The organism is Chromobacterium sp. CCUG 76385 (assembly GCF_059916625.1).
On sequence record NZ_JAUCGU010000025.1, the window covers coordinates 1 to 55815 of the forward strand.

Here is a 55815-nt window from a genome sequence, read left to right on the forward strand (position 1 = left end):
CGCACCGGAAACCGTTTCGTTTCCGCTGTTTCGTTCGCTGCGTCAGCTGAGGAGGCGAACTATACGCCCGGGCCTGCACCTCGTCAACACCTTTTGCGAGAAAAAGTGAGATTTCTTCGCCACAGCCCTGCAAGCCGCTGATTTGAAAGAAAACTGAAATGACGCGATTAAAAGAAAAGACAACGCCGCCTGGCGGCGGCGCTATTCAAGGCAGGCTTCAAGGCTGTGTTTGAGCGGAGGATTGTGCCGCAGCGGGCTTCAAATAAGGCAGAAAAGCGTCCACCACCTCCGGCGCGTCGGGCTTGGTGCGGGTATTGATGCTGATGACCTTGCTGGCGCCCGGCAGGATCAGATACTTGTGGAAATTCCACATCGGCGCGTCGTCGGTGGCGGCGATCAGCGCCTTGAAGAAAGGCTGGGCGTCGCCGCCCCGGACATGCCCCTTGCCGGCCATCGGAAAGGTCACGCCATAGTTGGCCTGGCAGAACGCGCCGATCTCGCTCGGCTTGTCCAGTTCCTGATAAAAATCGTTGCTCGGGAAGCCGATGACCATCAGGCCGCGCGGCCCGTACTGCTTATATAACGACTCCAGCTGGGTGAACTGCGGGGTGAAGCCGCAGTGACTGGCCGTATTGACCACCAGCACCGGCCGGTCCGCATACTGGCAGAGATTGATTTCGCCCCCCATCAGACCGGGCACCGTGTAATTGAGCAGAGACGGGCAACTGGCCAGCGCCGCTTGCCCCCACAACAGCAATAGCACACTCCAACGCTTCATGATGCCTCCCAGCCGAACGCGCTTCAGCTTCGGCGCAATACCACATAATAAGAATAGGGCAATGCGCCCTCGCCTGCCCTATCGTCTCACATTACATCCACCGCCTGCCGCCATCCTGTCATTCTTGCTGGCTGGCGATATCCGCCCTCACCTTATCCATATCCAGCTCGCGCAGCCCCTGGATCAGCTGCTCGAACTGGGCGCCCATCATCGCGCCGGCCTGGTTGAACACCATGATGCCATCCTTGATGGCGATAAGCGTCGGAATGGAGCGGATATTGAAATGGCTGGCCAAGTCGCGCTCGTCTTCGGTATTGATCTTGCCGAACACGACGTCGGCGTGCTTCTCTGAAGCCGCCTCGAATACCGGGCCGAACATCTTGCAAGGACCGCACCATGGCGCCCAGAAGTCGAGGATGACCAGCCCCTCTTCCTTCATATTGGCGTTGAAATTGTCGGCGGTGAGGTTGATATAAGACATAGCTGCTCTCTTTCGCTATCGTGTGGCCCGCCAGCGGCGGACCGTCTTGAGATCAACATATGAGCGCGGCAAGCCCATTGCAAGCCATCGCCCTGGTTGAATTTTTCTATTTCCCCGATAGCCCCGACCCTGTCAGCCGATGAACGGCAACGCCAGATACAGCTTGATCACGATGGCGTTGACGATATCGATGAAGAAGGCGCCCACCATCGGCACCACCAGAAAGGCCAGATGCGACGGGCCGAAGCGCTCGGTCACCGCCTGCATATTGGCGATGGCGGTGGGCGTGGCGCCCAGGCCGAAGCCGCAATGGCCGGCCGCCAACACCGCCGCGTCGTAGTTGCGCCCCATCATGCGGAAGGTGACGAACACCGCGTACAGCGCCATCGCCATCGTTTGCAGCAATAGCAACGCGAAGATAGGCAACGCCAGCGCCGCCAGGTCCCATAGCCGCAGCGACATCAAGGCCAGCGCCAGGAACAGCGACAGGCTGACATTGCCCAGCACCGACACCTCGCGCTCGAAGATCTTGTACCAACCGAGCGCCGCCAGGCCGTTGCTGATCAGCACGCCGACGAACAGCACGCAAACGAAAGTGGGCAGCTCGAACGCTGTTCCCTTCAATAGCGAGCCGATGAAGGTGCCGCCCAGCAGGCAGACGGCGATCAGCGCCAGCGTCTCGATGAAGGAATGCGGCGTGATCAGGCGTTGCGCGTCCGGCTGCTCGAAGCCCTGCGGCGGCTGGTCGCTATTGTGCTCCGCGCCCGGCGTCTTGACCCGCTTGACCAGGAAGCGCGCCACCGGGCCGCCGATCAAGCCGCCCAGCACCAGGCCGAAAGTGGCGCAGGCCATCGCCAGCTCGGCGGCAGAAGCCAGGCCATAGGTGTCGCTGAAGGTGCCGCTCCATGCCGCGCCCGTGCCATGGCCGCCGGACAGCGTGATCGAACCGGCCAATAGTCCCATCAGCGGGTCCAGCCCCAGCGCGCTGGCCACGGCCACGCCCAGGGTGTTCTGCACCAGCAACAGGCCGACCACCACGCCGAGGAAGATGCCTACCGTCTTGCCGCCCTGCTTCAGGCTGGCCAGGTTGGCGTTCAGGCCGATGGCGGCGAAAAAGGCCAGCATCAGCGGCGTTTGCAGCGAGGTGTCGAAACGGACCTCTATGCCGGAAAACTGGCGCAAGGCCAGCAGGCAGGCGGCGACGACCAGGCCGCCGGCGACGGGTTCGGGAATGTTATATGTGCGCAGCACGCCGGTATGGGCGACCAGTTTGCGCCCTAGCAGCAGGACGAGAGAGGCAGCCACCAGGGTGCCGTAGAAATCAAGCTGGATCATCGTTTCTCCTGTTGTCGTTTTGAGCGAAAGCGCGCACGCGCCGCGACACAGACAGACCGATGATGAAAGGAAGGCATGGCGCATTCCGCATCTTGCCGCGCGCGGCAAGGCGACACACAGGCCGCCGGCTGGCCAGTCGGCGGCTCCATGCGGAAACGCGCTGTGCTATTCGAGTGGACGGCGCAGGAGAAAGTTCGCGTAAAAACGTTTTACAATCAGCGCGATGCGCCCATCAAGCGCGGCTGATGCGCCAGCACTGGTGGATCTTGCGATTGCGGAAGTCTTCCGGCACCGATTGCGCGCTGAGGTCGCGGATCTGGTAATCGTCGCTCAGCCGCTGGTCCAACTGGAAAGTGCGCAGATTATTGGAGAAATACAGCCAGCCCCCCGGCGCCAGCAAGGCCATGGCGTAGTCGATCAGCCAGACGTGGTCGCGCTGCACGTCCAGGATGTCGCGCATCTTCTTGGAGTTGGAGAAGGTGGGCGGGTCCATCACGATCAGATCGAACTGTTTGCCCTCGTCCACCGCCTGCTCCAGATACTGGAACACATCGGCGCGGACCAGCTGGTGCTTGTCCAGGTCCAGGCCGTTCAGCTCGAAATTGCGGCGCGACCAATCCTGGTAGGTATTGGACATGTCCACGGTTTCCGAGCTGACCGCGCCGCCGGCGCCGGCATAGACGGTGAAACTGCCAGTGTAGGCGAACAGGTTCAGGAAACGTTTGCCGGCCGCCTCTTCCCGCACCCGCTTGCGGGTATTGCGGTGGTCCAGAAACAAACCCGTGTCCAGATAGCGGTCCAGATTGACGATGAAGCGCTGGCCGAACTCTTCGACCACAAAGTCGTCTCCCTCGCGGCCCACTTTCTCGTACTGGCTGACCCCCTTCTGCCTGCGGCGGTTCTTCAGCGTCACCGCCGCGGCCGGGATGCCGGTCACCTGCTCGATGGCCGCGGCCACCGCGTCGATCCAGGCGCGATACTCGTCGTCGCCCATTTCCCAGCCGGTGTCGTATTCCTGCAGATGCACTTTGCCGCCGTAGAGGTCGACGGCGAACGGAAACTGCGGCACGTCCTTATCGTAGACCCGCCAGGCATCCAGCCCCTGACGGCGCGCCCATTTGGCGTAATGCTTGTAGTTCTTGGCCAGACGGTTGGCGAAGGCGCTGACATCCTGCATGAAAAATCCTCGAAGCGGCAAAGCAAAGCGCCAGCCGAGGGCTGGCGCGACATTCGGTTCAGGCCTGCATTATAAGGCCTATTGCGGGGAATACATCTCCAGCATCTTGCGGTACACCGGCTCCGGCAGGTACTGGCGAATCACACCCTCCCAGCCGCGCGGCCCGATCAGCCCCTTGACCATGGTCGAGGATACCTCGGCGTACTCGCGCGGCGGCAGCAGGAACAAGGTGGTGATGTCCGGATGCAGGTCGGAATTGATATAGCGCATCGTGCGCTCGTATTCGTAGTCGCTGGCGGTGCGGATGCCCCGGACGATATAGTTGGCACCGACGCTTTGCGCGTAATTCACCAGAAACTGATTTTCGAAGACCTCGACTCTCAGCTTGCTGAATCCGGCAGTCACCTCGCGCAGCAGCGCAACCCGCTGCTCTGCGCTGAAAGTGCAATGCTTGTCGGGATTGACGCCAACGGCGACGATCAGCTCGTCAAACAATTCCACCGCCTCTCGTATCATCCACAAGTGGCCATTGGTCACCGGGTCAAAGCTGCCGGCATAGACGGCTCGTTTCAATTGACGTTTTCCTCGGGCTTTGAGTGCGTGTTCCATGGCGAATGTATCTCGCGAAGGCGGGGTGGTAAAGGAATTTTTGTGCGACGCGGCAAAAAACTGCCGCGCCGGGAGGGCCGTCAAGAAAAGATCATAATTGGCAGTTGACCATCCAGCTGACGCCGAATTTATCACTAAAGCAGCCAAAAAGCGCGTTCCAGAACGTTTTGCTCAGCGGCATCGTCACCTGGCCGCCTGTGCTCAGCGCGGCAAAAACCCTTTCCGCCGCCGCGGTGTCGCCCTCCAGGTTGATCGACAGCGTGATCTGCTGGCCAGACGCCACCGGCCGGTCGGTGTCTGAAATCATCAGCGCATTGGCGCCGAAAGTCAGTCTGGCGTGCATCACCCAGTTCGGATCGATGCCGCCCATCGACGGCATATCCTTGGGCGCGTCGGCGTAACGCATCAGCATGGCGATCTGGCCGCCCAGCGCCTCGCGGTAGAAATTCAGCGCCTGCTCGGCCTGGCCGTTGAAGTGCAGATAAGGGTGAAGATGCATGATCCGCCTCCGTAGTGGGTGAGCTTTCAGTGTAGCCGCACATGCCGGCGAAAAATGAAAAGCCCGCAACGGTGGCCATTGCGGGCTGACGTGCGCGATGGAACTCAGCCGTTGATCTCTTCCGCGCGGTGACAGGCCACCATGCGCTGATCCAGCTCGCGCAACTGCGGCACTTCGGCCTTGCAGCGCTCATTGGCGTGCGGGCAGCGCTTGTGGAACGCGCAGCCGGACGGCGGATTGAGCGGACTCGGCAATTCGCCCTCGATCTTGATCTTGATGCGGCGATCCTCCGGATGGATGGACGGCGTGGCCGACAACAGCGCCTGGGTGTACGGATGCAAGGGGCGTCCGTAGACGCGGGACTTGTCGCCCACCTCCACCGCGCGGCCCAGATACATCACCATCAGGTCATTGGCCACGTGCTCCACCACCGCCAGGTTGTGCGAGATGAACACATAGGCGGTGTTGAACTCCTCCTGCAAATCCATGAACAGGTTCAGCACCTGCGCCTGAATCGATACGTCCAGCGCCGAGGTCGGCTCGTCCGCCACCACGATCTTCGGGTTCAGCATCATGGCGCGGGCGATGGCGATGCGCTGGCGCTGGCCGCCGGAAAACATGTGCGGATAGCGGAAGTAGTGCTCCGGACGCAGACCGACCCGCGTCATCATGGCGCGCACTTTTTCCTCGCGCGCCTTGGCCGACAGATCGGTATTGATCAACAGCGGCTCCGACAGCTGATCGCCTATCTTCTGGCGCGGATTCAAGGAGCCGTAAGGGTTCTGGAACACCATCTGCACCTTGCGGCGCATGGCTTTCAGTTCGGCGCTGCCGGCCTGGGCGGCATCCTGGCCGTCCAACAGCAGCGAGCCGGACGTCGGCTGCTCGATCAGCGTCAGCTGGCGCGCCAGCGTGCTCTTGCCGCAGCCGGACTCGCCCACCACCGCCAGCGTGCGGCCGGCTTCCAGTTCAAACGAAACGCCAGCCAGCGCCTTCACCTGCGCCTTGGGCTTGAACATGCCCTGCGCCACATCGTAGTAACGGGTCAGATCCCTTGCTTGCAAAACCTTAGCCATGCTGCTTCTCCTTGGCCGGCAACGGGTAGTGGCAACGCACCGCGCCATGCGCATGGGCGGTCAGTCCGGGCCGCTGGCTGCGGCAATTGTCCTGCGCGTACGGGCAGCGCGGAGACAACAGGCAACCGCTAGGGCGGTCGTACTGCCCCGGCACGATGCCCGGCAGCGTGGACAGGCGGCGCGCGCCCTTGCTGTGCTCCGGAATGGACATCAGCAAGGCCTCGGTGTACGGGTGAGTCGGATGGCGGAAGATTTCCGGCACCGTGCCCATCTCCGCCACCTGGCCGGCATACATCACCACCAGCCGCTGCGCGACTTCGGCCACCACGGCCAGATCGTGGGTGATCAGGATCAGGGCCATGTTCTGGCTCTTCTGCAAGGACACCAGCAGTTCCATGATCTGCGCCTGAATGGTGACGTCCAGCGCGGTGGTCGGCTCGTCGGCGATCAACAGCTTGGGATTACAGGCGATAGCCATGGCGATGGCCACACGCTGGCTCATGCCGCCGGACAGCTGGTGCGGATACGCGTCCAGACGGGTGGCGGCGGCGGGAATCTCCACCAGCTGCATCAGCTCCAGCGCGCGCGCCTTCAGCGCCGCGCCGCGCAGGCCCTGATGCACCTTCAGCACTTCCATGATCTGGTAGCCGACGGTGTAGCTGGGGTTCAGCGCCGTCATCGGATCCTGGAAGATCATCGAGATATCCTTGCCGACGATCTTACGGCGGCCGCGCGCCGAGATGGTCAGCAGATCCTTGCCGTCGAAGGACAATTCGTCGGCGACGATGCGGCCCTGCCCTTCCAACAGGCCCATCATGGCCATCATGGTGACCGACTTGCCGGAACCGGACTCGCCGACAATCCCGACGATCTCGCCCTGATCGACCGACAGCTCCAGCCCTTCCACCGCGCGGAACGGATTTTTTTCCGATCCGAACTCCACGGACAGATTCTTGATTTGCAACAGACTCATATTCTTATCCTCAGGCGGCGCGCTTCAGTTTCGGGTCCAGCGCGTCGCGCAGGCCGTCGCCCATCAGGTTGATCGCCAATACCGATAGCAGGATGGTCAGGCCGGGCAAGGTCACCACCCACCACGCGCTCTCGATGTAGTCGCGGGCCGAGGCCAGCATGGTGCCCCACTCGGCGGTCGGCGGCTGCACGCCCAGGCCCAGGAAGCCCAGCGCGGCGATTTCCAGAATCGCGGAGGAGAAACTCATGGTGGCGTGCACGATCAAGGGCGCCATGCAGTTCGGCAGCACGGTCACGAACATCAAGCGGAACAGGCCGGCGCCCGCCACGCGCGAAGCCACCACGTAGTCGCGGTTCAGCTCGGTCATGGCGGAGGCGCGCGTCAGGCGCACATAGGCCGGCAGCGAAACCGTGGCGATGGCGATCATCGCATTGGTCAGGCCGGGGCCGAGGATGGCCATGATGGCCACCGCCAGCAGCAGCGACGGCAGGGCCATCATGATGTCCATCAGGCGCATGATGGACGCGCCCAGCACCTTGGGGAAGAAGGCGGCGAGCAAGCCCAGGATCACGCCCGGCACCAGCGCCATCACCACCGACATCAGGCCGATGAACAGCGACAGCCGCGCGCCGTAGATCAGGCGCGACAGGATGTCGCGGCCCAGCTCGTCGGTGCCGAACAGGAATTGCATGCTGCCGCCGGCCTCCCAGGACGGCGGGGTCAGCAGGTGGTCGCGATACTGCTCGATCGGGCTGTACGGCGCCAGCAGCGGCGCCAGCAGCGCACAGGTGACGATGAAGACCACGAAGACGAGGCCGGCGACCGCGCCCTTGTTGTGGGAAAAGCCCTGCCAGAACTCCTTCAGCGGAGACGGATAGGACAGCGCCAGGTCGGCCGGCTGAGCGGCCGCGGTTTGCTTGGTTTGGCTCATATTGCGTCCCTGCTTACTTGGCGTGACGGATGCGCGGATTGGCGATGCCGTACAGGATGTCGACGATGAAGTTGGTGACGATCACCAGCGTGGCCACCATCAGGATGCCGTTCTGCACCACCGGGTAGTCGCGGCGGCCGATGGCGTCGATCAGCCATTTGCCGATGCCGGGCCAGGAGAAGATGGTCTCGGTCAGCACCGCGCCGCCCATCAACGTGCCCACCTGCAGACCGATCACCGTCAGCACCGGGATCAGCGCGTTGCGCAGGGTGTGGATGAAGATGACGCGGGCCGGAGACAGGCCCTTGGCGCGCGCGGTGCGCACGTAGTCTTCGCGCAGCACTTCCAGCATGGACGAACGGGTCATCCGGGCGATCACCGCCAGCGGAATGGTGCCCAGCACGATGGACGGCAGGATCAGGTGGCTCAACGCGCTCTTGAACGCGCCGGCATTGCCCTCGGGGTCGGCCGACTCGGCCAGCCAGCTGTCGATCAGCATGAAGCCGGTGCGCGGATGAATGTCGAACATCAGGTCCATGCGGCCCGATACCGGCGTCCAGCCCAGCTTGACCGAGAAGAACATGATCAGGATCAGGCCCCACCAGAAGATGGGCATGGAAAAGCCGGTCAGCGAGATGCCCATCACGCCGTGATCAAACAGCGAGCCGCGCTTGATCGCCGCCAGCACGCCGGCCAGCAGCCCCCACACGATGGCGAACAGCAGCGCCGACAGCGCCAGCTCCAGCGTGGCGGGGAACAGCGTTTTGAACTCGGTCCAGACGCTGCTCTTGGTCACCAGCGACTCGCCCAGGTTGCCATGCAGCAGATTGACTATGTAGTCGAAATACTGGGCGTACAAGGGCTTGTCCAAGCCCAAACGGTGCAGCGCCTCGGCGTGCATCTTGGGGTCGAGCGTGCGCTCGCCCACCATCACTTCCACCGGGTCGCCGGGAATCATGCGGATCAGGCCGAATGTCAGCAGCGTAATGCCGAAAAAGGTGGGCACCAGAAGGCCCAGCCTGCGCAAGATGAATGAAAACATGGATAACTCTCCCGGGCGCGGACGATGCCAACATCGCGCGCGCCGTCTGACTGCTAGAGACATGGCGAGCAGGAAATCGACACGGGGAAATACGGGGAGAGAACTGGGCCGCCGCGCGAGGCGCGACGTAAAGAGGACAGGGTGCCGGGCGGCGGACGGCAACTAAACCACCCACCAGCATTAGCTGCATCCACCACTCCGGCGAAACAGACGATATCAGTCCGACCGCCGCGAGGGATTGACGCAGGTCAAACCGGCGTCATGCCGGCTGCCTTGCCCTGGCCTTGCTTCTAGCTTCTACCTTGATTCCCGTGCAGATACTGCCATGCCGGACCACCGCTCTCTCTACATGGATTGCTGATGAGGCCGGCACTTGTTGCAAGCGGCGGAGCTAGGCCCCGCCGCCATGGTCATGCCTGGTTCAGGCAAGGTTTACTTGACGCTGACGCCATAGAAGGAGTTCAGGCCAAACGGGCTGACCTTGAAGCCCTGCACCGACTTCAGCATCGGCTGATTGACGGTGGAGTGGGCGATGGTGGTCAGCGGCACTTGCTGCTTCACGATCTCCTGCGCCTTCATGTACAGCTTGGTGCGCTCGGCGACGTTAGCGGTGCTCTTGCCCTTCTGGATCAGGTCTTCGAACGGCTTGTAGCAGAACTTGGAGAAGTTGTTGCCGTTCATGGCGTCGCAGCCGAACAGCACGCCCAGCCAGTTGTCCGGATCGCCGTTGTCGCCGGTCCAGCCGATCAGCATGGAGTCATGCTCGCCGGCCTTGGCGCGCTTCAGATACTCGCCCCACTCGTAGGAGGTGATCTTGGCCTTGACGCCGATCTTGGCCCAGTCGGACTGGATCATTTCCGCCATCAGCTTGGCATTGGGGTTGTACGGACGCTGCACCGGCATCGCCCACAGGGTGATGTCGAAGCCGTTGGGGTAGCCCGCCTTGGCCAGCAGGGCCTTGGCCTTGGCCGCGTCGTACGGCGCGTCCTTCAGGTTCTTGTTGTACGACCACTGGGTCGGCGGCATCGGGTTGGTGGCCGCCTGGCCGGCGCCCTGGTACACCGCCTGCAGGATGGCCTTCTTGTTGATGGCCATGTCCAGCGCCTCGCGCACTTCCAGCTTGTCCAGCGGCTTGTGCTTGACGTTGTAGGCCAGGTAGCCCAGGTTGAAGCCGGCCTGGGAGATCACTTTCATCTTCGGATCGGCCTTCATCGCGGCGATGTCGGTCGGACGCGGATAGGTGGTGATCTGGCACTCGCCGGCCTTCAGCTTCTGGTAGCGCACCGAGGCGTCGGTGGTGATCGCGAACACCAGATTGTCCACCTTCGGACCATCAGCCTTGTCCCAGTAATCCTTGTTGGCGGCAAAGCGGATCTGCGCATCCTTCTGGTAGCGCTTGAAGATGAACGGACCGGTGCCCACCGGCTGCTGGTTGATCAGCTGCGGCTTGCCGTCCTTCAGCAGCTTGTCGGCGTATTCCGCGGACTGGATCGAGGCGAAGCTCATCGCCAGGTTTTGCACAAAGGCGGCGTCGATCTTCTTCAGCGTGAACTTGACGGTGTACGGATCCACCTTCTCGACCTTGACGATGTTTTCGTCCATGCCCATGTCGGTGAAGTACGGGAACTCGGTCGGGTAAGCCTTGCGGAACGGATTGTTCTTGTTGAGCATCCGGTCGAAGGTGAACACCACGTCATCGGCGTTGAATTCGCGCGTCGGCTTGAAGTAGTCGGTGGTCTGGAACTTCACGCCCTTGCGCAGATTGAAGGTGTAGGTCAGGCCATCGGCCGACACTTCCCACTTTTCTGCCAGGCCCGGAATCACCTTGGTGCCGCCGCGCTGGAATTGCACCAGACGGTTGAACACGGTTTCGGCCGAGGCGTCGAAATCGGTGCCGGAGGTGTATTGGCCCGGATCGAAACCGGCCGGGCTGCCCTCGGAACAGAACACCAGGGTGCCGGCGGCATGCGCCGCCAATGAAGTTCCCGCGAACGCGCCAAGCACCAAAAGCTTTTTGAAAGCTTGCATAAATGTTTCCCTTCCCTTTGTACAGACCATCAGTTGGGTCTTTTTTGCTATTGAACCGAAATCTTGGATTCGGCTGGTGGGGATACATTATGCACAGAGGGCGCTTTTGACAAGCGCCCTCTGGCTTTTTTATGGCATTGTCGGCCGTTGCAGGCACTTCAGCGGAGCCGCGCTCACCGTTTGCGCAACACCACGGAGCCGACGGAATAGCCCGCCCCGAAAGAACTGATGACGCCAACATCGCCGGCTTGCAAATCATTGGAATGCAGATGGAAGGCAATCACCGAACCGGCGGAACTAGTGTTGGCGTAACGGTCCAGAATCACCGGCGCCTCCACCGCGTCGGCCTCGCGCCCCAGCACGCGCCGGGCGATCAGCTGGTTCATCGCCAGGTTGGCCTGATGCAGCCAGAAACGGCGCACCGCCGACGGCTCAATGTCCAAAGACTCCAGATGGGCGACGATATGCTCGCCAACCATCGGGCATACTTCTTTGAATACCTTGCGCCCCTGCTGCACAAACAGCTTGTCGGGCTGGCCGACGCCACTTTCGTCGCACCGGTTCAGGAAGCCGAAATTATTGCGGATATTGTTGGAAAACACCGTGGCCAGCTTGCAGCCGAGCACTTCGTAGCGCTGCGCCGAGATCGCCGCGTCGGCGCGCTCCAGCAGCACGGCGGTGCAGGCGTCGCCGAAGATGAAGTGGCTGTCTCGGTCGCGGAAGTTCAGGTGGGCGGAACAGATCTCCGGATTGACCATCAGCACCGCCCGCGCCTGGCCAGTGGCCACCGCATTGACGGCGGTCTGGATGCCGAAGGTGGCCGACGAGCAGGCCACATTCATATCGAAGGCATAGCCGGCTATGCCCAGCGCCTGCTGCACCTCGACCGCCATCGCCGGATACGGCCGCTGCATATTGGAGCAGGCGACAATCACCATGTCGATGTCGGCGGCGCTGCGGCCGGCCGCTTCCATGGCCTGGCGGGCAGCGGCCACGGCCATCTCGGCCTGCAGCGACAGCTCTTCGTTGGGCCGTTCCGGCAGATACGGCGTCATCCTGGCCGGATCGAGCACGCCGCTCTTGTCCATCAAAAAGCGTTGCTTGATGCCGGATGCCTTCTCGATGAATTCGGCGCTGGATTCGGCCAGCGGCTCCAGCGCGCCGGCTTCGATTTCGGCCTGATGAGCCGCGTTATGGTTGCGGACGAAGGTGTTGAACGCCTCGACCAACTCCTCATTGCTGACGGCATGGGGCGGGGTGAACAACCCCGTGCCGCTGATGACGACCTTGTGCATTGTGCTTGTATCCTCGCGCTTCCCCGCAGGGTGGACATGGCGGCGGCATCGTCTGCCGCCGCGTGGCGATTCCCCACGCATGCCGACAGCGGCACAACCGTCCCGATATTGCAGCGATTTTACACAAGCGCATGGACAAACACTAAAAATCCATAGCCCCGTCCGGCTTAAACCAAGTAAAATGCTCAACTTTGACCTTCCGGTGACCGGGATCGGCCTCACAATACTTGACTAAAATAGTCGGATATTGAGTATAATGGCGACAACCACCCACCGGAACAGAACATCATGCGCCTCACCACCAAAGGACGCTTCGCCGTCACCGCCATGCTGGATCTGGCCATGCGCGAGGAGCGCGGCCCGGTCACGCTGGCCGGCATCAGCGAACGCCAGAACATCTCGCTGTCCTACCTGGAACAACTGTTCGGCAAACTGCGCCGCGCCGAGCTGGTTGACAGCGTGCGCGGCCCCGGCGGCGGCTACACCCTAGCCAAAGAAATCCAGGACATCTCGGTGGCCGACATCATCGTCGCCGTCGACGAGCCGGTGGACGCCACCCAATGCGGCGGCCGCGAAAACTGTCGCGGCAGCCAGCGCTGCATGACCCATGACTTGTGGACCAACCTCAACGTCACCATTTTCGATTACTTGTCCAAGGTGAGCCTCGCCAGCCTGGTGGAGCAACAGCACGCCCAGGAAGAGCACGCCAAGGAAACCAGCGTGGTGCAGGACAAGCGCGACAGCTGCGGCAGCAAGCACGCAGCCGCCGCCGGCAGCGCCCTGTAAGCGCCTGAAAATCTTGCGGAGATAATGTATGAGCCAGCTCAAGCTACCGATCTATCTGGATTACTCGGCCACCACCCCGGTGGACCCGCGCGTCGCCGAAAAGATGATTCCCTATCTGACCGGCAAGTTCGGCAACCCCGCCTCGCGCAGCCACAGCTTCGGCTGGGAAGCGGAAGAGGCCGTCGAAAACGCGCGCGCCGAAGTGGCCAAGCTGATCGGAGCCGACCCTAAAGAAATCGTCTGGACCTCCGGCGCCACCGAGTCCGACAACCTGGCGATCAAGGGCGCGGCCCAGTTCTACAAGAGCAAGGGCAAGCACATCATCACCGTCAAGACCGAGCACAAGGCGGTGCTGGACACCTGTCGCGAACTGGAGCGCCAGGGCTTCGAAGTGACCTATATGGACGTGCAGGAAAACGGCCTGCTGGACATCGACGCCTTCAAGGCGGCCATCCGTCCGGATACCATCGTGGTGTCCGTGATGTACGTGAACAATGAAATCGGCGTGATCCAGGATATTCCGCAGATCGGCGAGATCTGCCGCGAAAAAGGCATCATCTTCCACGTCGACGCCACCCAGGCGCCGGGCAAGGTCAAGATCGACCTGAACACCCTGAAGGTGGATCTGATGAGCCTGTCCGCGCACAAGGCCTACGGCCCCAAGGGCATCGGCGCGCTGTACGTGCGCCGCAAGCCGCGCGTGCGCCTGGAAGCGCAGATGCACGGCGGCGGCCATGAGCGCGGCTTCCGCTCCGGCACCCTGGCCACCCACCAGATCGTCGGCATGGGCGAAGCCTTCCGCCTCGCCCGCGAGGAAATGGACAGCGAGAACGAGCGCATCCGCATGCTGCGCGACCGGCTGTGGAACGGCATCCAGGACATGGAAGAGGTGTACATCAACGGCGACATCGACCAGCGCGTGCCGCACAACCTCAACGTCAGCTTCAACTTCGTCGAGGGCGAAAGCCTGATCATGGCCATCAAGGACCTGGCCGTGTCCAGCGGCTCCGCCTGCACCTCCGCCTCGCTGGAGCCGTCCTACGTGCTGCGCGCCCTGGGCCGCAACGACGAAATGGCGCACAGCTCCATCCGCTTCACCTTGGGCCGCTTCACCACCGAAGAGGAAATCGACTACGCCATCGCGCTGTTGAAGTCCAAGATCGGCAAGCTGCGCGAACTGTCGCCGCTGTGGGAGATGTACAAGGACGGCGTGGACCTGAACAGCGTTCAATGGGCGGCGCATTGAGCCGATAACCAGTTACCGGCCGCGGCGGCCTAGTCGCCGCGGCCTTGCAGGAGCAAGAAAATGGCATACAGCGAAAAAGTGTTGGATCACTACGAAAATCCGCGCAACGTCGGCTCGTTCGACAAGGGCGACGACAGCATCGGCACCGGCATGGTCGGCGCGCCGGCCTGTGGCGACGTGATGAAGCTGCAGATCAAGGTCGGCGCCGACGGCGTGATCGAAGACGCCAAGTTCAAGACTTACGGCTGCGGTTCCGCCATCGCCTCCTCGTCGCTGGTGACCGAGTGGGTGAAGGGCAAGTCTCTGGACGAGGCACTGACGATCAAGAACACCGCCATCGCCGAAGAACTGGCGCTGCCGCCGGTGAAAATCCACTGCTCCATCCTGGCCGAAGACGCGATCAAGGCCGCGGTGGAAGACTACAAGCAGAAGCACGGCAAGTAAGCGGAGGCGACCGATGGCACTGACTCTTTCCGAACGCGCCGCCGCCCATATCAGCGCCTTTATCGCCAAGCGCGGCAAAGGCCTGGGCGTGCGCCTGGGTGTGAAAACCTCCGGTTGCTCCGGCATGGCCTACAAGCTGGAATTCGTCGATGTCGAAAACAGCGACGACGTGCGTTTCGAAAGCCACGGCGTGGCGATCTTCACCGACGCCAAGAGCCTGGCCTATCTGGACGGCACCGAGCTGGACTACGCCAAGGAAGGTTTGAACGAAGGCTTCAAGTTCAACAACCCCAACGTCAAGAACGAGTGCGGCTGCGGCGAAAGCTTCAACGTCTGATTGCCGATACCGTCGCCGGGCGGAGCTTGGACGCGCAAGCCGTCATGCTCCGCCTGTGTTTTTCCGGCTCCTCCCTTCGCTCCGGACGCATAGATGAACCACGATTTCAATCAGGACTTCTTCGCCCTGTTCGGCCTGCCGCGCCGTTTCGCGCAGGATGCCGCCGCGCTTGACGCCGCCTGGCGCGCCGCCGCCGCCCAGGTTCACCCGGACCGCTATGCCAGCGCCGGCGACGCCGAGAAGCGCAGCGCGCTGATGCTGGCCACCCGCGTCAACGAGGCGTATCAAACCCTCAAGTCGCCGCTGAACCGCGCACGCTACCTGTTGCAGCTGTCCGGCGTCGACACCCAGGAAGAGAACAATACCCGGATGCCGGCGGATTTCCTGATGGCGCAGATGGAATGGCGCGAGGACATAGACGACGCCCGCGCCAGCATGGACGCGCTGGAGTCGTTGTCGCGCCGGCTGCGCGGCGAGGTCAAGGCCATGCAGGCCGAGCTGGAAACGGCGCTGGACGCGCGCGGCGACTTGGACTGCGCGGCCGTTCTGGTGAGAAAATTGCGCTTCATGGAAAAGCTGGACCAGGAAATCGGCGACGCCATCGAGAGCCTGCTGGACTGAGCTCCCTTCGCGACGCCGCCCTGAGCAACGACATAAAGATCACGACATGGCCTTACTGCAAATCGCCGAACCCGGCCTCTCCGCCGCTCCCCACCAACACCGCCTGGCCGTTGGCATAGACCTTGGCACCACCAATTCGCTGGTGGCCACCGTCCGCAGCGGCGCCTCCGTCATCCTGCCGGACGAGCATGGCCGCAGCCTGCTGCCGTCGGTGGTGCGCTATGGCGACGAAGGCGTGCTGGCTGTGGGCTACGACGCCCAGCGCGAGCAGAACCGCGATCCGCACAACACCGTGGTTTCGGCCAAGCGCTTCATGGGCCGCGGCATCAGCGACATCAAGGACATCGGCAGCCTGCCTTATCGTTTCGTGGACGCGCCGGGCATGGTGCAACTGGTCACCCGCGCCGGCGTCAAGAGTCCGGTGGAAGTGTCGGCCGACATCCTGCGCGCCTTGAAAGACCGCGCCGAAGCCAGCCTGGGCGGCGAGCTGACCGGCGCGGTCATCACAGTGCCGGCTTACTTTGACGATGCCCAGCGCCAGGCCACCAAGGACGCCGCGCGCCTGGCCGGCCTCAATGTGCTGCGCCTGCTCAACGAACCCACCGCCGCCGCCATCGCCTACGGCCTGGACAACGCCAGCGAAGGCACCTACGTCGTCTACGATCTGGGCGGCGGCACGCTGGACGTGTCCATCCTGAAGCTGACCCGCGGCGTATTCGAGGTGCTGGCCACCAGCGGCGACTCGGCCCTGGGCGGCGACGACTTCGACCACCGCGTATTCTGCTGGATGCTGGAATCGGCCGGCCTGTCCGGCCTGTCGGCCCACGACATGCGCCTCTTGCACACCCGCGCCCGCGAAGCCAAGGAAGCGCTGACCGACCACGCCAGCACCCGCATCACCGCCATCCTGTCGGACGGCCAGTCGCTGGACCTGGAGCTGGACCAGGCCACGCTGCATGCCATCACCAAGACGCTGGTGGACAAGACGCTGCAGCCGGTGCGCAAGGCCCTGCGCGACGCCAGGATCACGCCCGAGGACATCCAGGGCGTGGTGATGGTGGGCGGCGCCACCCGCATGCCGCACGTGCAAAAAGCTGTGGCGGACTACTTTGGCCGCGCCCCGCTGACCAATCTGGACCCGGACAAGGTGGTGGCGCTGGGCGCCGCCATCCAGGCCAATGTGCTGGCCGGCAACAAGCAGGACGACGAGTGGCTGCTGCTGGACGTGCTGCCGCTGTCGCTGGGCATCGAGACCATGGGCGGCCTGACCGAGAAGATCATCCCGCGCAACAGCACCATCCCGGTGGCGCGCGCGCAGGACTTCACCACCTTCAAGGACGGCCAGACCGCCATGTCCATCCACGTGCTGCAGGGCGAACGCGAGCTGGTCTCCGACTGCCGCAGCCTGGCCAAGTTCGTGTTGACCGGCATCCCGCCGATGGTGGCCGGCGCCGCGCGCATCCGCATCACTTTCCAGGTCGATGCCGACGGCCTCTTGTCCGTCACCGCGCGCGAGCAGACTTCCGGCGTGGAAGCCAGCATCGAGGTCAAGCCGTCCTACGGCCTGTCCGACGACGAAATCAGCCGCATGCTGACCGACTCCATGGCCAACGTGCAGGAAGACATCGAGGCGCGCAAGCTGCGCGAGGCCATCGTCGATGCCGAAAGCCTGCGCGACGCGACACGCAACGCCTTGGAACAGGACGGCGATCTGCTGGATGAGTCCGAACGCGCCGCCGTGGAAGCCGCCGTCGCCGCCGTTGACGCCGCCATCGCGGCCGCCGAGACCCGCCGCGTCAACGAAGCCAGCGCCGCGCTGAACCACGCCACCGAAACCTTCGCCGCCCGCCGCATGGACCGCAACATCCGCCGCGCGCTGAAGGGCCACAAGATTACCGATTTGTAAGGACTCGCCATGCCGCGAATCATTGTTCTGCCCCATCCCGACCTGTGCCCCGAGGGCGCGGTGATCGACAACGCCGAAACCGGACAAAGCATCTGCGACGCGCTGCTCGCCCACGACATCGAAATCGAGCATGCCTGTGAGATGTCCTGCGCCTGCACCACCTGCCACTGCATCGTGCGCGAAGGCGGCAATTCGCTGAACGAGGCCGACGAGCTGGAAGAAGATCTGCTGGACAAGGCCTGGGGCCTGGAAGCGCAATCGCGCCTGTCCTGCCAGGCCATCGTCGCCGACGAAGACCTGGTCATCGAAATTCCCAAGTACACGATCAACCACGCCAGAGAGCACCATTGAAGGGAGGGCAAGCAGCATGAAATGGACCGACGTTAACGACATCGCCATCGAACTGGCCGAAACCCATCCCGAGGTAGACCCCAAGTCCGTGCGCTTCGTCGATCTGCACAACTGGGTGGTGGACCTGCCCGGCTTTGACGACGACCACAGCCGCGGCGGCGAGCGCGTGCTGGAGGCGATTCAGCAGGCATGGATAGACGAGGTGGAATAAACCACTTTCGCATCAAGGCCCCGCCAAGCGGGGCCTTCGTCATGGCGGCGCGTGTCAATCCGGCGCAGCGGGTTTATCATCGGCGAATACGCGCCGGCGCTGGGCCGGCAACCGACACGGAGCCGCCATGTTCACCCTCATCATTGGCAACAAGAACTACTCCTCTTGGTCGCTGCGTCCCTGGCTGGTGCTGAAGATGCTGGACGAGCCGTTCAAGGAACAGCAGATCGACCTGTTCCTGTCCGACACCAAGGCGCGCATCCTGGCCGCCAATCCGGCCGGCAAAGTGCCGGTGCTGGTGGACGGCAAGCTGCGGGTTTGGGATTCGCTGGCCATCTGCGAATATCTGGCCGAGTGCTTTCCCGCCGCGCGCTTGTGGCCGGACGACGCCAAGCTGCGCGCCGTCGCCCGCTCCATCGTGGCGGAAATCCATTCCGGCTTTGAGGCGCTCCGGCGCAGTTTGTCCATGGACATCACCCTGCGGCAGATCGATTACGAAAGCTCGCCGGCGGTGGAGGCCGACATCGCGCGCGTCATTTCGCTATGGGAAGAACACCGCGCCAGCCATATCGCCGACGGCGATTTCCTGTTTGGCCATTTCACCATCGCCGACGCCTTCTTCGCGCCGATCTGCACCCGCTTCCAAACCTATAACGTCGCGCTGCCTCCGGCTTCCCAGGCTTACGTGCGCCATATTCTCAGCCTGCAGGCCATGCAGGAGTGGTATCGGGCGGCCGAACAGGAAAATAACAGGCCTGCTTGATGAATCGTGGTCGAAAGGTGTCGCAAATCGAGTGGAACAACGCGCCATAAGTCATTAGAATGGCGCGTTTTTTATATTTTCATTACATCAAGGAAATCCGAACATGAGCACCCCGTTCATCATTGGCGTTGCTGGCGGCAGCGGCAGCGGCAAAACCACGGTTACCAACAAGGTGCTGGAAACCATTGGTTCCGAGATGGCGGCGGTAATCATCCAGGACTACTACTATCGCGACCAGAGCCACCTGACTTTCGAGCAGCGCCTGGGCACCAACTACGACCACCCGCAGGCGTTCGACTGGCCGCTGCTGATCTCGCATATCGATGATCTGCGCAACGGCCGCGCCATCGAGATGCCGGTGTACGACTTCGCCAACCACACCCGCTCCGACCAGACCGTCACCGTGCAACCGGCGCCGGTGATCGTGATCGAAGGCCTGTTTCCGCTGTACGACGCCGCGCTGCGCGAAATGATGTCGCTGAAAATCTTCGTCGATACCGATTCCGACGTCCGCTTCATCCGCCGCCTCAAGCGCGACATCGCCGAGCGCGGCCGCACCATGGAAAACGTGATCGAGCAATACCTGACCACGGTGCGCCCGATGCACAATCAGTTCATCGAGCCGACCAAGCGCTTCGCCGATGTGATCCTGCCGCACGGCGCCAATGACCCGGCCGTGGACATCATCACCACCAAGGTGGCCAGCCTGATGGTGTGACTGACGTCCGCCCGCCAAGCCGCCTCCGGGCGGCTTTTTGCTGCCTGCTTGACGCCAGCCGCAGCCGGGCACAACATCGCCTGCGCGCCGCACGGCGCATTCTCAACAAGGACAATCATGCATACGATCAAACCGCGCAATCCGCTGGCTTGCGCGCCGATATTGAAAAAAGGCGGGGCGCATGCGGCCAGCCGCTCCGGACAGCGCCATGCGCAAAAACAGGCGCTGTGGGCTGAACTGCAGGACTGGAACGAATGGGATGACCATCCGCTCGCCGCAAGCCAGGGCGAAGCCGACGCCGAAGAGGCGTTTTTGGCGAACGCAGCCGCAAAAGCAACAGGCCATCCTTTAGATGGCCTGTTGCTTTTGCGCGCTGGCACGCTAACAATTCCGCACAATGCATTTACACAATGCGACATGCGCTGCCAGTAGAATGCGCTTTCGCCATTGCAAATTGGATCACCGCCTCATGAAATGGATCGCCACCACGCTGCTGATGCTGCTGCTTGCCGGCTGCGGCAGCATGGGCCTGAAAAAACCGCAAGTCAGCCTCAGCAATATCGAACCGGGCAAGAGCACGCTGTTCGAACAAAACTTTCTGGTGACGCTGCGCATCAGCAACCCCAACTCTATCCCCCTGAAAGCCAATGGCCTGACCTTCGAAGTAATGGTGGCCGGCGAGAAACTGGGTACCGGCATGAGCGATCAGCCGATCTCCATCCCGGCCAACGGCGAAGGCCAGGTGCAGCTGCAGGTGCGAACCTCGTTGGCGGGCTGGATACGCCAGCTGGCCAACTGGCAGCAGTTGCCGGGCGGCAAGCTGGACTACGATGTCCACGGCCAGTTGCAAGGGCTGAACGGTGTGGCGGACCTGCCGTTCGAAAGCAAGGGGCAGTGGCAACTGCCCGCGCTGAAAAAATAGGCTTTAACGCTGCAAGGGGGCGACGCAGTCGTTGCCCTCGAAGCTGACGCTGAGCACTTCCTGCGTTTTCTTGTCGACCACAAAATTGGTGGCGCAGCGGTACTGGTAGGTGCCGCCGCCGCTGAAACCATTGCTGACCCAACGCCCCGGCGTTTCGATCACCTTGGCTTGGCCGTTGTTGTCGGTGACGGTCACCTTGGTGCCGGGCTCGTAACGGGTATTCTCGGTCAGCGGTTGCTGCACCGTGCTTTCTTTCACATACGAATACAGCGTATTGCCATTGGGCATTTGCATGGTCTTGGTGGGCGGCCCCCATACGCTCAACATTTCGTTGGCGTCGCGGCCCTGCCAGCGATATACCTTTTGCGCGTAGCCTTCCTGGGTGGGAATCATGGAGCAGCCGGCCATGCCCAGCAGCAACAGCGGTAACAACAGCTTGTTCATTGTCAGCCTTTTTCTTGTCCGATACGCATCACGCCGTCCATTTTCCCGTCTGAGCATGAAAAACGCCAGCCCAAGGGCTGGCGTGGCAAATCAAACCATCTGATTTTTACAATTTGAAGCGGCTGAACGCCTGTTGCATGCTGCGCGCCACCCCATCCAGCGCATTCAGCGTTTGCTGCGCCTCCTGCAGGGCGGCATCGGAATCGAGGATCTTGTTGTTGATCGACTCGGTGCTCTGCGCCATCGCCGTGGTGGCGTTGTGCTGCTCGCCGGTGGACAGGGCGACATCGCCTATCTTGTCCACTACCTGCCCCATCGCGCGGGTGATGTCCACCAACCGTGAACGCGCCTGTTCGGTCTGGCTGGCGCTGCTGTCCACCGACTGGATGGTGCGCTCCATATTGCCCACCGCCTTGCCGGTTTCGGACAGAATGTTCTGCACCATATTGCCGATCTCCACCGTGGCCGTGCCGGTGCGCTCCGCCAGCTTGCGCACCTCGTCGGCCACCACGGCGAAGCCGCGGCCCTGCTCCCCGGCGCGCGCGGCTTCGATCGCGGCGTTCAGGGCCAGCAGATTGGTCTGATCGGCAATGTCGCGGATCACGCTGGTGATCTTGGAAATCTCCTGCGAACGCTGCTCCAGCGCCGCCAGCAGGCCGGCCAGCTCGCCCACCGACAGGCTGGTGCGCGCCATCTCGCCGCTGATGCGCTGCAGCTCCTCGGCGCTGGCCTGGGAATGGGCGCCGGTATCGCGCGCCAGCTCGTCGGTTTCACGGGTGGCGTCGGCGATGTGCGAGATGCTGACGGTCACTTCTTCAATCGCCGCCGCGTTGGAGCTGGAAATATCGGCCAGCGCATGCGAATCCTCGGCCACCTTGGCCACCACCGCGCCGACGGAGATCACGCCCTGGGTCAGCTGTTCGGCTTCGCCGCGCAGTTCACGGAACATGCGGTTCAATCGCTCGACGAACTGGTTGAAGGCCTCGGCCATCTGCGCCACCTCGTCTTCCCCTTCCGCGCGGATGCGGCGGGTCAGATCGCCCTCGCCTTGCGAAATCTCGCGCAGCGCGTCGCGCACCTGGATCAAGCCCTTCAGCAAACGCCCCAGATACGAACCCGCCAGCAGCAGCATCACCACCAGCACCACCAGCAGTTCGATCACCATATCGACCATCATCTGCCGCAGCGGCGCATCGCGCAGTTCGCTGTCCACCACCACGCCCAGCACCCAGTCGCTGCCCTCCACCTGGCTCAGGCGCAGCAGGCGGCGTCCGCCGTCCAGCTCCACCTCGGCCGCTTCCTTTTTGTCCAACAGGCTGGCGATGTGGTCGGCATCCATGCCCGGCATCAAGTCGGACAGCGGCTTGAGCGCGGTATCGGCCTTGGGATAGGCGATCAGTTTGCCATCCTTGCCCATCAGGAATACAAAGCCATTGCCCGGCAAAGACACGGACAAGACCGATTTCACCAACTGGCCGATGGCGATGTCGCCGCCGACCACCTTGTTGCCGGCCGGCAAGGCCTGGGCCACGGTGATGACCAGATCGTTGATGGTGGCGCTGGCGGGCTTGTATGGCGGCGTGACAATGACGCCGCCCTTGGCCTTGGCGGTCTTGAACCAGCCGCGCGAAGCGGGATCGTATTCGGGGCTGGGCTTCTGCTTGCCGGGGATGGAATAGACCATGCCCTTGGTGTCGCCGTCGCCGACGAAAATCTGGATATAGCCGCCGGCCTCGGCCAGCTGCTGCAGATAGAGGGTGGGATCGGCTTCTCCGCCATGGCGCACCGCGCTGGAAATGATCTGCCGGCGCTGCTCCAGCCAATTGGAGACGAAGCGCTGCTGTCCGCTGATGGCCAGATCGAGCTGGGCATCGATGCTGTCGGACAGATTGCTGCGGAATTTCAGATAGGCGCTGACGGCTGTGGCGCAGGTGGCGACCAGTATGGCCAGCGCCAACAGCAGGGCGATCTTGCTTCGGATGGATTTCATGGCATTGCGCTTTTCATCGACGATGGGCCGGCCCCACACCGCCCGCGCAGAACCTGCGCTGGCAGCGAGCCTCAAAACGCGGCAAATTGTAAATCACAGTTACAAATTGCGCGACCAGTCGTAAGCAAAATAATCCAACATCCTGACCAGCAGACAAGCAATAACCAGCCGACATGTCGCTTCCGCCACACTGCCGGCCGGCTGCTGCTCGATCTTGTTATAGCTTGAAACGTCCAAACGCGTCTTGCATGGTGCGCGCCACGCGACGCAAATCCTCCAGCGTCTGCATCGCGCCCTGCAGCGCGGCGTCGGAATCCAGAATCTGGTTGTTGATCGACTCGGTGCTTTGCGCCATCGCCGTGGTGGCGTTGTGCTGCTCGCTGGTGGACAAGGCCACGTCGCCGATCTTGTCTATCACCTGCTGCATGGCGTCGCTGATGGCGATCAGGCGGCCGCGCGCCTGGCTGGTCAGTTCCACGCTGGTATCCACCGCGCCCACCGTGCGCTGCATATTGCCCACCGCCTTGCCGGTTTCGCTGAGGATGTTCTCCACCATATCGCTGATTTCCACCGTCGCCTTGCCGGTGCGCTCCGCCAGTTTGCGCACCTCGTCCGCCACCACGGCGAAGCCGCGGCCCTGTTCGCCGGCGCGGGCCGCCTCGATGGCCGCGTTCAGCGCCAAGAGATTGGTCTGATCGGCGATGTCGCTGATCACGCTGGTGATCTTGGAAATCTCCTGCGAGCGCTGCTCCAGCGAGCCCAGCAGCGCAGACAGCTCGCCTACGGACTGGCTGGTATGCTCCATCTCGGTGCTGATGCGCTGCATGTCGCCGGCGCTCTCGCGCGAGTGCTCGCCGGTGTTGCGCGCCAGCGAATCGGTTTCGCGCGTCGCATCGGCGATGTGCGAGATGCTGACGGTCACTTCTTCAATCGCCGCCGCGTTGGAGCTGGAAATATCGGCCAGGCGATGCGAGTCGTCGGCCACCTGCTTGACCGCGCCGCCGACTTCGATCACGCCTTGCGCCAGTTGCTCGGCCTCGTCGCGCAGTTCGCGGAACATGCCGTTCAAACGGCCGACAAACAGGTTGAACGCCTTGGCGGTCTGCGCCACTTCGTCATCGCCTTGCACATCGATGCGGCGGGTCAGATCGCCCTCGCCCTGCGCGATCTCCTGCATCGCGTCGCGCACCTGGACCAGGCCGCGCAACAGCTTGGCCAGATAACCGGAGCTGAGCGACACCAGCACCAGCAGCACCACAGCCACGCCGCCGGCGATCAGCCAGATCAGCTGCGTCACCGGCGCCAGCACCGCGGCTTCGTCCGCCGCCACCGCCAGCACCCAATCGGTGCCCGGCACCTGGCGCAGCACCACCAGGAAGGTCTTGCCCTCGATCTCCAGCGGCGTCACTTCGCCGCTGTTCACCAGTTGCTGGAAACGGTTGTCGTCCAAAGCCGGGATCAACTCGCCAATCGGCTTCAGCTCCTGGCCCGGCTTGGGATAGGCGATGACCTTGCCCTGGCGGGTCAGCAGGAAGGCGTGGCCGTCGCCCGCCAGCTTGATGTCCAGCACCGACTTCACCAGCTTCTCGATCAGGATGTCGCCGCCGACGACGATTTCCTGGCCCGGCGCCTTGTCGGCGATGGTGATCACCAGCTTGTCCTTGGTTTCCGGCTCGGAGTCTTTGTACGGATCGGTGACGATCACGCCGCCGGCGGCCTTGGCCTGCTGGTACCACGGCCGCTGCGCCGGCTGGTATTCGGCGCTGGGCTTGGCGCGGCCGGGCACGGAGTAGAACATTTCGCCGCTGTCGCCGTGGCCGGCGTAGATGATGTTGAAACCGCCGCCCTTGGCGATCTGCTGCAGATAGTAGCTGGCCTGCGGATCGCCGGCGCGGCTGAGGCTGGCGCCGATCAGATTCTTGCGCACCATCAGCCATTCCGACACCAAGCCGCCTTGCAATTGCTGCACCTGGGTGACTTCGCGTTTGGCCTCGTCGTAGGCGTGGTTGCGGATATTCAGGCAAGCGAGAATGGTGACGCTGAGGGTGGCCACCAGAATGGAGGCCGCCGTCAGCAGCATGAGCTTGTGTCGGATGGAGCGCATGATGATAAGCCGATACTGATATAAAAGGCTTATTATCCGGCATGCTGGCTGCGGCGCATTGTTAAAAATAACATTCTATTTAAATAATAACGGCAAATTTCAATCATTATTGTTTAAAAATGGCAATAAAGCTTAATCGCGCCATTCTGCGCTCTGTTGCCACAGCAGGCTGTCGATGAACTGCAGCAGGGGATCGGCGTCGCGGCGCGGATGCCAGACATGCTCCACTTCTATCGCCAGATCGGCGTCGTCTATGCGCCGCCAGCGCAGGCCGGCGTCTCCTCCCCGCAACACTTGCGCGATCAAATCCGGCAGCACCGCCACCGCCGGCAGCCGCTCCAGCAGCAAGGGAATCGCCAGCAGGCTGGCGGTGGAGGCGATCACCCGCCGCGCCTGGCCATGCGCGCGCAGATAGTCGTCCACCAGGCTGGCGTCGTTGCCGATATACGAGGTGTACAAATGCGGCGGCCGCGCCAGCTGGGCCGCATCCAGCAAGGGCGGCAGCGCCAGGCGGCCCGCGTGGTGCACGCAGACGAAGCGGCTGCGGAACAAACGCCGCCGGCTCAAGCGCTCCGGCAATTGCGGAAAATGGCCGATGGCGCCGTCGATGCGCCGCTCGTCCAGCGCGGCCGGCACCTCCGACGCCGGCATCGCCAGCACCTGCAGGCATAGGCCGGGCGCTTGTTCTTGCAAATCGGCGATCAAGCGCGGCAACAACGCCGCCTCCAGCAAGTCCGGCATCGCCAGCCGGTACGCGCCGGCAAGACGGGACAGGTCGAACGGCTGCGGCGCAATCAGTTGCTGCGCCTGCGCCAGCCATGCCTCCAGCTGCGGCAGCAAGGCCTCGGCATACGGCGTGGGCACCATGCGCCGGCCATCGCGGCACAACAGCGGGTCGCCGCACTGTTCGCGCAGTCGCTTCAGGATATGGCTGACCGCCGGCTGGCCCAGGCACAGCCGCTCCGCGCTCTGGCTGACGCTGCGCGTGCTCAGCAGCGTGTGCAGCACCACCAGGCTGTTCAGATCGAGGCGGCGCAAGCGCAGGGCATCAATATCATTCACAGTAATACATCCAATGAAAACGATCGATTTTATTAAATCATAAGCGCTTTCTACACTGGCGGCATCCCCCACTATCGGATGCCTCGGCATGCAATCCTCCCCGCACTCGAGCAGCCGTGCCCGCCTGCTGGCGATCGCCTTGATTGCCTGGCTGGAATTCCTGCAAAACGGCCTGCTCAACTTCGCCTCCTCGCAGCTCATGGGCGGCATCGGCGCCGGCCCGGAGGAATTCAGCCGGGCGGCGATGGCGTATGCGCTGTGCGCCGCGCTGGCGCTGTTCAATCATCAATGGTGTGTGGAGCGCTTCGGCTCGCGCCGCCATCTGCAGGCGTCCATCGTTCTGTTCGCGCTGGGCGCGCTGATCGCCGGCGCGGCAGAGTCGCCTGACGGTTTCATCGCCGGCCGGGCGATGCAGGGCCTGGGCGGCGCCGCCTTCTTCACCGCGGCGCGTTTGGAGGTGGCCCAACTGCCGCAGGCCAAGCGCGGCCTGGGGCTGGTGGCCTTTGGCCAGGCGCTGCTCCTGGGCAGCGCGCTGGGGCCGTTCTTGGGCGGCTGGCTGCTGCAGGCCTACGGCTGGCGCGCCTTGTGCTGGGGCATCTTGCCGTTTCTGCCTCCGGCGCTATGGGCCGCCCGCCTGCTGCCCTTGCGCCCGCCCGCGCCCCGCCCCGCGCATTACCCGGCGCAATCGTTTGTCTGGCTGCTGACGGCAGTGTTTTTGCTGCAATGGCTGATCCAGCAAACGCCTTATCAGCTGTTCGGCCATCCGCAATGGCTGGCCGCCGCCGGCGCAGCCGGCATCGTCAGCTATGCGTTGTTCCGCTCCCTGCACCGTCGCCGCGCCTCGGACCGCCGCCGCTGGCGCCTGTTGCGGCGGCCCGGCTACCGCATGGGCCTGCTCGCTTACAGCTGCTGCTACCTGCTGGTTTCGGCCAATAGCTATATCCTGCCGATGCTGACGGTGCAGGCCTTGGGCTTCGACCTGCCCGCCAGCGGCCTGCTGCTGGCTGTCAGCTATCTGGCGGGCATGCTGTTCGCGCTGCTGTACGCCGGACTGTTGCTGCGCGGACGCGCGCCCAGCCTGCGCCAGACGCTGCTGGCCAGTTGCATCCTGCTGGCGGCCTATGGCTGGCTGATGAGCGGCCTCAACGGCGAGGCCGGCGTCGGCCGCTTGACGCTGATCCTGCTGCTGAATGGCGGCTTCATGTCCCTGTTCATCATGGCTGTGGCGCAAAGCACCTTCCGCGCCATCGCCCCCGCCGCCTTTGCCCACGCCTATCAAACCAAGAACATCGTGCGCCAGGTTTCGATCTCCGCCGGCGTGGCCCTGGCCAGCGTTTTCATGCAGGAACGCAACGCGCTGCATTACAACCGTCTGGCAGAGCGATTTTCGTGGGATGCGTGGCAATTTAACGACGCTTTGCATCTTTTACGGGAACAATTGCCCAATTTGAGCGATACTCAGCGACTTGGAGTGCTGGCCGGCGAACTGGCCCGGCAGGCCACGCTGATTTCCTGTCTGGACTTTTTCCGTCTGGAGGCATGGATCGCGCTGGCGCTGGCGGGCTGCCTGCTCGCCCTGCGCGCGGCGGATTGATCCGCGGCAGCCGGCTCTCGCTCGTACCCATGTTTCATCAGGAAGAAATTGTCATGCGCAAGAGCGGCACGCAATCGGAGACCTTCAACAAGATCGTCGAGGCCAGCCTGCAGCTGTTCAATCAGGAAGGCGAACGCGTCATCACCACCAACCACATCGCCGAGCGGATGAACATCAGCACCGGCAAGCTCTACTATCACTTCCGCAACAAGGAAGAGATCATCAACGAGCTATACCATCGCTATGTGAAGGGGATGGCGGAGCAATTGTCCGCCGCGCTGAACCACAACAACTCGATCGAGGCGATGGTGATGGCGATGGAAAAGACGCTGCGCCATATCTGGAGCTTCCGCTTCCTGCCCAAGAGCCTGCCCAGCCTGTTCTGCGTCAACCCGCAGTTGGAAGAGGAACATCAACAGTTGTCGCGCGGCCAGCTGAACAGCAAGCTGGGCCAGCTGTTCGCCAGCCTGCGCGAACAAGGCATGCTGCTGGTGGACGACCAGCAACTGGTGCATCTGGTGCAGCATTTCCAGATGGTGCAAACCGGCTGGGTCAACACCATCAAGCAGAACGCCAGCGCGGCGGAGCTGGACAAGCTGATCCAGTCCGGCTGCCGCAGCCTGATGTTCCTCTTGGCGCCCTACGTCAGCCCGCGCTTCCAGTCGCCGTTCGAACGCGTGTTCTCGCGTTATGCCTGAGCAAGCTCAAATCTTTTGAGCCACGGAAACACACGGAAAGAAAACTAATCTGGCGATGCGCCTGCCCGCCTCGTGGGTGATCCGCTGCTACCTGATCTGTTCTCGCCATTTTCAGACATTCGGTATGGTGCCAAGGCCATCATGGATTTTGTCCGTGCCTTTCCGTGTGATTCCGTGGCCATTAACGGTTTAAGATAAAAAAAACACCCCGCGATCGCTCGCGGGGTGTTTTCGTTCAGACCGGTAAACCGGGCTTAGATCATGCCCTTGCTCTTCAAGAGTTCGAACATGGTCTTGCCGATTTCGGCCGGGCTGCGGGTGTAGGCGATGCCTGCGCGCTCGAAAGCCTTGAACTTCTCTTCCGCCGTGCCCTTGCCGCCGGAGATGATGGCGCCGGCGTGGCCCATGCGCTTGCCCTTAGGCGCGGTGACGCCGGCGATGTAGCCGACTACCGGCTTGGTCACGTAGGACTTGGCGAACTCGGCCGCTTCTTCCTCGGCGGAACCGCCGATTTCGCCGATCATCACGATGGCGTCGGTATCCGGATCATCCTGGAACAGGCGCAAGGCGTCGATGTGGCTGGTGCCCGGGATCGGGTCGCCGCCGATGCCGATGCAGGTGGACTGGCCCAGGCCCAGCGCGGTGGTTTGCGCCACGGCTTCGTAGGTCAGGGTGCCGGAGCGCGACACGATGCCGATGCGGCCCGGATTGTGGATGTGCCACGGCATGATGCCGATCTTGCACTCGCCCGGGGTGATGATGCCGGGGCAGTTCGGGCCGATCAGGCGGATGCCGGCTTCGTCCACGGCCTTCTTCACGTACAGCATGTCCAGGGTGGGCACGCCTTCGGTGATGCAGACGATCAGCTTCACGCCGCTGTCGATGGCTTCCAGGATGGAGTCCTTGGCGAAGGCTGCGGGCACGTAGATCACCGAGGCGTCAGCCTGGGTTTGACGCACGGCGTCCTTCATGGTGTTGAACACCGGCAGGCCCAGGTGCTCGGAACCGCCCTTGCCCGGGGTCACGCCGCCTACGACCTTGGTGCCGACCTTCAGCGCCTGTTCGGCGTGGAAAGTACCGTTCTTGCCGGTGAAGCCTTGCACCAGCACTTTGGTGTCTTTGTTTACCAATACGCTCATTTTGTATTCCTCAGCTCAGTGCGGGTCTCAGGCAGCGGCCTTGACGGCGGCGACGATCTTCTCGGCAGCGTCGTTCAGACCCTGGGCGGAAGTCAGTTTCAGACCGGATTCGTCCAGGATCTTGGCGCCCAGTTCGGCGTTGTTGCCTTCCAGACGCACCACCACCGGCACCGTCACGTTCACTTCCTTCACGGCGGCGATGATGGCCTCGGCGATCATGTCGCAGCGGACGATGCCGCCGAAGATGTTGATCAGCACGCCTTGCACCGAGGTGTCGGCCAGAATCAGCTTGAACGCTTCGATCACGCGCTCCTTGGTGGCGCCGCCGCCCACGTCCAGGAAGTTGGCCGGCTGGCCGCCCTTCAGCTTGATGATGTCCATGGTGGCCATCGCCAGGCCGGCGCCGTTCACCATGCAGCCAATATTGCCTTCCAGGGCCACGTAGTTCAGGTCGAACTCGGAAGCCTTCACTTCGCGCTCGTTCTCCTGGCTCTTGTCGCGCATGGCCAGCAGGTCCGGGTGGCGGTACAGGGCGTTGGAATCCAGGTTGATCTTGCCGTCCACGCAGGCCAGCTGGCCGTTTTCGCGCAGCGCCAGCGGGTTGACTTCGAACAGGGCGAAGTCGTTCTCGACGAAGGCCTTGTAAGCGCCCAGCATCAGCTTGGTGAAGGAAGCGACTTGCTCGCCCTTCAGCTCCAGCGCGAAAGCCGCGTCGCGCGCCTGGAACGGCTGCATGCCCACCAGCGGATCGATTTCGATCTTGATGATCTTTTCCGGGGTCTCTTCAGCCACCTTCTCGATTTCCACGCCGCCTTCGGTGGAAACCATGAACACGACGCGCTGGCTGCCGCGGTCCACCACGGCGCCCAGGTACAGTTCGCGCTGCACCGGGTACATGTCTTCGCAGACCAGCACCGAGTTCACCGGCTGGCCGGCGGCGTCGGTCTGATAGGTCACCAGATTGGTGCCGATCAGGGTCTTGGCGACTTCCGCGGCTTCTTCGCGGCTCTTCACCACTTTCACGCCGCCCGCCTTGCCGCGGCCGCCGGCGTGCACCTGGGCCTTGACGACGGCGAATTTGCCGCCCAGCTTGTCGTAAGCGGCAGCCGCTTCTTCCGGCGACGTGGCCAGAATGCCTTGTTGCACCGGCAGGCCGTAACGGCTCAGCAGCTCTTTCGCTTGGTATTCATGCAGGTTCATCTATGGTTTCCTTTCGGGGAAATGATGGCGGGCATGCGCCTCTGCCTCTATTCCTTGATCGCTTGCCAAACCTTGTTGGCGCAGGCCGCGCCAGCCCCCCGGCTGGCATCTCGGCCCGTTCCCGGTTGGGTCGTGCGCATTGTACACGACCCGCGCTCCCATCAACCGTGCAACGCGCGCTTGTCGGCGGCGAGCGCGGCTTCGTGCACCACTTCGGACAAGGACGGGTGGGCGTGGACGATGCGCGCCAGGTCTTCGCTGGCGGCCTTGAACTCCATGCTTACCACGCCCTCGCTCACCAGCTCGGACACCATCGGGCCTATCATGTGCAAGCCCAGGATGCGGTCGGTCTTGGCGTCCGCCAGTATCTTGACCATGCCCTGCGCCTGGCCCAGGCCCAGCGCGCGGCCGTTGGCGCCGAAGCCCGACGTGCCCTTCTTGTACTCGATGCCCTCGGCTTTCAGCTGCTCCTCGGTCTTGCCGACCCAGGCGATTTCCGGCGAGGTGTAGATCACCCACGGAATCACGCCGAAGTCCACGTGCGGCTTCTGGCCGGCGATGCGCTCGGCCACGGCCACGCCCTCTTCCGACGCCTTGTGCGCCAGCATCGGGCCGCGCACCACGTCGCCGATCGCCCACACATTGGGCAGATTGCTATGGCAATGCTCGTCCACGGCGACGAAGCCGCGCTCGTCCAGCTGCAGGCCCACCGCCTCGGCGCCCAGGCCCTGGGTGTTCGGCACGCGGCCGATGGAGACGATCAGCTTGTCGAACTCGGCCTTCACCGCTTCGCCGTTCAATTCGTAATTGACGGTGACGCTCTTCTTGCCGGTCTTGATCTCGCCGATCTTCACGCCCAGCTTGATGTCCAGGCCGGTATCCTTGGTCAGCGTCTTGAACGCTTCCTTGGCGATCTGCTGGTCGGCGGCGGCCAGGAAGGTCGGCATCGCTTCCAGGATGGTCACTTCCGCGCCCAGGCGCTTCCATACCGAGCCCATTTCCAGGCCGATCACGCCGGCGCCGATCACGCCCAGGCGCTTGGGCACCGCCGTCAGCGCCAGCGCGCCCTCGTTGTCCAGCACCAGCTGGTTGTCGGTGGCCAGGCCCGGCAGCGCGCGCGGGCTGGAGCCGGTGGCCACGATCACGTGGACGGCTTCCAGGGTATCCACCACCGCGCCGTTGTCGGTGACTTCGATCAGCCACTTGTCGCCCTGGTGGCCCTTGAAGCTGGCCAGGCCATGGATGTTGGCGACCTTGTTCTTCTTGAACAGGAAGCTGATGCCGGCGGCGTTCTTGGTGATGATCTCGGTCTTGCGGGCCAGCATCTGGCCCACGTCCATCTTGGCGCCGGACACGCTGATGCCGTGCTTGGCGAAATCATGCTGCACGGCGTGGAAGTTTTCCGACGACTGCAGCAGCGCCTTGGACGGAATGCAGCCGACGTTCAGGCAGGTGCCGCCGAGGGATGGCTTGCCTTCCGGGTTCTTGAACAGGTCCACGCAAGCGGTGTTGAAGCCCAGCTGGGCCGCGCGGATGGCCGCGACATAACCGCCGGGACCGCCGCCTATCACTACCACATCAAACTGTTGGCTCATGGGATTTCCCTTGGGGTCAGGCCTTGCCGACTTTGAACAGCAAGGCCCCGAAAGCGATCATGAACAGCGCGATGACGATCTTGCCGAACAGGTTGTAATAGCTCTCCCGCACGCCCTGCTGGCGCTTTTTCCAGGTCAGGAAAAGCAGCGCCACGCCAGCCAGTACCGAGGCGAATGCGTAAAGCCAATCCGGCAGATTCATGTTTGCTCCGTTCGTGAAATATCAGACAGGCCGGCTTGCGCCGGCCCGGTTCATCACAGGTCGAGCAGCAGACGCGCCGGATCCTCGATGGCATCCTTGATGGCCACCAGGCTCAGCACCGCTTCGCGACCGTCGATGATGCGGTGGTCGTAGGATTGGGCAAGATACATCATCGGGCGCACCACCACTTGACCGTTCTCAACCACGGCGCGCTCCTTGGTGGCATGCATGCCCAGGATCGCCGATTGCGGCGGGTTGATGATGGGGGTGGACATCATCGAGCCGAAGGTGCCGCCGTTGGAGATGGTGTAGGTGCCGCCGGTCAGCTCTTCCACGGTCAGCTTGCCCTCCTGGGCGCGCTTGCCGAAGTCGGCGATCTGCTTCTCGATCTCGGCCAGGGACAGCTGGTCTGCGTTGCGGATCACCGGCACTACCAGGCCGCGCGGGCTGCCCACGGCCACGCCCACGTCGAAGTAGCCATGGTAAACGATGTCGTTGCCATCCACCGAGGCGTTGACGATCGGGTATTTTTTCAGCGCGGCGACCACGGCCTTGACGAAGAAGCCCATGAAGCCCAGCTTGATGCCGTGCTCTTTCTCGAACTTCTCTTTGTACTTGTTGCGCAGGTCCATCACCGGCTTCATGTTCACTTCATTGAAGGTGGTGAGGATGGCGTTGGTCTGTTGGCTCATGACCAGACGCTCGGCCACGCGCTGGCGCAGACGCGACATCGGCACGCGCTGCTCCGGACGGCCGGACAGGATGCCGGCGACGTTGACGGCGGACGGCGTGGAAGCCAGGGCGACGCCGGCGCTGGCGGCCGGGGCGATCACCGGACCGGCCTGCGACGGCGCGGCCGACTTGGCGGCGGCTTGCACGTCTTCCTTCAGCACGCGGCCATCGCGGCCGGAGCCGGCCACCTTGGACAGGTCGACGCCGGTTTCGGCGGCCAGTTTGGCGGCGGACGGCATGGCGGCGGCGCCGGCAACCGGGGCGGCGGCTTGAACCGGAGCCGGCGCGGCGGCGGGCGCCGGGGCGGCGGCTGCGGCCGGAGCGGCTGCGCCTGCCTTGGCGGCGGTGTCGATCTTGGCGATCAGCTGGCCAGAGGTCACGGTCGCGCCGTCCTGCTGGACGATTTCCACCAGCACGCCGGCTTGCGGCGCCGGCAGTTCCAGCACCACCTTGTCGGTTTCCAGGTCGATCAGGTTTTCGTCGCGGTTGACGAATTCGCCGACCTTCTTGTGCCAGCTCATCAGCGTGGCTTCGGATACGGATTCCGGCAGTTGCGGAACTTGGACTTCAATCAGCATGTTCTTCTCCATGGAGGAGCGGCCGCGATGCCGCCCCTTTTCTCTCATTGGCTCAGCGGGAAACCGTCATCGCTTCTTCGACGAAGGCCTTCAACTGGGCGACGTGCTTGCTCATATAACCTACGGCCGGCGAGGCGGACGACGGACGGCCGGCGAACGACAGCTGCTGCTTGGCGTTCAGCAGGCCTTCCAGGCGATGGCGGATCTGGTACCAGGCGCCCTGGTTGCGCGGCTCTTCCTGCACCCACATCACTTCCTTGGCCTGGGTGAAGCGCGCCAGCTCGGCGGCCACCTGCTCGGTCGGGAACGGATACAGCTGCTCGATGCGCACGATGGCCACTTCGTCCTCCAGCCCGCGTTCCTTGCGGCCGGCGGCGAGGTCGTAATACACCTGGCCGGCGCACAGCACCACGCGCTTGACCTTCTTCGGGTCCTTGGCCACGGCATCGCCGATCACCGGGCGGAAGCTGCCGTTGGTCAGGTCCTCGATCGGGCTCATGGAGTCCTTGAAGCGCAGCAGGCGCTTGGACAGGAAGATCACCAGCGGCTTGCGGTACGGACGCAGTACCTGGCGGCGCAGCATGTGGAACATCTGCGCGGCTTCGGACGGCATCACAACCTGCATATTGTGCTCGGCGCACAGTTGCAGCCAGCGCTCGACGCGGGCGGACGAGTGTTCCGGGCCCTGGCCGTCGTAGCCGTGCGGCAGGATGGTGGTCAGCCCGCACAGACGGCCCCACTTGGTCTCGCCGGAGGAGATGAACTGGTCGATGGCTACCTGGGCGCCGTTGGCGAAGTCGCCGAACTGCGCTTCCCAGATCACCAGCTGATCCGGCGCGGAGCAGGCGTAGCCGTACTCGTAGGCCAGCACCGCTTCTTCGTTCAGGATGGAGTCGATCACCAGGAAGTCGCCCTGGTTGTCGGACATATTGCGCAGCGGCACATAGGCGCCCTGGTCCCAGCGTTCGCGGTTCTGGTCGTGCAGCACGGCGTGGCGGTGGCTGAAGGTGCCGCGGCCGGAGTCTTCGCCGGAGATGCGCACGCCGAAGCCATTGGTGACCAGCGAGGCGTAGGCCAGCGTCTCGGCCATGCCCCAGTCCACGTTCTGCTCGCCTGCCGCCATCGCCTTGCGCGCGGCCAACACCTTCTGCACCGTCGGGTGCAGCTTGAAGCCGTCCGGCAGCGTGGTGAACTTGTCGGTCAGGCGCTGGATGTCGGCCAGCGGCAAGGAGGTGTCGGTCGGATGCGCCCAGTGGGTGCCCAGGTACTGGCTGAAGTCCAGCGCGTGCTCGCGCTTGTAATTGGACAGCGTGGTCTGCTCCACGTGCTCGCCCTTGTCCAGCGCGTCGCGGTAGGCCTGGATCAGCGCGTCGGCTTCCTCGGCCTTCAGCACGCCTTCCTGCACCAGACGCTCGGCATACATGGCGCGCACGCCCTGATGCTTGGCGATCTTCTTGTACATCATCGGCTGGGTCAGGAACGGGTCGTCGCCCTCGTTGTGGCCGAGCTTGCGGTAGCACACCAGATCGATGACCACATCCTTCTTGAAGGTCATGCGGTAGTCCAGCGCGGCCTGCATCACGTAGCACACGGCTTCCGGATCGTCGCCGTTCACGTGCAGGATAGGCGCCTCGATCATCTTGGCCACGTCGGTACAGTACATCGTGGAGCGGATGTCGCGGGTGTCCGAGGTGGTGAAGCCCACCTGGTTGTTGATGACGATGTGGATGGTGCCGCCGGTGCCGTAGCCGCGGGTCTGCGACAGGTTGAAGGTGCCCTGGTTGACGCCCAGGCCGCCGAAGGCGGAGTCGCCGTGAATCAGCACCGGCACCACGGTCTTGCGTTCGGCATCCTTGCGGCGCTGCTGGCGCGCGCGCACCGAGCCTTCCACCACCGGGTTGACGATTTCCAGGTGCGAGGGGTTGAACGCCAGCGACACGTGCATCGGGCCGTTGGCGGTCGGGATGTCGGACGAGAAGCCCATGTGGTACTTCACGTCGCCGGAAGCCATCTGCTGGGCGGCCTTGCCTTCGAATTCGGCGAACAGGTCGCGCGGCTGCTTGCCCAGGGTGTTGACCAGCACGTTCAGGCGGCCGCGGTGGGCCATGCCGATGATCAGCTCCTGCACACCCTGTTCGGTGGCGTTCTGGATCAGGTGGTCCAGCGCGGCGATGGTGGATTCGCCGCCCTCCAGCGAGAAGCGCTTCTGGCCGACGTACTTGGTGTGCAGATAACGCTCCAGCGTCTCGGCCGCGGTGATCTGCTTCAGGATGCGCTGCTTCTTGGCCGCGTCGTAGCGCGGCGTGGACAGATCGCCCTCGAAGCGCTTTTGCACCCAGTGCTTCTCGTCGGACTGGGTGATGTGCATGTACTCCACGCCGATATTGCCGCAGTAGGTCTGCTTCAGGCGGGACAGGATGTCGGACAGCGGCAGCTTCTGCGCGCCCACCAGCGAACCGGCGTTGAACTGCACCGCCATGTCGGCGTCGGTCAGGCCGTGGGTGGCCGGGTCCAGTTCGCGCACGATGGCCTGGTCCATCCGCTTCAGCGGGTCCAGATTGGCCTGGCGCGAACCCAGCACGCGGTAGGCCGAGATCAGCTTCAGCACGCCCACCTGCTTCTGCATCGCCTCCCAGTCGGTGGCGGCGGCGGTGCGCTGGCCGGTCAAGGGCTTCTTGGCCAGCTGGATGAACGACTCCTGGATCGGCAGGTGCGGCACGTCGCGCTCGGCGGCGCCCGGCGCTTGCGCCAGCTTGTCGAAGTAATCGCGCCACTCGTGCGGCACGGACGTGGCGTCAGCGAGGTACTGTTCGTACAGCTCCTCGATGAACGGGGCATTCCCGCCGAACAGGTAGGAATGGCTGTACATGGATTGCATCATGGTCTGGCTACCCTTTGTCTGGATGTTGCAGCATTTGCGCAAAGCGCTATGGCAAGACGGTCTTGCCGCAGCGCTCTGAGAGCCTTCAGCGGCTCAAAAAAGGGCTGGTCGAAGCCCCCGCTTCAACCAACCCCGATTCAGTCAAATCAACGCTTGGCGATGTCCACGAAATCGCGACGCTCGGCGCCGGTGTACAGCTGGCGCGGACGGCCGATCTTCATGCCCGGATCGCCGATCATTTCGTTCCAGTGCGCGATCCAGCCCACGGTGCGGGCCAGCGCGAAGATAGGCGTGAACATGGAAACCGGGATGCCGATGGCGGACAGCACGATGCCGGAGTAGAAGTCCACGTTCGGGTACAGCTTGCGCTCGATGAAGTACGGATCGGACAGCGCGATCTTTTCCAGCTCCATGGCCAGCTTGAACTTCGGGCTGTCCTGCAGGCCCAGTTCCTTCAGCACTTCGTCGCAGGTGTGCTTCATGATGGCGGCGCGCGGGTCCATGTTCTTGTACACGCGGTGGCCGAAGCCCATCAGCTTGTAGCGCTTGTCCTTCACGCCCTGCATGAAGTCGGCCACGTTGTCCACGGAACCGATCTCGTCCAGCATCTTCAGCACGGCTTCGTTGGCGCCGCCGTGGGACGGGCCCCACAGGCAGGCGATGCCGGCGGCGATACATGCGAACGGGTTGGCGCCGGAGGAGCCGGCCAGACGCACGGTGGAGGTGGAGGCGTTCTGCTCGTGGTCGGCGTGCAGGGTGAAGATGCGGTCCAGCGCGCGGGCCAGCACCGGGTTCACCTTGTACTCTTCGCACGGGGTGGAGAACATCATGTGCAGGAAGTTTTCCGCGTAGGTCAGGCCATTCTTCGGATACGAGAACGGCAGGCCCTTGTTGTAGCGGTAGGCCTGGGCGGCGATGGTCGGCAGCTTGGCGATCAGGCGGTGGGCCGAGATGCGGCGGTGTTCCGGATTGGAGATGTCCAGCGAGTCATGGTAGAAGGCGGACAGCGCGCCCACCACGCCCACCATCACGGCCATCGGGTGCGCGTCGCGGCGGAAACCCTTGAACAGGCTCATCAGCTGGTCGTGCAGCATGTTGTGGCGCATCACGCCGCGTTCGAATTCCTTGCGCTGGGCGGCGGTCGGCAGATCGCCGTTCAGCAGCAGGTAGCAGACTTCCAGGTAGTCGCTCTTCTCCGCCAGTTGTTCGATCGGGTAGCCACGGTAGTACAGCTGGCCCAGATCGCCGTCGATGAAGGTGATCTTGGATTCGCAGCTGGCGGTGGCCAGGAAGCCGGGGTCAAACGTGAACATGCCGGTCTTGCCAAAGGCGCGGATGTCGACAACGTCCGGACCCAGGGTGCCCTCGAGGACCGGCAGGTCCAGCGTTTCCTTACCCTCGTTGTAGCTGAGCGTTACTTTGCGATTCGTTTCCACAGCAATACTCCCAGTCGTTATTTCGTTGTTGTTAGTGTGGTCGTGGCGGCCGTCACAGCGATCGCAGGATCGCGACAATGGCCATTTGTTCCGGATCGTCGAGATCGGCCTTGCCGTTTACAACATCCAGGAAGTCAGTGTCGGGCAGATCAAGCAGGCTCCGGTAGGCGTCGATCTCGGCCGGGGACAGCCGCTCGAACGGGCCGGCGAAGAATTTCTCCAACACCAGGTCGAGTTCGAGCAGGCCCCGGCGCGAACGCCAGCGGATCCGTTTCAGTTCGATCGGATCGTATCCGGTCATACCGCGCGCCTAACCATCAGGTCCTTGATCTTGCCGATGGCCTTGGTCGGGTTCAGACCCTTGGGGCAGACATCGACGCAGTTCATGATGGTATGGCAGCGGAACAGACGGTACGGGTCTTCCAGATTGTCCAGACGCTCGTTGGTTGCTTCGTCGCGGGTGTCCGCGATGAAGCGGTAGGCGGCCAACAGGCCGGCCGGGCCGACGAACTTGTCCGGATTCCACCAGAATGACGGGCAGGACGTGGAACAGCACGCGCACAGAATGCACTCGTACAGGCCGTCCAGCTCCTTGCGGTCTTCCGGCGACTGGCGGCGCTCGCGTTCCGGCGGCGGCGTGTCGTTGATCACGTACGGCTTGATCGAGTGGTACTGCTTGAAGAACTGCGCCATGTCCACGATCAGGTCGCGCACCACCGGCAGGCCCGGCAGCGGACGCAACTCGATCGGCTGCTTCAGCGTGCGGAAGTCGGTCAGGCAGGCCAGGCCGTTCTTGCCGTTGATGTTCATCGCGTCGGAGCCGCAGACGCCTTCGCGACAGGAGCGGCGGAAGGACAGCGTGTCGTCCTTGGTTTTCAGCTTGACCAGGGCGTCCAGGAGCTTGTGCTCGGTGGCGTCCATGTCGATGCTGATCTCCTGCATGTACGGCTTGGCATCCTTGTCCGGGTCGTAGCGGTAGATGCTGAATTTGACGGTTTCGGTAGTCATCTCTGTTCAACCCTTAGTAGGAGCGGGCCTTCAACTTGATCGTTTCGACAGTCAGCGGCTGCAGGTTCACCGGCTTGTATTCCAGGCGGTTGCCGTCGCGGAACCACAGGGTGTGCTTCAGCCAGTTCTTGTCGTCGCGGCCGTTCGGGGTGTCCGGGGTGTCCGGCGCGTCGTCGCGCACGTGGGCGCCGCGGCTCTCGGTGCGGGCATTGGCGCTGATCATGGTGGACTTGGCCACTTCGATCAGGTTTTCCAGCTCCAGCGCCTCGATGCGGGCGGTGTTGAATACCTTCGACTTGTCGCCGATCTCGGTCTTCGCCACCATCTTTTCCACTTCCAGAATCTTGTCCACGCCTTCGGCCAGCATGTCCTTGAAGCGGAACACGCCGCAGTGCGCCTGCATCACGCGCTGCATCTCGGCGCGCGCCTCATGCACTTGCACGCCGCCCGTCTGGCCGTCCAGACGCGCCACGCGGGCGACGGAGCGCTCCACATCGGCCATCGCCAGTTCCGGCAGGTCTTCCGGCTGCTTCTTGATGAAGTCGATCATCGAGTTGGCCGAGCTCTTGCCGAAGACCAGCAAGTCCAGCAGCGAGTTGGTGCCCAGGCGGTTGGCGCCGTGCACCGAGGCGCAGGCCACTTCGCCGGCGGCGTAGAAGCCGTGCACCGGCTCGCCGTGCACCACCACTTCGCCGTGGTAGTTGGTGGGGATGCCGCCCATCTGGTAGTGGCAGGTCGGCACCACCGGGATCGGGGCCTTGATCGGGTCCACGCCGGCGAACTTGATGGAGATTTCGCGGATGCCCGGCAGCTTGGACATGATCACCTCGGGGTCGAGGTGGGTGATGTCCAGCAAGACGTGATCCTTGTTCGGACCGCAGCCGCGGCCTTCGTTGATCTCGGACACCATGGCGCGCGACACCACGTCGCGCGAGGCCAGGTCCTTGGCGTTCGGCGCGTAACGCTCCATGAAGCGCTCGCCGGAGCTGTTGCGCAGAATGCCGCCTTCGCCGCGCACGCCTTCGGTGATCAGCACGCCCGCGCCGGCCACGCCGGTCGGGTGGAACTGCCAGAACTCCATGTCTTCCAGCGGGATGCCGGCGCGGGCGGCCATGCCCAGGCCGTCGCCGGTATTGATGAAGGCATTGGTGGACGAGGCGAAGATGCGGCCGGCGCCGCCGGTGGCGAACAAGGTGGCCTTGGCTTGGAACACGACGATTTCAGACGTCTCCATTTCCATCGCCACTACGCCCTGCACGCGGCCTTCGGCGTCGCGGATCAGGTCCAGCGCCATCCACTCCACGAAGAAGTGGGTGTTGGCGCGCACATTGCGCTGATACAGCGCGTGCAGCATGGCGTGGCCGGTTCGGTCGGCGGCGGCGCAGGCGCGGCGCACCGGCTTGCCTTCGCCGAATTCCGACATATGGCCGCCGAACGGACGCTGGTAGATGGTGCCGTCCGGGTTGCGGTCGAACGGCATGCCGAAGTGTTCCAGCTCCACCACCACCTTCGGCGCCTCGCGGCACATGAATTCGATGGCGTCCTGGTCGCCCAGCCAGTCCGAACCCTTCACGGTGTCGTACATGTGCCAGTGCCAGTTGTCCGGCTCGGAGTTGCCGAGCGAGGCGGACACGCCGCCCTGGGCGGCCACGGTGTGGGAACGGGTCGGGAATACCTTGGACAGCACGGCGGTTTTCAGGCCGGCTTCCGACAGTTGCAGCGCGGCGCGCATCCCTGCGCCGCCAGCGCCCACGACAACTGCATCAAAATGACGAATGGCGATACCCATTACAGCCCCCAAACCACTTTAACGGAATAGATGAAACAGGAAACCAGCCAGACGATGGTGAACACGTGCAGCGCCAGGCGGATGCCCACCGGCTTCACGTAGTCCATCCATACGTCGCGGATGCCTACCCATACGTGCAGGAACAGCGCCAGCAGCGAAACCTGGGTGAACAGCTGCACCCAGGTGTGGCTGAACAATTCTTTCCAGCTGTCAAAGCCGGACGGCAGCGACAGCAGGAACAGCGCCATCGCCACGGTGTAGACCACCATGATCACAGCGGTGACGCGCTGCATCACCCAATCGCGCAGGCCGTAGCCGGCGCCGACAACAATGCGGTTTACCATAGAGCGATGCCTCCCAGAACCAAGGTCAGCAACAGGCTGACGGCCAGCACGGTTTTCGCGGTGGCGCGGGCGGTCTCCAGCTCGAGACCCTTGTGAACGTCAAGGAACAGAAAACGGATGCCGGCGCAGAAGTGGTGCATGTACGCCCAGATCAGGCCCAGCAATACCAGTTTCATCAGCGGGTGGGAAACTACGGCGCGGTAGGTTTCAAACGACTCGGCGGAGCTGAGCGAACCGTGCAGCAGATAGATCAACAGCGGGAGGGAAAAGAACAACGCCACACCACTGACCCGGTGCAGGATGGAGACGAAGCCCGGCACGGGCAGTCTGATCCTGGCCAAGTCCAGATGCTTCGGTCTTTGCTTCTGCATAAGGCTTTCCTTGGATGTTTTTGTGACCAAGTGGGTTATCAAACGCCGCGCCCACCCGGACGCGCCGCCAGGCAGACTCGAACCTTTATCGCTGATCCGATGCCTGCCCTTACCTGGCATGCCGCAAACCATGCGTTTGCGATATGCGCGGGGGATTCTAACAAATGTCGGCTTAGGACGCTGCCCGCTCGCCGTTTAATCCAAATCAAAGCGCCGGCGCCTCAGCCGTGCTTCACTGTATAAGCCAGCTGGTGCGTCAGGCAGTAACGCTGCCGCCACTCCAGGGGCCGGCCGTCCATGTCCGCCGACAAGCGCAGCAGGCACAGCGCCGGCACGTCGGCCACCATGCCTGTCACGCCGAGCAGGCTGGCCTCCTCGCGCGGCAGCATTTCCGCGCGAAACTGCTCGCTGACAATCTTCATGCGCACGCCGAAGCGCTGCTGCAAAGTGCCGTACACGCCGGCCGAACCGCGTAGCCAGCGCGCGTCCATGCCTTCAAACACTTCCGCCGGCAGCAGCACGTCGTCCAGCGCCACCGGCGAGCCGTGGCGACGCCACAGCTGACGAATCCTCAATAAAGGCGCCAAACGGCGCAACTGCAAGGCTTCTGCGATATCTTCGCTGGCATTCAGCCGCGACAGCCCCAAAAACTCCCGCGCCAGCTCGTCCGGCTGCTCCGTGAACAAACCCGGCGTCACCAGCCTGGCGTCATCGCCCCAGTCGCCCGGCACCGGCGCCACATAGGTGCCGCGCCCCTGCTGGCGATACAGCAAACCCGCGTCCACCAGCTCAGACAATGCCTTTCTTACCGTGCCCTGGCTGGCGCCCAACTCGTCAGCCAGCTCCCATTCGCTGGGCAGCGCATCGTGCGTCTGCCACTCCCCGGCGCCTATCCGCTGCTGCAGCAGCAGCTTGACCTGGGCATAAAGCGGCTGTCTTTTCAGCGCATTGACTGTCATGGTTTGTGTTTTAACACCAAACAAATCAAGCGTAAAGGCATGTCTTATATAAGACATAAGACTCAAACGACTGTTTGACGCCATATTCTTGTCTGATTAGTCCAAATCGATAAACAGCCGTGATACACTCTGGCCACATCTATACTGCAGAGCAACATCTGCAGCTCATTATCGGATACGTCAAAGGAGAGTCCGCCAATGAAAGCCCCCGTTCGCGTTGCCGTTACCGGCGCTGCCGGCCAGATCGGCTACAGCCTGCTGTTCCGCATTGCCAGTGGCGAGATGCTGGGCAAGGATCAACCGGTCATTCTGCACCTGCTGGACCTGCCGCAGGCCCAAACCGCGCTGAAGGGCGTGATGATGGAGCTGGAAGACTGTGCCTTCCCGCTGTTGGCCGGCATGGTCGCCACCGACGACCCGAACGTGGCCTTCAAGGACGTCAAGGTCGCGCTGCTGGTGGGCGCCCGCCCGCGCAGCAAGGGCATGGAGCGCAAGGACCTGCTGGAAGCCAACGGCGCCATCTTCACCGTGCAGGGCAAGGCGCTGAACGACCACGCCGCCCGCGACGTCAAGGTGCTGGTGGTGGGCAACCCGGCCAACACCAATGCCTGGATCGCCATGAAGTCCGCGCCGGACCTGGACCCGAAAAACTTTACCGCCATGTTGCGTCTTGACCACAATCGCGCGCTGTCGCAGATCGCCGCCAAGACCGGCAAGCCGGTATCGTCGATTGAAAAGCTGGCCGTGTGGGGCAACCACTCCCCCACCATGTATGCCGACTACCGCTTCGCCACCATCGATGGCCAATCGGTCAAGGCCATGATCAACGATGAAGCCTGGAACCGCGACGTATTCCTGCCCACCGTGGGCAAGCGCGGCGCCGCCATCATTGAAGCGCGCGGCCTGTCCTCCGCCGCCTCCGCCGCCAACGCCGCCATCGACCACATCCATGACTGGGTGCTGGGCAGCAACGGCAAGTGGGTGACCATGGGCGTGCCGTCCGACGGCTCCTACGGCATCCCGGAAGGCGTGATGTACGGCGTGCCGGTTGTATGCGAAAATGGCGAATACAAACGTGTTGAAGGCCTGGAGATCGACGCGTTCAGCCGCGAGCGGATGGACCTGACCCTGGCCGAACTGGAAGAAGAGCGCGCAGCCATCGCTCACCTGTTTGGCTAATTTCCCGGCCTGACTGAAGAGAAGCGCACCACTCGGTGCGCTTTTTGTCTTTGGTCAAACCAGAAATTCACATTTGAATTTACTAATACAGACTGCCATTTGGAGCGAAAGCATGATCGAAGTTGAAGTTTTGAACCAAATTGCGGCCAAAATCGAAGACCTGGCCGCCCGCGCCGCCGATATTCGGGGGTATCTTTGACTACGACGGTAAAAAAGACCGTCTGGAAGAAGTCAGCCGCCTGACCGAAGACCCGGATATCTGGAACGACCCGAAAAAAGCGCAGGATCTGGGCCGCGAACGCAAGCAGCTGGAAGACGTGGTGCTGGTGCTGGACAGCATCAACGCCACCATCGCGGACAGCCGCGAACTGTTTGAAATGGGCAAGAGCGAGGAAGACGACGACACCATCCTCGCCGTGCAGGATGATCTGGTAGGCGTGGAGGAAAAAGTGGCGAAGATGGAATTCCGCCGCATGTTCCACGACCCGATGGACCCGGCCAACTGCTTCATCGACATCCAGGCCGGCGCCGGCGGCACCGAAGCCCAGGACTGGGCCGGCATGCTGCTGCGCATGTACACCCGCTACGCCGAACGCAAAGGCTTCAAGGTGGACGTGCTGGAAGTGTCCGAAGGCGAAGTGGCCGGCATCACCAGCGCCACGCTGAAGATTGAAGGCGAATACGCCTTTGGCCTGTTGCGCACCGAAGTGGGCGTGCACCGCCTGGTGCGCGTGTCGCCGTTCGACTCCAACGCCCGCCGCCACACCTCGTTCTCGTCCGTGTTTGTCTACCCGGAAGTGGACGACAGCTTCGAGATCGACATCAACCCGGCGGACGTGCGCACCGATACCTACCGCGCCTCCGGCGCCGGCGGCCAGCACATCAACAAAACCGACTCGGCCGTGCGTCTGACCCACGTTCCCACCGGCATCGTCGTGCAGTGCCAGAACGACCGTTCCCAGCACCGCAACCGCGACGAAGCCTGGCAGATGCTGCGTGCCAAACTGTACGAGCTGGAACTGAAAAAGCGCAATGAAGCCAAGCAGGCGCTGGAAGACACCAAAACCGACGTGGGCTGGGGCCACCAGATCCGCTCCTACGTGTTCGACCAGTCCCGCATCAAGGATTTGCGCACCAGTTACGAAGTGGGCAACATCAAGGGCGTCATGGATGGCGACCTGGACGGCTTCATCGAAGCCAGCCTGAAACAAGGCGTGTAATCGCCATAGACCGGCCGCTTGCGGCCGGTTTTTGCCGTTTTTCAAAAGTGTATTTTGCCGAAGGACCCCAACCCGGCACGGAGTCATCATGTCTGATCACGAACAAGCACCGGCGCAAAGCCAAGACGAAAACCAGATCATGGCGGAACGCCGCCTGAAACTGAAGGCGATCCGCGAAAAAGGCATCGCCTACCCCAACGACTTCAAACGCAGCCACTTCGCCAAACCGCTGCAAGACGACCACGCCGGCAAAGAAGCCGAAGCGCTGGAAGCCGAGAAAATCGAAGTCGCCGTCGCCGGCCGCATGATGCTTAAACGTGTGATGGGCAAAGCCAGCTTCGCCACCATGCAGGACGTCAGCGGCCGCATCCAGGCCTTCATCTCCCGCGACAACGTGGGCGAAGACGTCTACGCCGACTTCAAGCGCTGGGACATGGGCGACATCATCGCCGTCAAGGGCGTGCTGTTCAAAACCAAAACCGGCGAACTGACCGTGCAAGCCACGGAAGTGCGCCTGCTGTCCAAGAACATCCGTCCGCTGCCGGAAAAATTCCACGGCATGACCGATCAGGAACAAAAGTACCGCCAGCGCTACGCCGACCTGATCATGAGCGAGGAAAGCCGCGACACCTTCATCAAACGCTCCAAGATCATCCAGAAGGTGCGCGACGTGATGGTGGGCGAAGGCTACCTGGAAGTGGAAACCCCGATGATGCACCCGATTCCGGGCGGCGCGTCGGCCAAGCCGTTTGTCACCCACCACAACGCCCTGGACATGCCTCTGTACCTGCGCATCGCCCCGGAGCTGTACCTGAAGCGCCTGGTGGTGGGCGGCCTGGAACGCGTGTTCGAGATCAACCGCAACTTCCGCAACGAGGGGATGAGCACGCGCCACAACCCCGAGTTCACCATGATCGAGTTCTACGAAGCGTACAGCGACTACCAGCGCATGATGGACATGACCGAAACCATCATCCGCGAGTGTGCGCTGGTCTCCTGCGGCTCCACCACCGTCACCTACCAAGGCAAGGAAGTGGACCTGGGCAAGCCGTTCGACCGCTTCACCATCGTGGGCGCGATCAAACACTACAACCCGCAATACACCGACGCGCAGCTGTCCGACGCGGCCTGGGTGGCCAGCGAGATCAAGCGCCTGGGCGGCAAGCTGCCCCCGGCGCCGGGCCTGGGCAGCCTGCAACTGGCGCTGTTCGAGGAATGCGCGGAATCGCTGCTGTGGAACCCGACCTTCATCATCGACTACCCGGTGGAAGTTTCGCCGCTGGCGCGCGGCTCCGACACCCAGCCGGGCCTGACCGAGCGGTTCGAGCTGTTCATCGTGGGCCGCGAGCACGCCAACGGCTACTCGGAGTTGAACGATCCGGAAGACCAGGCCGCGCGCTTCCAGGCGCAGGTGGCGCAGAAGGATGCGGGCGATGACGAGGCGATGCACTACGATGCGGACTACATCCGCGCGATGGAATACGGCCTGCCGCCGACGGGCGGGTGTGGCATCGGCATCGACCGTTTGGTGATGTTGTTGACGGATGCGCCTTCTATTCGGGATGTGATCTTGTTCCCGCATATGCGTCCGGAGTAAGATTTGGTCCAGACACTGGTGTAGGTTTGCATAGTTCGTGAAAATTTTGAGCATCTAGGTGAAAAACCAAGTGCTCGTTTGGGAAAAGCTCCGACTTCTAGGTCGGGGCTTTTTTTATGCGTGAAACATTCCCACTAGAAATCTATTCCAACCAAGCCTGCTCGCAAGGCGAGGTCTAAATTTCTGACTTTTTATATAGTACTCTAATTTATTTATTCCACTATTTCGTTGGAAATTAATCCGAACTGCAAAAATAGACATAATTTAATTGGAAATATTCGCGACAGCGTCTAATATATTCCACCTGTAAAAACGCCCAATGTGGCTACTATAAAACTTAACACCAAGCGCCAAAGAAGAAGGAGGGCTGTTAGCGGAATAAGGACTTTGTCAAATCTTCCAAGCTGGCAAAAAAGAGAGGGCGGGTGCTCTCGCACCCGCCCCCGCTTGATCCTTTAGGAATGCGAGTCTAGCTCGATACATAAAGGCCCTAGACAAGCCAAGTATCGTTCCCTCGCCTCCCAAGGTCAAGCTCCCGTTTGCCTTTTTTAAGCGAACTCGTTGCGTCGAGAGGTACGACCACGTCCTCTCGCCTACGAACCGGAGAGAGTCATGACCAATCAAATATATGCCACTGGCCCATGGTCAGGTCGGCAGAGAGAAGCTCATTCACCTGCACGCCAAGTCGTTGCACCCACAGGGACGATCATTCGTGGGCTTTTCCCTTCTGTAAAAGCGAAACGGATGATCCCATTCGAACAGCTGCTTGAGCGAGACACCCTGTTTATATGCGAGTTTGCACCACAGGTGATCGATATCAGGGAGCAACCCTTCAGGCTTCAGTATGCAATGGGTAACAAGATCCGCCGCTACACACCGGACTACGCTTTCATTCTGATTGATGGCAGTACCTTGGTCGTCGAAGTGAAGCCAGCCCGGTCCCTGGCAAAGACAGATGTCCGAAAAAAGCTACTGTACATCCGCGAAGCGATGTACCGGCAAGGTCACCAGTTCATTGTGCTTTCAAGTGAGACTATCCGCACGCCCTACAGGTTGGAAAATCTGAAGAGGTTGCACCGTTTTCTTCGCCAGCCCCTCCCCAGAGAGGTACGGGAAATATATCAACTGTTGATGTCATTCCATGGCAACCACTCCCCAGTTACTTTGGGGGAACTAGAAGTGCAGCTGGGGAAAACAGATTCCATTCTCCGACTTTTAGCCCATGGTGAATTGAGTTGTGATTTTGACCAGCCTATTACCAAGGATTCGATGATCTTATTGAAAAAGCAGGAGACTAATTATGTCTTCGTCGACGCGCTTTAACAAAGGAAGCTCATTTTTGCTGGATCGGCGCGAGGTCTCAGTTTCCCGGGTAATCAAGAATAGTAACTTAGTGACTCTAGAGGATACAGCTTCGCTAGAGGTATTTCAGCATACTAAAGAGCAATTACTCGAGATGTGGCTTGCCGGGCGAATTACATCGCATTCGCTTGCCAACCTTTCCGCTGACAAAACGCCAAAACTCCCTGCAGTCACATTGTTGTACAGTTGCCCTCAGCGTTTGGTAGATGATGCCATGAGGAGGAAAAGCTACCTGGATGCACTTTCGAGTATGGCCGAGAAGATCGTATTCACTCCGGCTAAGTTAAAACCCCTCCTGGAGCAAATTGCTAGAAAGCTTGGTGATCCCAAGGTACCAAGCGCGATATCTTTTTATCGATGGTTCAAATTAAAGCTTAAGCATGATAGCCACCCACTTGCCTTGCTGGAAAAACCTCAGTCCCGTGGCTGGTTTGGATGCCGCTTTCCGATGGCGGTGCAGGAGGCTCTGATCGAGTTAATAGAAACTCGCTATCTGGTTGCTGCAGGATGCAGCATTGTGGACCTCCATGATGCGCTGCGAGTCGAAATTGATAAGTTGAACCGGCTGCGCATAAGTGGAGAGTGCTTAAACTTACCAAGTTACCATACTGTGCGGCGTGCTGTTTTGGCGTATCCAGCTTACGAGCAAGCTGTGGCCAAATTTGGTAAGCAAGAAGCATCTCTACGCTTTCGTACCAGCCTGGCTACTCCCAAGGCCGAGTTCATCCTGGAAGCTGCTGAAGTCGACCACACACCGGTAGATCTGTTTGTCGTAGACGAAAAAACCGGTATGCCACTCGGCCGGCCGTGGCTGACTGTCATCATCGACCGCAAGAGCCGGATGATCCTCGGCATCTACGTCAGCTTCGGAGGTCCTAGTACCGAAGCAGTGTTCGGCTGCCTACGGAATGCCATTCTGCCAAAGTCTTATGTAAGCGAACGCTATCCGCGCGTCGAGGGCACTTGGCCCTGCTTCGGACTCATGCAGATTTTGGTCTGCGACAATGGCTTGGAATTTCATAGCCGTGCCCTTGAGCAAGCTTGCTTCGAACTGGGCATCATTCTGCAGTTCTGCCCAAAGCGAAAGCCTTACTTCAAAGGAATGATCGAGCGAGCCTTGGGCTCAATCTCTCGCAACTTTCTGCATGCACAGGCCGGGACCAGCCTTGCCAACTGGATGGAACGGCATGGATACAACCCACTGAAAACCGCCGTGGCCACATTTGACGAACTGATGCATGCCCTGCACATCTGGATTGTCGACGTGTACTCGGTCAAGTTCCATCGTGGCCTCAAGCGTACGCCGCTGGGGATGTGGCAGGACGGCATCCATGACAACCCGCCGGCGTTACCTGATTTGAAAGTGCTGGATGTTGCGTTGACCGAGGGTGAAGAACGGGTACTTTGGCACTACGGTGTCGAGCTGTTCAACCTACGCTACAACAGCCGGGAGGTCTATCCGATCCGCCATCAGTACGGCGAGAAGGTAACCGTACAGGTTCGCTACAACCGAGCCGACCTTGGCCACATCTACGTTGTCCATCCTGGCTCCGGTGAAGCCATTAAAGTACCGGCAGTCGAATTCGATTACGCCTCTGGCCTGCGCCTGGAAGTCCATCAGCTCATTTGTCAGGAATTGCGCGAAGCTGGTCTATCCGAAACAGATCCCCTGAAGCGTGCCCAAGCCAAAGAACGGATTCGTCAGGTAATCGGAGAGCAGCTTGCCAGCAAGAAGCTCAAAAACCGCAAACGGGCAGCTAGATTGTCTGGGACCAACTCTCAGCAGGCTCCGACAGCAACGCTAGATGCAGAACCAGCACCTCTAAAAGCCGTTCAGCAGGCCCGGCCACCCGTGACTCCACGGCAATTCAAGACGAGCAGCCACCCTCTGGGAAAAGGAGGTCAACCATGATCGCCCCCACCACAGACATGATCGCCGGCACCGCAGATGTATATGACGTGATCAAAGCCATCGAAAAGCAGCGCCTTCTCTTTCCTACTTTTGAGGAAGCGTACCGGCGCATTATCAGGATTCACAAGATGGCACTTGCCGGTAATCGTCCCCGCCACCTGATGATCCTTGGCCCTTCTGGGGCCGGCAAAAGCTCGGTGCTGGAGGAGTACGTCCGCTACTTCCCGGAGATCGAGGAAACCGAGTTCCGGCGAATTCCCGTACTGCGTGTCGAGATCAAATCCTCACCGACCGTACGCAGCGTAGCCGAGGATATCTTGAAGGCCATGGGAGTCCCAATGGCTTACCGAGGCACCGTCAATGAAAAGACCGACCGGGTCATTTCCTCACTGCAGAAACTCAAAGTCGAATTGTTGATGCTGGACGAGGTACAGCACTTGCTCGGTGCCACCAAACGCAGCTTCGGATCAAATAATGAGACCGAGTGGCTCAAAACCCTGCTCAACCAGATTGAGATCCCTGTTGTGCTTGCAGGGCTTCCCTACGGGCAAGCTCTTCTGAGCACCAACGAGCAGCTGCGCCGGCGCTTGGATGGTGTGCATCATCTCACACCATTTTCGGTCGAGGACGAAGACTCGGCGGCCGATTTCGCCGGAGTGGTCAGCTGGTTTGATAGCGAAATCCACGGTGGCACCCCAATCGGCCTCTACGATGGGGATATGCTGTACCGGCTGTTCTACGCCACGAATGGGCTGATAGGCTACCTCAGCAAGCTGCTGATTGGCGCAATGGAGATCCGTCTAGAGCACGGGAAGAAAGCTGTCGAAAACTGGATGCTTGAGGAGTCATTTCGCCAGAACCTGTGGGCTGAAGGCGTGGGGGCGTTGAACCCGTTCCATAAGAAATTTGTTCGCCGGCAATTGAACAAGGCGAACGAGCTCTTCGCCACGACGGCCTTCTCCGCTATGGCCTCCTCAGCAATCTAACCATAGGAGCCCCCGCTAGTAGCACTGGCGGGGGTTATTGTGATGATTCCGCTTCTTCCTATTCGTCCCTTACCGAAACCATCCGAAAGTGCGATCGGCTATCTGCTGCGCCTGGGGGCAGCCAATGATTTTCAGTCACTGCCGCGGCTGCAGAATTACCGCAAGCACATCGGCATGCCAGCACAGAGTTTTGAGGAGTTTGTAAAACTGGCCACCGGCCACGGCCCAGATTTGCAACAAAACCTATGGGGCCCATCAAGCTCCGACTTGCCGATTCAACCCAACAAGAAGCTTGGCATCAAGTCTACTTACTGGAGCCTTGATCATCGTCGGTGGTGCCCAGATTGCTTGCGGGAAGACGGTTGCTGGAAAGCCGAGTGGCTGGTCACCCTGCAGGTTGCCTGCCCAAATCACCAACGACTACTTCATGAACAATGCCCGTCATGCAACCAGCCCGTCGGGTGGTACAGCGGAGGCCTGACACACTGTCGTTGTGGGCAGGCGCTTACTGTCGGCCCACTCACTGCCGTATCCGACAGCGTGATACAGATTGCCCAGCTGATCAGCATCAAACTCGCCGAGGCAACCAATTCCGATACAAATTCCAAACCTCCCCACCCCGTAGAGGTCGGCTTGGCCCAATTGTTGGCTGATGTCCGCCTGCCACGTTTTCTCGATCTGCTTTGGGCTCTCGGTTGCAACGGCCGCTACCGGGAGCTCAAGAAATCGCTCAAGGTACCGGACCACCATCGTATTGCCGTCGCATTTCCCGTACTCGATTGTGCAGCCCAGATGCTCACGCATTGGCCCCAGGCCTTTCATTCGTTCATGCTGGACTCGTGTGACCAATCGCAAGCACATGCGCTGCACATGTACCGATTCGTGGGCGCTCAGCTGCTTGCCCTCAATCGTGCCCTCAGCCATCCGGAGCTTCATTTCGTCCGTCATGAATTCGAACGGTTTGTTTCTGAGCACTGGAAAGGAGTCATCGCTGATCGGCATCGGTTTGCAGACGACATTGCCGCCGAGCATCCGACCATCCTAGCCAAAGAAGCCATGGAAATGCTTGGTATTACCCGTAAGAAGTTGATCACCCTCGTCAATCAAGGGCACATACAAGGCTGGTATCAGCAATCCAAGGGAGAGTTGAGGTTTCTGGTCATCGACCGACAGTCGGTCCTGCGCTTCAAGCAAGGTTGTGCGGGAAAGCTGTTCACACTCGCTGAGGCTGCGGAATACCTGGCGACCACCATCCCACGCGTACGACTATTCGTTAAAGTCGGACTGCTCGCCGCAGTTTATCAACCGGAAGGGGGCAATGAACGTCGCCTCCAATGGGCATTCGAAAAGTCCAACCTTGATAGGTTATTGGGTGGGCTGAACATCCAGATTCATGAGACCCCCGATTGTGGCAGCGTGATCTCGCTGGAAAAGATTTGCCGCGCCAGAAGCCGCCATGGAGCCGACCTTGTTACCCTGCTGACCGCCATCCAGGCTGGCGAACTCGACTGCATCGCACGAGACCCCTGCCACCATGGGATCAGGGGCTTGCTGCTCGATAAGCAGCAGTTTGAGACCTGGTTTACCGCTCGCCTGCAAACACAGCCATTCTTCACGATGAAGCTTGCTGCCCGTTACCTAGGCCTAAAAGACTATGCTCTGCATTGGCTGCGTGACCATGGATTTCTGCATGGCTTGCTCCCGCCGGAAAGAACGGCAGGATTGAGCTTGCCCAAGGCTACACTGGATAGGTTCAAGTCGCGCTATGTCTGGGGACGGGCCCTTGAGGAGATGACGGGCTACGGCAGGAAATCCGCTGCGCGCGCACTGATCAATCGAGGGGTTATTCCGGTGACGGGGCCGACGGTGGATGGGGGCACAATATATCTGTTTTTTAGGCAAGACGTTCAAGGCTTCCTTAAATGGCACGGTTCCCCCGAAACATGACCATGTAAGACTATCGGTGATGGAGGTTACGTATGTTGATTTTTCTCGACACCGAATTTGCCGACTTCGCCGACCGCGAGCCGATCAGCATCGGTATGGTGTCCGAGGACGGTCAGCACGTTTTCTACGCGGAACTACAAGACTTCGACCGCGATCGCTGCAATGCTTTCGTGCGCTCGACAGTGTGGCCCCTGTTGGGCCAGATCGAAGGAGCGATAGTCAAGCGCCTCGACCTGGCCGTCCGACTACGTGCCTGGTTCGCCACCCTGCCACGAAGTGTGACGATCGCGTGTGATAGCCAGTTTGACCGCGAGGTCTTGGGAGGGTTGATTGGTGGACCTTGGCCGGCCAATCTGTCAGGCTGGCTCGACTTACGTCCGTTGATCGACACGACGGTTTTCGACCAAGCAGTGAGCGCTTATCACGCACAATCTGATAGGCCTTGGCATCATGCACTACACGATGCTCATGCTCATCGCGCTGGCTGGCTAGCATGGATGGACAAACGCCGGCTCGACAATGCTAAGCAGGGATGAGGGACCGTCTACGATTGCTTAATGATCATATTTCGCAGCGAGACAATTTCCCTTTTCTGTGGAGTTGGCGGACTGACCGCATGCCTGCTCAGGACCGGTCTCAACGTTCGCGCAGGCTACGACATTGATCTCAATTACGAATACACCTGCAAGACTGCCTGAATAGTCTTATCTTTGATGGAATTCCGCATGCAGCCGAATCGCCTTTTTTATTTGTGATTTCACGCTGGATGGCAGATTGACAAATTCTCCACTTCGTTCGAGTGCATGAATAACATCCAAAGGATCGATAGAAAGCTTGTCCGTGTGTAAAATCCGTGAAGCACGCTTCAGCCGCGAGACAATGTTTCCGGCAGTTCGAGGGGTGTAGTGCTGCGAGGATGCTAGCCATTTGCGGAATGCTAAATCGCTGTACATAGCCTGTTCCTTTTCATGGCGCAGGATAGTGATCGCGATGTGTTCTGCCAGATTTACTGGGACTGCATTCGCAATCATAGTGTTCAGAGCTGTGTCCGTGCCTAGAAACGTAAATGTGCGTTCAAAAGTCTGCACTCTTGCCCGTTCTGCGGTGGTCAGAGCCCTTGCCTCAAGATGAGAGCCCGCATCTTCTGGATGAGGGGAGTACCCAGGAGGGACATTTCGGTTGGTTGAACGAATCGTAGGGGAGGCTTCATCGAGGGAAAACACGCCACGGCGCCCCCAGTTTCTAGGGTGTCGATAATAGAAATCAATCCCAAACTCATCACCCACATACTGCCTGACAGTTAGTGGCTCTTCCGATTGCTTGGCTTCCAGTTGGTCGACAAGAAAATCGTGGGTTTCCCCGAGGCATCCGATCGCAAAGAAACGGTGCCGCTTCTGTGGGACACCAAAGTACGCGGCATTGAGAACACTTTCGGTAATGCCGTAGCCCCCATCTTCCAAGATTTTTCGCGCTTCAATCCAGGTTGCGCTATTCCGGATTCCCTGCACATTCTCCAGCACAAACCACTTCGGTTTGACCGAGTCAATGATTTCAGCAAAATTGATAGTCAGTCGGGCTCGCGGGCCTTCCACCCGGCTGCCTGCAAAGGAGAACTCTTGGCACGGAGGGCCGCCCACGATCATGTCAGGACGCTCTTTTGCGATGACTTTCGTAGCTTCTTTGACGCCACTCAGATCAAGATCGAGCGCAGGGTGGTCAAAGTTTTCTTCATAAACTTTGCGTGCAGCCTCCCAGTTTTCCACTGCCAGAGTGAGCTCGCAGCCTGCATTTTCTAAGCCTTTGCTAAGCCCGCCGCAGCCGGCAAAGAGATCCACTACACGCATTGACACCTCCAAATGGCATCAAGGTAGCCGATAGGGGAAATGGCGTCAATATTTTGACACACATACAAGAGTTGCTCGGGCTCGCTTTACTGTCTATCCAACTTAGTCCTAAGTGGAAGCCGCTCAAGTATGCCTTGGAGACAACCAGCGTCTCTTGCTTCGCATTCCCAGATCACGATGACAGACCAGCCTTGCTGTTCTAGGGCTGCGCGATTCCGAATGTCACGGGAGACATTTGCCACAAATTTGGACTCCCAGTAAGCAACATTGCTACTTGGCATCGAGGCATGCTTGCATCCTTGATGGCGGTGCCAAAAGCATCCATGGACAAAAATGGCAAGTCGGTGGCGTGGTAGGACAATATCTGGTTGGCCTGGCAGATCCTTGCGATGGAGACGAAACCGAATTCCCAGCTGATGCAATGCAGAGCGTACAAGGAGCTCAGGCTCGGTGTTCTTGCTTCGCACCTTACCCATCACTTTACTCCGCACTTCGGTAGAAACTGTATCAACCATTTTGGTCTGTTCGTTCTCGTTCACTCGTTACAACATCACTGTTATCATGCGTAAGCAGATGGCATGAATCTGAGGCTGGCTTCATGCAATCATTCGGCACCAGTTTTCCTTGTAGAGGTCACAACATCGCCGGCTTTGTTGTGCCCGAGGATGGACGTGCAAAGCTTGGCCGTTCTGATGTAAGTACATTGATGACAATCGTTGGTTTCGTCGACTCGCATCGCAGAAATAACTGACAGTTAGAACGACTGAGGAGCATCGGGTTGCAACCGGGATGAATTACTTTGGACTTACCTCATACTTTTGATGCCTGGGAGAAACGGCTCGTCGATTATTTCTTGGCCATCGGTCCGGATGGCGATGCCAGCCCTATCCGCTCCTTCGAAGTCACCCCCAGAACGCTGACGTTAGCCTGCGGAGCCCCCCCAGGGAGTGACACCGCTGTCGAAGAAGCCTTCCGCCTTATGCTGTCGCGCGATCTGCTCCTGATGGATTCACTACGCTTAGGTTCTCAGCGATATAAAAGGCTATGTCCCAATTGTAAGTTGGTAGCCTCTCCCCACCGCTTCCTGCAAACAATGCACAGGTTGTATCTGCT

At 61.3% G+C, this 55815-nt stretch carries 53 protein-coding genes; 22 read left to right on the forward strand and 31 right to left on the reverse strand.

The window, feature by feature from the left end:
- Nucleotides 1-217 precede the first annotated feature (217 nt).
- The 12 genes from QUG01_RS14920 to QUG01_RS14975 form a co-directional block, all read right to left on the reverse strand.
- A complete protein-coding gene (locus QUG01_RS14920) occupies nucleotides 218-778 on the reverse strand; it encodes a glutathione peroxidase (protein ID WP_307909905.1) in 561 nt (186 codons plus the stop codon).
- A gap of 118 nt (nucleotides 779-896) precedes the next feature.
- Nucleotides 897-1259, reverse strand: a complete 363-nt coding sequence (gene trxA, locus QUG01_RS14925) for a thioredoxin (RefSeq protein ID WP_500830826.1) — start codon at nucleotides 1257-1259, stop codon at nucleotides 897-899.
- Nucleotides 1260-1391: 132 nt separating this feature from the next.
- The gene (gene gltS, locus QUG01_RS14930; protein ID WP_500830827.1) at nucleotides 1392-2594 is read right to left on the reverse strand and encodes a sodium/glutamate symporter; all 1203 of its coding nucleotides are present in this window, start codon (nucleotides 2592-2594) and stop codon (nucleotides 1392-1394) included.
- Nucleotides 2595-2826: 232 nt separating this feature from the next.
- A complete protein-coding gene (locus QUG01_RS14935) occupies nucleotides 2827-3771 on the reverse strand; it encodes a class I SAM-dependent methyltransferase (RefSeq protein ID WP_500830828.1) in 945 nt (314 codons plus the stop codon).
- Between the two features lie 78 nt (nucleotides 3772-3849).
- Entirely contained in the window at nucleotides 3850-4380 is a 531-nt protein-coding gene (gene coaD / locus QUG01_RS14940; RefSeq protein WP_043628250.1) for a pantetheine-phosphate adenylyltransferase, read from the reverse strand.
- A gap of 91 nt (nucleotides 4381-4471) precedes the next feature.
- Nucleotides 4472-4879, reverse strand: a complete 408-nt coding sequence (locus QUG01_RS14945) for a VOC family protein (protein WP_500830829.1) — start codon at nucleotides 4877-4879, stop codon at nucleotides 4472-4474.
- Between the two features lie 104 nt (nucleotides 4880-4983).
- Entirely contained in the window at nucleotides 4984-5955 is a 972-nt protein-coding gene (locus QUG01_RS14950; RefSeq protein WP_500830830.1) for a peptide ABC transporter ATP-binding protein, read from the reverse strand.
- Nucleotides 5948-6928 carry an ABC transporter ATP-binding protein gene (locus QUG01_RS14955; RefSeq protein ID WP_103318139.1) on the reverse strand — a complete coding sequence of 327 codons (981 nt, stop codon included), beginning with the start codon at nucleotides 6926-6928 and terminating at the stop codon, nucleotides 5948-5950. Before QUG01_RS14955 ends, QUG01_RS14950 begins: the two co-directional genes overlap by 8 nt.
- Nucleotides 6929-6938: 10 nt before the next feature.
- Nucleotides 6939-7859 carry an ABC transporter permease subunit gene (locus tag QUG01_RS14960; protein ID WP_500830831.1) on the reverse strand — a complete coding sequence of 307 codons (921 nt, stop codon included), beginning with the start codon at nucleotides 7857-7859 and terminating at the stop codon, nucleotides 6939-6941.
- Between the two features lie 13 nt (nucleotides 7860-7872).
- Nucleotides 7873-8901, reverse strand: coding sequence for an ABC transporter permease subunit (locus QUG01_RS14965; protein WP_071109704.1), 1029 nt, complete (start codon nucleotides 8899-8901; stop codon nucleotides 7873-7875).
- Nucleotides 8902-9333: 432 nt separating this feature from the next.
- Nucleotides 9334-10929 (reverse strand): ABC transporter substrate-binding protein, encoded by a 1596-nt coding sequence (locus QUG01_RS14970; protein ID WP_199154561.1) that lies wholly within the window; start codon nucleotides 10927-10929, stop codon nucleotides 9334-9336.
- Between the two features lie 173 nt (nucleotides 10930-11102).
- A complete protein-coding gene (locus QUG01_RS14975) occupies nucleotides 11103-12224 on the reverse strand; it encodes a beta-ketoacyl-ACP synthase III (RefSeq protein ID WP_500830832.1) in 1122 nt (373 codons plus the stop codon).
- A 288-nt stretch (nucleotides 12225-12512) separates the two neighbouring features.
- Between QUG01_RS14975 and iscR the strand changes: the two genes are divergently transcribed.
- The 12 genes from iscR to QUG01_RS15035 all read left to right on the forward strand — a co-directional run bounded on the left by iscR (nucleotide 12513) and on the right by QUG01_RS15035 (nucleotide 20529).
- Complete coding sequence (gene iscR / locus QUG01_RS14980) at nucleotides 12513-13010, forward strand: Fe-S cluster assembly transcriptional regulator IscR (protein ID WP_500830833.1); 498 nt, start codon at nucleotides 12513-12515, stop codon at nucleotides 13008-13010.
- A 28-nt stretch (nucleotides 13011-13038) separates the two neighbouring features.
- Complete coding sequence (locus QUG01_RS14985; RefSeq protein ID WP_500830834.1) at nucleotides 13039-14256, forward strand: IscS subfamily cysteine desulfurase; 1218 nt, start codon at nucleotides 13039-13041, stop codon at nucleotides 14254-14256.
- 60 nt (nucleotides 14257-14316) lie between these two features.
- Nucleotides 14317-14700 carry a Fe-S cluster assembly scaffold IscU gene (gene iscU, locus QUG01_RS14990; protein ID WP_021478299.1) on the forward strand — a complete coding sequence of 128 codons (384 nt, stop codon included), beginning with the start codon at nucleotides 14317-14319 and terminating at the stop codon, nucleotides 14698-14700.
- A 13-nt stretch (nucleotides 14701-14713) separates the two neighbouring features.
- Nucleotides 14714-15037, forward strand: coding sequence for an iron-sulfur cluster assembly protein IscA (iscA, locus tag QUG01_RS14995; RefSeq protein WP_043628271.1), 324 nt, complete (start codon nucleotides 14714-14716; stop codon nucleotides 15035-15037).
- A 93-nt stretch (nucleotides 15038-15130) separates the two neighbouring features.
- A complete protein-coding gene (hscB, locus tag QUG01_RS15000) occupies nucleotides 15131-15658 on the forward strand; it encodes a Fe-S protein assembly co-chaperone HscB (RefSeq protein ID WP_500830835.1) in 528 nt (175 codons plus the stop codon).
- A 46-nt stretch (nucleotides 15659-15704) separates the two neighbouring features.
- Nucleotides 15705-17564, forward strand: coding sequence for a Fe-S protein assembly chaperone HscA (hscA, locus tag QUG01_RS15005; protein WP_500830836.1), 1860 nt, complete (start codon nucleotides 15705-15707; stop codon nucleotides 17562-17564).
- Nucleotides 17565-17573: 9 nt separating this feature from the next.
- Nucleotides 17574-17915 (forward strand): ISC system 2Fe-2S type ferredoxin, encoded by a 342-nt coding sequence (gene fdx, locus QUG01_RS15010; RefSeq protein WP_071109699.1) that lies wholly within the window; start codon nucleotides 17574-17576, stop codon nucleotides 17913-17915.
- A gap of 16 nt (nucleotides 17916-17931) precedes the next feature.
- Entirely contained in the window at nucleotides 17932-18126 is a 195-nt protein-coding gene (gene iscX, locus QUG01_RS15015) for a Fe-S cluster assembly protein IscX (protein WP_261172749.1), read from the forward strand.
- A gap of 127 nt (nucleotides 18127-18253) precedes the next feature.
- Complete coding sequence (locus QUG01_RS15020) at nucleotides 18254-18889, forward strand: glutathione S-transferase family protein (RefSeq protein ID WP_500830837.1); 636 nt, start codon at nucleotides 18254-18256, stop codon at nucleotides 18887-18889.
- 103 nt (nucleotides 18890-18992) lie between these two features.
- Nucleotides 18993-19607 (forward strand): uridine kinase, encoded by a 615-nt coding sequence (udk, locus tag QUG01_RS15025; RefSeq protein ID WP_043628282.1) that lies wholly within the window; start codon nucleotides 18993-18995, stop codon nucleotides 19605-19607.
- 117 nt (nucleotides 19608-19724) lie between these two features.
- On the forward strand, nucleotides 19725-20039 hold the full coding sequence (locus QUG01_RS15030; RefSeq protein ID WP_500830838.1) for a hypothetical protein: 315 nt from the start codon (nucleotides 19725-19727) through the stop codon (nucleotides 20037-20039).
- A 37-nt stretch (nucleotides 20040-20076) separates the two neighbouring features.
- Complete coding sequence (locus QUG01_RS15035) at nucleotides 20077-20529, forward strand: LEA/WHy family protein (protein WP_500830839.1); 453 nt, start codon at nucleotides 20077-20079, stop codon at nucleotides 20527-20529.
- 3 nt (nucleotides 20530-20532) lie between these two features.
- Here QUG01_RS15035 and QUG01_RS15040 read toward each other — a convergent pair whose 3' ends face one another.
- The 4 genes from QUG01_RS15040 to QUG01_RS15055 form a co-directional block, all read right to left on the reverse strand.
- The gene (locus QUG01_RS15040) at nucleotides 20533-20973 is read right to left on the reverse strand and encodes a hypothetical protein (RefSeq protein WP_043624873.1); all 441 of its coding nucleotides are present in this window, start codon (nucleotides 20971-20973) and stop codon (nucleotides 20533-20535) included.
- Nucleotides 20974-21079: 106 nt separating this feature from the next.
- Nucleotides 21080-22963, reverse strand: a complete 1884-nt coding sequence (locus tag QUG01_RS15045) for a methyl-accepting chemotaxis protein (protein ID WP_500830840.1) — start codon at nucleotides 22961-22963, stop codon at nucleotides 21080-21082.
- Nucleotides 22964-23180: 217 nt separating this feature from the next.
- Nucleotides 23181-25067, reverse strand: a complete 1887-nt coding sequence (locus tag QUG01_RS15050; RefSeq protein ID WP_500830841.1) for a methyl-accepting chemotaxis protein — start codon at nucleotides 25065-25067, stop codon at nucleotides 23181-23183.
- A 132-nt stretch (nucleotides 25068-25199) separates the two neighbouring features.
- Complete coding sequence (locus QUG01_RS15055) at nucleotides 25200-26129, reverse strand: LysR family transcriptional regulator (protein WP_500830842.1); 930 nt, start codon at nucleotides 26127-26129, stop codon at nucleotides 25200-25202.
- 88 nt (nucleotides 26130-26217) lie between these two features.
- On the opposite strand from QUG01_RS15055, the gene QUG01_RS15060 reads away from it, so the two are divergent.
- Nucleotides 26218-27723, forward strand: a complete 1506-nt coding sequence (locus tag QUG01_RS15060) for an MFS transporter (protein ID WP_500830843.1) — start codon at nucleotides 26218-26220, stop codon at nucleotides 27721-27723.
- 53 nt (nucleotides 27724-27776) lie between these two features.
- Nucleotides 27777-28421 (forward strand): TetR/AcrR family transcriptional regulator, encoded by a 645-nt coding sequence (locus QUG01_RS15065; RefSeq protein ID WP_158248703.1) that lies wholly within the window; start codon nucleotides 27777-27779, stop codon nucleotides 28419-28421.
- Between the two features lie 254 nt (nucleotides 28422-28675).
- Here the strand turns inward: QUG01_RS15065 and sucD are convergent, their stop codons facing one another.
- From sucD to QUG01_RS15130, 13 genes are all read right to left on the reverse strand, one after another.
- On the reverse strand, nucleotides 28676-29560 hold the full coding sequence (gene sucD / locus QUG01_RS15070; protein WP_500830844.1) for a succinate--CoA ligase subunit alpha: 885 nt from the start codon (nucleotides 29558-29560) through the stop codon (nucleotides 28676-28678).
- Nucleotides 29561-29587: 27 nt separating this feature from the next.
- A complete protein-coding gene (sucC, locus tag QUG01_RS15075) occupies nucleotides 29588-30760 on the reverse strand; it encodes an ADP-forming succinate--CoA ligase subunit beta (RefSeq protein WP_043624884.1) in 1173 nt (390 codons plus the stop codon).
- A gap of 161 nt (nucleotides 30761-30921) precedes the next feature.
- On the reverse strand, nucleotides 30922-32355 hold the full coding sequence (gene lpdA / locus QUG01_RS15080) for a dihydrolipoyl dehydrogenase (RefSeq protein ID WP_500830845.1): 1434 nt from the start codon (nucleotides 32353-32355) through the stop codon (nucleotides 30922-30924).
- A 16-nt stretch (nucleotides 32356-32371) separates the two neighbouring features.
- Nucleotides 32372-32557: a hypothetical protein gene (locus tag QUG01_RS15085; protein ID WP_043624888.1), complete on the reverse strand. Its 186-nt coding sequence runs from the start codon at nucleotides 32555-32557 to the stop codon at nucleotides 32372-32374.
- A 53-nt stretch (nucleotides 32558-32610) separates the two neighbouring features.
- On the reverse strand, nucleotides 32611-33867 hold the full coding sequence (gene odhB / locus QUG01_RS15090) for a 2-oxoglutarate dehydrogenase complex dihydrolipoyllysine-residue succinyltransferase (RefSeq protein WP_071109716.1): 1257 nt from the start codon (nucleotides 33865-33867) through the stop codon (nucleotides 32611-32613).
- 52 nt (nucleotides 33868-33919) lie between these two features.
- On the reverse strand, nucleotides 33920-36748 hold the full coding sequence (locus QUG01_RS15095; protein ID WP_500830846.1) for a 2-oxoglutarate dehydrogenase E1 component: 2829 nt from the start codon (nucleotides 36746-36748) through the stop codon (nucleotides 33920-33922).
- A gap of 146 nt (nucleotides 36749-36894) precedes the next feature.
- Nucleotides 36895-38184, reverse strand: a complete 1290-nt coding sequence (gene gltA, locus QUG01_RS15100; protein ID WP_500830847.1) for a citrate synthase — start codon at nucleotides 38182-38184, stop codon at nucleotides 36895-36897.
- 52 nt (nucleotides 38185-38236) lie between these two features.
- A complete protein-coding gene (locus QUG01_RS15105; RefSeq protein WP_043624895.1) occupies nucleotides 38237-38485 on the reverse strand; it encodes an FAD assembly factor SdhE in 249 nt (82 codons plus the stop codon).
- Nucleotides 38482-39192, reverse strand: coding sequence for a succinate dehydrogenase iron-sulfur subunit (locus QUG01_RS15110; RefSeq protein WP_043624897.1), 711 nt, complete (start codon nucleotides 39190-39192; stop codon nucleotides 38482-38484). Before QUG01_RS15110 ends, QUG01_RS15105 begins: the two co-directional genes overlap by 4 nt.
- Nucleotides 39193-39205: 13 nt before the next feature.
- The gene (gene sdhA, locus QUG01_RS15115) at nucleotides 39206-40981 is read right to left on the reverse strand and encodes a succinate dehydrogenase flavoprotein subunit (protein ID WP_500830848.1); all 1776 of its coding nucleotides are present in this window, start codon (nucleotides 40979-40981) and stop codon (nucleotides 39206-39208) included.
- Entirely contained in the window at nucleotides 40981-41325 is a 345-nt protein-coding gene (gene sdhD, locus QUG01_RS15120; protein ID WP_043624902.1) for a succinate dehydrogenase, hydrophobic membrane anchor protein, read from the reverse strand. The genes sdhA and sdhD overlap by 1 nt, the downstream gene beginning before the upstream one ends.
- Nucleotides 41319-41696, reverse strand: a complete 378-nt coding sequence (gene sdhC, locus QUG01_RS15125; RefSeq protein ID WP_043624903.1) for a succinate dehydrogenase, cytochrome b556 subunit — start codon at nucleotides 41694-41696, stop codon at nucleotides 41319-41321. The genes sdhD and sdhC overlap by 7 nt, the downstream gene beginning before the upstream one ends.
- A 221-nt stretch (nucleotides 41697-41917) precedes the next feature.
- Complete coding sequence (locus tag QUG01_RS15130) at nucleotides 41918-42655, reverse strand: GntR family transcriptional regulator (RefSeq protein WP_500830849.1); 738 nt, start codon at nucleotides 42653-42655, stop codon at nucleotides 41918-41920.
- 198 nt (nucleotides 42656-42853) lie between these two features.
- On the opposite strand from QUG01_RS15130, the gene QUG01_RS15135 reads away from it, so the two are divergent.
- The 8 genes from QUG01_RS15135 (at nucleotide 42854) to QUG01_RS15170 (ending at nucleotide 53394) form a co-directional block, all read left to right on the forward strand.
- Entirely contained in the window at nucleotides 42854-43834 is a 981-nt protein-coding gene (locus QUG01_RS15135; protein ID WP_103318177.1) for a malate dehydrogenase, read from the forward strand.
- A 112-nt stretch (nucleotides 43835-43946) separates the two neighbouring features.
- A protein-coding gene (gene prfB / locus QUG01_RS15140; protein WP_500830850.1) for a peptide chain release factor 2 occupies nucleotides 43947-45054 on the forward strand; the annotation gives its coding sequence in 2 pieces (ribosomal slippage) (nucleotides 43947-44030 and nucleotides 44032-45054; 1107 coding nt in all).
- Between the two features lie 88 nt (nucleotides 45055-45142).
- Nucleotides 45143-46651, forward strand: coding sequence for a lysine--tRNA ligase (gene lysS, locus QUG01_RS15145; RefSeq protein ID WP_500830851.1), 1509 nt, complete (start codon nucleotides 45143-45145; stop codon nucleotides 46649-46651).
- Nucleotides 46652-47263: 612 nt separating this feature from the next.
- Complete coding sequence (locus tag QUG01_RS15150; RefSeq protein WP_500830852.1) at nucleotides 47264-47974, forward strand: TnsA endonuclease N-terminal domain-containing protein; 711 nt, start codon at nucleotides 47264-47266, stop codon at nucleotides 47972-47974.
- Nucleotides 47952-49925, forward strand: a complete 1974-nt coding sequence (locus tag QUG01_RS15155; protein ID WP_500830853.1) for a transposase — start codon at nucleotides 47952-47954, stop codon at nucleotides 49923-49925. The genes QUG01_RS15150 and QUG01_RS15155 overlap by 23 nt, the downstream gene beginning before the upstream one ends.
- Nucleotides 49922-50911 carry a TniB family NTP-binding protein gene (locus QUG01_RS15160; protein ID WP_500830854.1) on the forward strand — a complete coding sequence of 330 codons (990 nt, stop codon included), beginning with the start codon at nucleotides 49922-49924 and terminating at the stop codon, nucleotides 50909-50911. The genes QUG01_RS15155 and QUG01_RS15160 overlap by 4 nt, the downstream gene beginning before the upstream one ends.
- A 42-nt stretch (nucleotides 50912-50953) precedes the next feature.
- Nucleotides 50954-52858 carry a TniQ family protein gene (locus QUG01_RS15165; RefSeq protein ID WP_500830855.1) on the forward strand — a complete coding sequence of 635 codons (1905 nt, stop codon included), beginning with the start codon at nucleotides 50954-50956 and terminating at the stop codon, nucleotides 52856-52858.
- 32 nt (nucleotides 52859-52890) lie between these two features.
- Complete coding sequence (locus tag QUG01_RS15170) at nucleotides 52891-53394, forward strand: hypothetical protein (protein WP_500830856.1); 504 nt, start codon at nucleotides 52891-52893, stop codon at nucleotides 53392-53394.
- 168 nt (nucleotides 53395-53562) lie between these two features.
- Here the strand turns inward: QUG01_RS15170 and QUG01_RS15175 are convergent, their stop codons facing one another.
- Together QUG01_RS15175 and QUG01_RS15180 are read right to left on the reverse strand one after the other, a co-directional pair.
- Complete coding sequence (locus QUG01_RS15175) at nucleotides 53563-54702, reverse strand: DNA cytosine methyltransferase (RefSeq protein WP_500830857.1); 1140 nt, start codon at nucleotides 54700-54702, stop codon at nucleotides 53563-53565.
- An 86-nt stretch (nucleotides 54703-54788) separates the two neighbouring features.
- Nucleotides 54789-55217 (reverse strand): very short patch repair endonuclease, encoded by a 429-nt coding sequence (locus QUG01_RS15180; RefSeq protein WP_500830858.1) that lies wholly within the window; start codon nucleotides 55215-55217, stop codon nucleotides 54789-54791.
- Nucleotides 55218-55815: the final 598 nt, after the last annotated feature.

Excerpts from the sequence above, each read along its gene's own strand:
- QUG01_RS15130 (WP_500830849.1), bottom strand. The coding sequence starts at position 42,655 with ATGACAGTCAATGCGCTGAAAAGACAGCCGCTTTATGCCCAGGTCAAG.
- QUG01_RS14935 (WP_500830828.1), bottom strand. The coding sequence starts at position 3,771 with ATGCAGGATGTCAGCGCCTTCGCCAACCGTCTGGCCAAGAACTACAAG.
- gltS (WP_500830827.1), bottom strand. The coding sequence starts at position 2,594 with ATGATCCAGCTTGATTTCTACGGCACCCTGGTGGCTGCCTCTCTCGTC.
- QUG01_RS15160 (WP_500830854.1), top strand. The coding sequence starts at position 49,922 with ATGATCGCCCCCACCACAGACATGATCGCCGGCACCGCAGATGTATAT.
- QUG01_RS15045 (WP_500830840.1), bottom strand. The coding sequence starts at position 22,963 with ATGAAATCCATCCGAAGCAAGATCGCCCTGCTGTTGGCGCTGGCCATA.
- QUG01_RS15065 (WP_158248703.1), top strand. The coding sequence starts at position 27,777 with ATGCGCAAGAGCGGCACGCAATCGGAGACCTTCAACAAGATCGTCGAG.
- QUG01_RS15180 (WP_500830858.1), bottom strand. The coding sequence starts at position 55,217 with ATGGTTGATACAGTTTCTACCGAAGTGCGGAGTAAAGTGATGGGTAAG.
- sdhA (WP_500830848.1), bottom strand. The coding sequence starts at position 40,981 with ATGGGTATCGCCATTCGTCATTTTGATGCAGTTGTCGTGGGCGCTGGC.
- lpdA (WP_500830845.1), bottom strand. The coding sequence starts at position 32,355 with ATGAGCCAACAGTTTGATGTGGTAGTGATAGGCGGCGGTCCCGGCGGT.
- QUG01_RS15030 (WP_500830838.1), top strand. The coding sequence starts at position 19,725 with ATGCATACGATCAAACCGCGCAATCCGCTGGCTTGCGCGCCGATATTG.
- QUG01_RS15150 (WP_500830852.1), top strand. The coding sequence starts at position 47,264 with ATGACCAATCAAATATATGCCACTGGCCCATGGTCAGGTCGGCAGAGA.
- iscU (WP_021478299.1), top strand. The coding sequence starts at position 14,317 with ATGGCATACAGCGAAAAAGTGTTGGATCACTACGAAAATCCGCGCAAC.
- fdx (WP_071109699.1), top strand. The coding sequence starts at position 17,574 with ATGCCGCGAATCATTGTTCTGCCCCATCCCGACCTGTGCCCCGAGGGC.
- QUG01_RS15085 (WP_043624888.1), bottom strand. The coding sequence starts at position 32,557 with ATGAATCTGCCGGATTGGCTTTACGCATTCGCCTCGGTACTGGCTGGC.
- QUG01_RS15105 (WP_043624895.1), bottom strand. The coding sequence starts at position 38,485 with ATGACCGGATACGATCCGATCGAACTGAAACGGATCCGCTGGCGTTCG.
- QUG01_RS14945 (WP_500830829.1), bottom strand. The coding sequence starts at position 4,879 with ATGCATCTTCACCCTTATCTGCACTTCAACGGCCAGGCCGAGCAGGCG.
- QUG01_RS15060 (WP_500830843.1), top strand. The coding sequence starts at position 26,218 with ATGCAATCCTCCCCGCACTCGAGCAGCCGTGCCCGCCTGCTGGCGATC.
- hscA (WP_500830836.1), top strand. The coding sequence starts at position 15,705 with ATGGCCTTACTGCAAATCGCCGAACCCGGCCTCTCCGCCGCTCCCCAC.
- QUG01_RS14975 (WP_500830832.1), bottom strand. The coding sequence starts at position 12,224 with ATGCACAAGGTCGTCATCAGCGGCACGGGGTTGTTCACCCCGCCCCAT.
- iscA (WP_043628271.1), top strand. The coding sequence starts at position 14,714 with ATGGCACTGACTCTTTCCGAACGCGCCGCCGCCCATATCAGCGCCTTT.
- hscB (WP_500830835.1), top strand. The coding sequence starts at position 15,131 with ATGAACCACGATTTCAATCAGGACTTCTTCGCCCTGTTCGGCCTGCCG.
- QUG01_RS14920 (WP_307909905.1), bottom strand. The coding sequence starts at position 778 with ATGAAGCGTTGGAGTGTGCTATTGCTGTTGTGGGGGCAAGCGGCGCTG.
- coaD (WP_043628250.1), bottom strand. The coding sequence starts at position 4,380 with ATGGAACACGCACTCAAAGCCCGAGGAAAACGTCAATTGAAACGAGCC.
- QUG01_RS15165 (WP_500830855.1), top strand. The coding sequence starts at position 50,954 with ATGATTCCGCTTCTTCCTATTCGTCCCTTACCGAAACCATCCGAAAGT.
- sucC (WP_043624884.1), bottom strand. The coding sequence starts at position 30,760 with ATGAACCTGCATGAATACCAAGCGAAAGAGCTGCTGAGCCGTTACGGC.
- lysS (WP_500830851.1), top strand. The coding sequence starts at position 45,143 with ATGTCTGATCACGAACAAGCACCGGCGCAAAGCCAAGACGAAAACCAG.
- iscR (WP_500830833.1), top strand. The coding sequence starts at position 12,513 with ATGCGCCTCACCACCAAAGGACGCTTCGCCGTCACCGCCATGCTGGAT.
- udk (WP_043628282.1), top strand. The coding sequence starts at position 18,993 with ATGAGCACCCCGTTCATCATTGGCGTTGCTGGCGGCAGCGGCAGCGGC.
- QUG01_RS15110 (WP_043624897.1), bottom strand. The coding sequence starts at position 39,192 with ATGACTACCGAAACCGTCAAATTCAGCATCTACCGCTACGACCCGGAC.
- QUG01_RS14950 (WP_500830830.1), bottom strand. The coding sequence starts at position 5,955 with ATGGCTAAGGTTTTGCAAGCAAGGGATCTGACCCGTTACTACGATGTG.
- trxA (WP_500830826.1), bottom strand. The coding sequence starts at position 1,259 with ATGTCTTATATCAACCTCACCGCCGACAATTTCAACGCCAATATGAAG.
- QUG01_RS14965 (WP_071109704.1), bottom strand. The coding sequence starts at position 8,901 with ATGTTTTCATTCATCTTGCGCAGGCTGGGCCTTCTGGTGCCCACCTTT.
- QUG01_RS15170 (WP_500830856.1), top strand. The coding sequence starts at position 52,891 with ATGTTGATTTTTCTCGACACCGAATTTGCCGACTTCGCCGACCGCGAG.
- QUG01_RS15035 (WP_500830839.1), top strand. The coding sequence starts at position 20,077 with ATGAAATGGATCGCCACCACGCTGCTGATGCTGCTGCTTGCCGGCTGC.
- sdhD (WP_043624902.1), bottom strand. The coding sequence starts at position 41,325 with ATGGTAAACCGCATTGTTGTCGGCGCCGGCTACGGCCTGCGCGATTGG.
- QUG01_RS15020 (WP_500830837.1), top strand. The coding sequence starts at position 18,254 with ATGTTCACCCTCATCATTGGCAACAAGAACTACTCCTCTTGGTCGCTG.
- QUG01_RS15135 (WP_103318177.1), top strand. The coding sequence starts at position 42,854 with ATGAAAGCCCCCGTTCGCGTTGCCGTTACCGGCGCTGCCGGCCAGATC.
- sdhC (WP_043624903.1), bottom strand. The coding sequence starts at position 41,696 with ATGCAGAAGCAAAGACCGAAGCATCTGGACTTGGCCAGGATCAGACTG.
- QUG01_RS15040 (WP_043624873.1), bottom strand. The coding sequence starts at position 20,973 with ATGAACAAGCTGTTGTTACCGCTGTTGCTGCTGGGCATGGCCGGCTGC.
- QUG01_RS14985 (WP_500830834.1), top strand. The coding sequence starts at position 13,039 with ATGAGCCAGCTCAAGCTACCGATCTATCTGGATTACTCGGCCACCACC.
- QUG01_RS14955 (WP_103318139.1), bottom strand. The coding sequence starts at position 6,928 with ATGAGTCTGTTGCAAATCAAGAATCTGTCCGTGGAGTTCGGATCGGAA.
- iscX (WP_261172749.1), top strand. The coding sequence starts at position 17,932 with ATGAAATGGACCGACGTTAACGACATCGCCATCGAACTGGCCGAAACC.
- QUG01_RS14970 (WP_199154561.1), bottom strand. The coding sequence starts at position 10,929 with ATGCAAGCTTTCAAAAAGCTTTTGGTGCTTGGCGCGTTCGCGGGAACT.
- QUG01_RS15175 (WP_500830857.1), bottom strand. The coding sequence starts at position 54,702 with ATGCGTGTAGTGGATCTCTTTGCCGGCTGCGGCGGGCTTAGCAAAGGC.
- sucD (WP_500830844.1), bottom strand. The coding sequence starts at position 29,560 with ATGAGCGTATTGGTAAACAAAGACACCAAAGTGCTGGTGCAAGGCTTC.
- QUG01_RS15050 (WP_500830841.1), bottom strand. The coding sequence starts at position 25,067 with ATGCGCTCCATCCGACACAAGCTCATGCTGCTGACGGCGGCCTCCATT.
- QUG01_RS15155 (WP_500830853.1), top strand. The coding sequence starts at position 47,952 with ATGTCTTCGTCGACGCGCTTTAACAAAGGAAGCTCATTTTTGCTGGAT.
- odhB (WP_071109716.1), bottom strand. The coding sequence starts at position 33,867 with ATGCTGATTGAAGTCCAAGTTCCGCAACTGCCGGAATCCGTATCCGAA.
- QUG01_RS15095 (WP_500830846.1), bottom strand. The coding sequence starts at position 36,748 with ATGATGCAATCCATGTACAGCCATTCCTACCTGTTCGGCGGGAATGCC.
- QUG01_RS14960 (WP_500830831.1), bottom strand. The coding sequence starts at position 7,859 with ATGAGCCAAACCAAGCAAACCGCGGCCGCTCAGCCGGCCGACCTGGCG.